The organism is Neisseria sp. P0001.S007 (genome assembly GCF_051963655.1).
Taxonomy (GTDB): domain Bacteria; phylum Pseudomonadota; class Gammaproteobacteria; order Burkholderiales; family Neisseriaceae; genus Neisseria; species Neisseria subflava_A.
In genome coordinates, this window is the sequence record NZ_JBQCUB010000011.1 from 1 (window position 1) to 57671 (window position 57671).

At 48.1% G+C, this 57671-nt stretch carries 55 protein-coding genes and 1 pseudogene (1 of these 56 running past the window's edge); 42 read left to right on the forward strand and 14 right to left on the reverse strand.

The features are described from left to right. Positions 1-321: 321 nt before the first annotated feature. The gene (locus tag ACTHRE_RS09545; protein WP_377073379.1) at positions 322-786 is read left to right on the forward strand and encodes a four-helix bundle copper-binding protein; all 465 of its coding nucleotides are present in this window, start codon (positions 322-324) and stop codon (positions 784-786) included. Positions 787-848: 62 nt separating this feature from the next. On the opposite strand, the gene ACTHRE_RS09550 is transcribed toward ACTHRE_RS09545, so the two are convergent. Beyond that, positions 849-1382 (reverse strand): acyltransferase, encoded by a 534-nt coding sequence (locus ACTHRE_RS09550; RefSeq protein WP_070583988.1) that lies wholly within the window; start codon positions 1380-1382, stop codon positions 849-851. A 281-nt stretch (positions 1383-1663) separates the two neighbouring features. On the opposite strand from ACTHRE_RS09550, the gene rpmE reads away from it, so the two are divergent. From rpmE to cysS, 20 genes and pseudogenes are all read left to right on the forward strand, one after another. Beyond that, positions 1664-1879 carry a 50S ribosomal protein L31 gene (gene rpmE / locus ACTHRE_RS09555; protein ID WP_003681847.1) on the forward strand — a complete coding sequence of 72 codons (216 nt, stop codon included), beginning with the start codon at positions 1664-1666 and terminating at the stop codon, positions 1877-1879. A gap of 235 nt (positions 1880-2114) precedes the next feature. Continuing rightward, positions 2115-3773: an ArnT family glycosyltransferase gene (locus ACTHRE_RS09560; RefSeq protein ID WP_377073381.1), complete on the forward strand. Its 1659-nt coding sequence runs from the start codon at positions 2115-2117 to the stop codon at positions 3771-3773. A gap of 138 nt (positions 3774-3911) precedes the next feature. Next, positions 3912-4799, forward strand: a complete 888-nt coding sequence (locus tag ACTHRE_RS09565) for a hypothetical protein (protein WP_283140102.1) — start codon at positions 3912-3914, stop codon at positions 4797-4799. Positions 4800-4912: 113 nt separating this feature from the next. Further along, positions 4913-5389 carry an SMI1/KNR4 family protein gene (locus tag ACTHRE_RS09570; protein ID WP_070646528.1) on the forward strand — a complete coding sequence of 159 codons (477 nt, stop codon included), beginning with the start codon at positions 4913-4915 and terminating at the stop codon, positions 5387-5389. A 221-nt stretch (positions 5390-5610) separates the two neighbouring features. After that, entirely contained in the window at positions 5611-5805 is a 195-nt protein-coding gene (locus ACTHRE_RS09575; protein WP_168167225.1) for a hypothetical protein, read from the forward strand. Positions 5806-6006: 201 nt separating this feature from the next. After that, a pseudogene (locus ACTHRE_RS09580) lies at positions 6007-6192 on the forward strand (septum formation inhibitor Maf); the annotation flags it as partial. A gap of 383 nt (positions 6193-6575) precedes the next feature. Then, positions 6576-6974 carry a hypothetical protein gene (locus tag ACTHRE_RS09585; protein WP_070646576.1) on the forward strand — a complete coding sequence of 133 codons (399 nt, stop codon included), beginning with the start codon at positions 6576-6578 and terminating at the stop codon, positions 6972-6974. Positions 6975-7238: 264 nt separating this feature from the next. Beyond that, positions 7239-7475, forward strand: a complete 237-nt coding sequence (locus ACTHRE_RS09590; RefSeq protein ID WP_081456507.1) for a YrhB domain-containing protein — start codon at positions 7239-7241, stop codon at positions 7473-7475. Positions 7476-7972: 497 nt separating this feature from the next. Beyond that, a complete protein-coding gene (locus tag ACTHRE_RS09595) occupies positions 7973-8773 on the forward strand; it encodes an ABC transporter ATP-binding protein (protein ID WP_440345029.1) in 801 nt (266 codons plus the stop codon). A 65-nt stretch (positions 8774-8838) separates the two neighbouring features. Further along, complete coding sequence (gene mlaE, locus ACTHRE_RS09600) at positions 8839-9615, forward strand: lipid asymmetry maintenance ABC transporter permease subunit MlaE (RefSeq protein WP_070606268.1); 777 nt, start codon at positions 8839-8841, stop codon at positions 9613-9615. 49 nt (positions 9616-9664) lie between these two features. After that, entirely contained in the window at positions 9665-10159 is a 495-nt protein-coding gene (gene mlaD, locus ACTHRE_RS09605; RefSeq protein WP_049329454.1) for an outer membrane lipid asymmetry maintenance protein MlaD, read from the forward strand. Between the two features lie 32 nt (positions 10160-10191). Next, entirely contained in the window at positions 10192-10782 is a 591-nt protein-coding gene (locus ACTHRE_RS09610) for an MlaC/ttg2D family ABC transporter substrate-binding protein (protein WP_003681817.1), read from the forward strand. Positions 10783-10845: 63 nt separating this feature from the next. After that, positions 10846-11124 (forward strand): STAS domain-containing protein, encoded by a 279-nt coding sequence (locus ACTHRE_RS09615; RefSeq protein WP_036493932.1) that lies wholly within the window; start codon positions 10846-10848, stop codon positions 11122-11124. Beyond that, positions 11121-11948: an MlaA family lipoprotein gene (locus tag ACTHRE_RS09620; RefSeq protein ID WP_049335811.1), complete on the forward strand. Its 828-nt coding sequence runs from the start codon at positions 11121-11123 to the stop codon at positions 11946-11948. Before ACTHRE_RS09615 ends, ACTHRE_RS09620 begins: the two co-directional genes overlap by 4 nt. Before the next feature lie 114 nt (positions 11949-12062). Next, positions 12063-12425 carry a hypothetical protein gene (locus ACTHRE_RS09625; protein WP_003681812.1) on the forward strand — a complete coding sequence of 121 codons (363 nt, stop codon included), beginning with the start codon at positions 12063-12065 and terminating at the stop codon, positions 12423-12425. Then, a complete protein-coding gene (locus tag ACTHRE_RS09630) occupies positions 12425-12808 on the forward strand; it encodes an acyl-CoA thioesterase (RefSeq protein WP_003748005.1) in 384 nt (127 codons plus the stop codon). Before ACTHRE_RS09625 ends, ACTHRE_RS09630 begins: the two co-directional genes overlap by 1 nt. Further along, positions 12805-13293, forward strand: a complete 489-nt coding sequence (locus tag ACTHRE_RS09635; protein WP_377073386.1) for a peroxiredoxin family protein — start codon at positions 12805-12807, stop codon at positions 13291-13293. The genes ACTHRE_RS09630 and ACTHRE_RS09635 overlap by 4 nt, the downstream gene beginning before the upstream one ends. 143 nt (positions 13294-13436) lie before the next feature. Continuing rightward, complete coding sequence (gene obgE, locus ACTHRE_RS09640; protein ID WP_377073388.1) at positions 13437-14591, forward strand: GTPase ObgE; 1155 nt, start codon at positions 13437-13439, stop codon at positions 14589-14591. Between the two features lie 83 nt (positions 14592-14674). Then, positions 14675-15832: an AAA family ATPase gene (locus ACTHRE_RS09645; RefSeq protein WP_070646523.1), complete on the forward strand. Its 1158-nt coding sequence runs from the start codon at positions 14675-14677 to the stop codon at positions 15830-15832. A gap of 681 nt (positions 15833-16513) precedes the next feature. Further along, complete coding sequence (gene cysS / locus ACTHRE_RS09650) at positions 16514-17935, forward strand: cysteine--tRNA ligase (RefSeq protein ID WP_377073390.1); 1422 nt, start codon at positions 16514-16516, stop codon at positions 17933-17935. Between the two features lie 110 nt (positions 17936-18045). On the opposite strand, the gene ACTHRE_RS09655 is transcribed toward cysS, so the two are convergent. Together ACTHRE_RS09655 and ACTHRE_RS09660 are read right to left on the reverse strand one after the other, a co-directional pair. Beyond that, positions 18046-18651, reverse strand: a complete 606-nt coding sequence (locus ACTHRE_RS09655; protein ID WP_377073392.1) for a nitroreductase family protein — start codon at positions 18649-18651, stop codon at positions 18046-18048. Between the two features lie 15 nt (positions 18652-18666). Next, the gene (locus ACTHRE_RS09660) at positions 18667-19062 is read right to left on the reverse strand and encodes a DoxX family protein (protein ID WP_004519065.1); all 396 of its coding nucleotides are present in this window, start codon (positions 19060-19062) and stop codon (positions 18667-18669) included. A gap of 127 nt (positions 19063-19189) precedes the next feature. Between ACTHRE_RS09660 and ACTHRE_RS09665 the strand changes: the two genes are divergently transcribed. Continuing rightward, positions 19190-20080 (forward strand): LysR family transcriptional regulator, encoded by an 891-nt coding sequence (locus ACTHRE_RS09665; protein WP_377073394.1) that lies wholly within the window; start codon positions 19190-19192, stop codon positions 20078-20080. Positions 20081-20137: 57 nt separating this feature from the next. Here the strand turns inward: ACTHRE_RS09665 and ACTHRE_RS09670 are convergent, their stop codons facing one another. From ACTHRE_RS09670 to ACTHRE_RS09695, 6 genes are all read right to left on the reverse strand, one after another. After that, on the reverse strand, positions 20138-20479 hold the full coding sequence (locus tag ACTHRE_RS09670; protein ID WP_003683849.1) for a hypothetical protein: 342 nt from the start codon (positions 20477-20479) through the stop codon (positions 20138-20140). 200 nt (positions 20480-20679) lie between these two features. Continuing rightward, complete coding sequence (locus ACTHRE_RS09675) at positions 20680-22953, reverse strand: Tex family protein (RefSeq protein ID WP_440345030.1); 2274 nt, start codon at positions 22951-22953, stop codon at positions 20680-20682. A 64-nt stretch (positions 22954-23017) separates the two neighbouring features. Then, positions 23018-23668: an ABC transporter ATP-binding protein gene (locus ACTHRE_RS09680; protein ID WP_440345269.1), complete on the reverse strand. Its 651-nt coding sequence runs from the start codon at positions 23666-23668 to the stop codon at positions 23018-23020. Then, entirely contained in the window at positions 23665-24462 is a 798-nt protein-coding gene (locus ACTHRE_RS09685; protein WP_049332909.1) for an ABC transporter permease, read from the reverse strand. Before ACTHRE_RS09685 ends, ACTHRE_RS09680 begins: the two co-directional genes overlap by 4 nt. Then, on the reverse strand, positions 24462-25631 hold the full coding sequence (locus tag ACTHRE_RS09690) for a capsule biosynthesis protein (protein ID WP_440345031.1): 1170 nt from the start codon (positions 25629-25631) through the stop codon (positions 24462-24464). Before ACTHRE_RS09690 ends, ACTHRE_RS09685 begins: the two co-directional genes overlap by 1 nt. Positions 25632-25642: 11 nt before the next feature. Continuing rightward, positions 25643-26821 carry a polysaccharide biosynthesis/export family protein gene (locus ACTHRE_RS09695; RefSeq protein ID WP_440345032.1) on the reverse strand — a complete coding sequence of 393 codons (1179 nt, stop codon included), beginning with the start codon at positions 26819-26821 and terminating at the stop codon, positions 25643-25645. A 119-nt stretch (positions 26822-26940) separates the two neighbouring features. Between ACTHRE_RS09695 and ACTHRE_RS09700 the strand changes: the two genes are divergently transcribed. Together ACTHRE_RS09700 and ACTHRE_RS09705 are read left to right on the forward strand one after the other, a co-directional pair. Next, a complete protein-coding gene (locus tag ACTHRE_RS09700) occupies positions 26941-28044 on the forward strand; it encodes a stealth family protein (RefSeq protein ID WP_377073403.1) in 1104 nt (367 codons plus the stop codon). 18 nt (positions 28045-28062) lie between these two features. After that, positions 28063-31731: a CDP-glycerol glycerophosphotransferase family protein gene (locus ACTHRE_RS09705; protein ID WP_377073404.1), complete on the forward strand. Its 3669-nt coding sequence runs from the start codon at positions 28063-28065 to the stop codon at positions 31729-31731. 103 nt (positions 31732-31834) lie between these two features. Here the strand turns inward: ACTHRE_RS09705 and ACTHRE_RS09710 are convergent, their stop codons facing one another. From ACTHRE_RS09710 to ACTHRE_RS09720, 3 genes are read right to left on the reverse strand one after another with little or no spacing between them, the layout of a single operon-like run. Beyond that, the gene (locus ACTHRE_RS09710) at positions 31835-33205 is read right to left on the reverse strand and encodes an XcbB/CpsF family capsular polysaccharide biosynthesis protein (protein WP_377073406.1); all 1371 of its coding nucleotides are present in this window, start codon (positions 33203-33205) and stop codon (positions 31835-31837) included. Position 33206: 1 nt separating this feature from the next. Continuing rightward, the gene (locus ACTHRE_RS09715; RefSeq protein WP_296184415.1) at positions 33207-34646 is read right to left on the reverse strand and encodes an AMP-binding protein; all 1440 of its coding nucleotides are present in this window, start codon (positions 34644-34646) and stop codon (positions 33207-33209) included. A 3-nt stretch (positions 34647-34649) separates the two neighbouring features. Next, complete coding sequence (locus ACTHRE_RS09720; RefSeq protein WP_003747973.1) at positions 34650-34880, reverse strand: acyl carrier protein; 231 nt, start codon at positions 34878-34880, stop codon at positions 34650-34652. Between the two features lie 221 nt (positions 34881-35101). On the opposite strand from ACTHRE_RS09720, the gene galE reads away from it, so the two are divergent. The 11 genes from galE to ACTHRE_RS09775 all read left to right on the forward strand — a co-directional run bounded on the left by galE (position 35102) and on the right by ACTHRE_RS09775 (position 48866). After that, positions 35102-36118, forward strand: a complete 1017-nt coding sequence (galE, locus tag ACTHRE_RS09725; protein ID WP_296184414.1) for a UDP-glucose 4-epimerase GalE — start codon at positions 35102-35104, stop codon at positions 36116-36118. A gap of 116 nt (positions 36119-36234) precedes the next feature. Continuing rightward, positions 36235-37302: a dTDP-glucose 4,6-dehydratase gene (rffG, locus tag ACTHRE_RS09730; protein ID WP_070584357.1), complete on the forward strand. Its 1068-nt coding sequence runs from the start codon at positions 36235-36237 to the stop codon at positions 37300-37302. A gap of 74 nt (positions 37303-37376) precedes the next feature. Further along, positions 37377-38243, forward strand: coding sequence for a glucose-1-phosphate thymidylyltransferase RfbA (gene rfbA / locus ACTHRE_RS09735; protein WP_070584359.1), 867 nt, complete (start codon positions 37377-37379; stop codon positions 38241-38243). Between the two features lie 53 nt (positions 38244-38296). Further along, positions 38297-38839: a dTDP-4-dehydrorhamnose 3,5-epimerase gene (gene rfbC, locus ACTHRE_RS09740; RefSeq protein ID WP_440345047.1), complete on the forward strand. Its 543-nt coding sequence runs from the start codon at positions 38297-38299 to the stop codon at positions 38837-38839. Positions 38840-38894: 55 nt separating this feature from the next. Next, complete coding sequence (locus tag ACTHRE_RS09745) at positions 38895-40016, forward strand: stealth family protein (protein WP_440345033.1); 1122 nt, start codon at positions 38895-38897, stop codon at positions 40014-40016. 44 nt (positions 40017-40060) lie between these two features. After that, a complete protein-coding gene (locus ACTHRE_RS09750; protein ID WP_440345270.1) occupies positions 40061-42085 on the forward strand; it encodes a capsular polysaccharide biosynthesis protein in 2025 nt (674 codons plus the stop codon). A gap of 136 nt (positions 42086-42221) precedes the next feature. Next, the gene (locus tag ACTHRE_RS09755; RefSeq protein WP_440345034.1) at positions 42222-43481 is read left to right on the forward strand and encodes a capsule biosynthesis protein; all 1260 of its coding nucleotides are present in this window, start codon (positions 42222-42224) and stop codon (positions 43479-43481) included. Between the two features lie 368 nt (positions 43482-43849). Then, positions 43850-45256: an SEL1-like repeat protein gene (locus ACTHRE_RS09760; RefSeq protein ID WP_070646508.1), complete on the forward strand. Its 1407-nt coding sequence runs from the start codon at positions 43850-43852 to the stop codon at positions 45254-45256. A 217-nt stretch (positions 45257-45473) separates the two neighbouring features. Continuing rightward, positions 45474-46688, forward strand: a complete 1215-nt coding sequence (gene gltS, locus ACTHRE_RS09765) for a sodium/glutamate symporter (protein ID WP_070461095.1) — start codon at positions 45474-45476, stop codon at positions 46686-46688. Positions 46689-46793: 105 nt separating this feature from the next. Next, positions 46794-47816: a lysozyme inhibitor LprI family protein gene (locus ACTHRE_RS09770; protein ID WP_440345035.1), complete on the forward strand. Its 1023-nt coding sequence runs from the start codon at positions 46794-46796 to the stop codon at positions 47814-47816. Positions 47817-47870: 54 nt separating this feature from the next. Then, positions 47871-48866 carry a S49 family peptidase gene (locus ACTHRE_RS09775; protein ID WP_107723858.1) on the forward strand — a complete coding sequence of 332 codons (996 nt, stop codon included), beginning with the start codon at positions 47871-47873 and terminating at the stop codon, positions 48864-48866. 190 nt (positions 48867-49056) lie between these two features. Here ACTHRE_RS09775 and pdxA read toward each other — a convergent pair whose 3' ends face one another. Together pdxA and ACTHRE_RS09785 are read right to left on the reverse strand one after the other, a co-directional pair. Then, the gene (pdxA, locus tag ACTHRE_RS09780; RefSeq protein ID WP_440345036.1) at positions 49057-50058 is read right to left on the reverse strand and encodes a 4-hydroxythreonine-4-phosphate dehydrogenase PdxA; all 1002 of its coding nucleotides are present in this window, start codon (positions 50056-50058) and stop codon (positions 49057-49059) included. 156 nt (positions 50059-50214) lie between these two features. Next, the gene (locus tag ACTHRE_RS09785; RefSeq protein WP_440345037.1) at positions 50215-50745 is read right to left on the reverse strand and encodes a cytochrome b; all 531 of its coding nucleotides are present in this window, start codon (positions 50743-50745) and stop codon (positions 50215-50217) included. Between the two features lie 233 nt (positions 50746-50978). Between ACTHRE_RS09785 and ACTHRE_RS09790 the strand changes: the two genes are divergently transcribed. The 7 genes from ACTHRE_RS09790 to ACTHRE_RS09820 all read left to right on the forward strand — a co-directional run. Further along, positions 50979-52508: an ABC transporter permease gene (locus ACTHRE_RS09790; protein ID WP_440345038.1), complete on the forward strand. Its 1530-nt coding sequence runs from the start codon at positions 50979-50981 to the stop codon at positions 52506-52508. Between the two features lie 115 nt (positions 52509-52623). Then, on the forward strand, positions 52624-53187 hold the full coding sequence (locus ACTHRE_RS09795; protein ID WP_440345039.1) for a hypoxanthine-guanine phosphoribosyltransferase: 564 nt from the start codon (positions 52624-52626) through the stop codon (positions 53185-53187). A gap of 58 nt (positions 53188-53245) precedes the next feature. Beyond that, positions 53246-53674 carry a PTS sugar transporter subunit IIA gene (locus ACTHRE_RS09800; protein WP_049335776.1) on the forward strand — a complete coding sequence of 143 codons (429 nt, stop codon included), beginning with the start codon at positions 53246-53248 and terminating at the stop codon, positions 53672-53674. Between the two features lie 49 nt (positions 53675-53723). Beyond that, the gene (locus ACTHRE_RS09805) at positions 53724-53993 is read left to right on the forward strand and encodes an HPr family phosphocarrier protein (protein ID WP_003683718.1); all 270 of its coding nucleotides are present in this window, start codon (positions 53724-53726) and stop codon (positions 53991-53993) included. Then, positions 53993-55756 (forward strand): phosphoenolpyruvate--protein phosphotransferase, encoded by a 1764-nt coding sequence (gene ptsP, locus ACTHRE_RS09810; protein ID WP_440345040.1) that lies wholly within the window; start codon positions 53993-53995, stop codon positions 55754-55756. The genes ACTHRE_RS09805 and ptsP overlap by 1 nt, the downstream gene beginning before the upstream one ends. A gap of 500 nt (positions 55757-56256) precedes the next feature. Beyond that, on the forward strand, positions 56257-57372 hold the full coding sequence (locus ACTHRE_RS09815) for an ABC transporter substrate-binding protein (protein WP_188212850.1): 1116 nt from the start codon (positions 56257-56259) through the stop codon (positions 57370-57372). Positions 57373-57488: 116 nt separating this feature from the next. Then, positions 57489-57671, forward strand: the 5' portion of a protein-coding gene (locus ACTHRE_RS09820; protein WP_293206576.1) for a FecCD family ABC transporter permease. The gene runs 864 nt beyond the window's last position; only the first 183 of its 1047 coding nucleotides appear in the window; the start codon lies at positions 57489-57491; its stop codon lies beyond the right edge, outside the window.

A 57671-nucleotide genomic window follows, 5' to 3' on the forward strand; every position in this document is an offset into this window, starting at 1 on the left:
ATAAATATCAAGATAAATTAACATGATATAAAAATTACTCGAAATAGGGCTAGACGGCTAAAGTAGCATCTTTTCTTTTTATTCGTAAAACCTTTATGACTGGCTATACTGATACAGTCTTGATGGCACGGCAACTTCGTTGAGGCTGCTGATTCAGAAAAAGAAAACTCTATCAACCTAACGCGTAAATCTAAAAGAAAGTCCGCCTAAAAGTTCAGGCAGCCTTTATTGTTTACAAACAAAGAATATGTTAACCTCTTGTTATCGAATAGACTTAATCATTCGTAATATTATTTCACAAAGCAAAAAGGACTCTATCTTATGAACCGTCGTCAATTTATCGGCAGCGCCGCTGCTGTTTCCCTTACCGCCGCCGCTTCTTTTGCCCGTGCTCACGACCATGCCGGCCATGCACACCACGCCGGTCATGCCGGTCACGCGCATTCTGCACCGCGCGCCTACGAAGCTGCGCGCAAAGCAGCCGCACATTGCGTTGAAGCCGGTCAAATCTGCCTGACTCACTGCATCACTCTGTTGAGCTCCGGTGATACTTCCATGAAAGACTGCGCAACCGGCGTTAACCAAATGTTGGCACTGTGCGGCACATTGCAAAACCTCGCTGCCCAAAATTCACGCCTGACCCCATCTTTGGCAAAAGTGTGCATCGAAGCCTGCAAACAATGTGCTACCGCCTGCAAAGAACACGCCGGCCACCACGCTGAATGCAAAGCCTGCTACGAATCTTGCTTGGCTTGCATTAAAGAATGCGAAAAAATTGCCGCTTAAGTACTATTGAAAAAAGGCCGTCTGAAATTCAGACGGCCTTTTATTTTGCTATTTTGTTTACGCTATTCGGCTGCAAGCTCTTGCTCATCCAGCAGTTTTTTCCGAACAATCGCAGGGTTGCCCGCAGCCACGCAATAAGGTGGCACATCTTTGGTAACCACCGAACCTGCACCGATTACCGCGCCCTTACCGATGGTAACGCCGCCCATGATAATCGCACGCCGGCCAATCCAAACATCATCTTCAATCACAATCGGGCTGATATCTGTATAACCTTCAAAGCGGCGGGTTTCAGGGTTGAATTTGTGGTTGGTCGAATAAAACAGGCATTCCGGCCCCATCATCACGTTCTTGCCGAGGGTCAAACCGCGGCAGATTTCGCAATTTACGCCGATACCCGAATTGTCGCCGACTACCGTATCCGGAAAGACGTATCCGCCTTTTTCAATATTGACGTTTTTACCGATGTTTGGAGAAATACACGCAGCCAAAGCAACACGGAATTTTTGCGCAATTCTGCCGAATGGTTTGCAATAAGACGGGGGCAATACTCCTCCCAAAACACGCAAAATGCACGTCAATATCTTTTTCCACATTGATTCCGTCTCCTGTTCGTACAAGCGTAAATATTATTCAGACTATTATTCTTCTTAAAGTTTCACATCTAGAGGAGGTTTTACATCCTCTTTTCAGTTAGATTACAATCTGATCGCATAATATTTGGTTCGATATTCTATTCTAAACTGTTCTCTTCTGTTGCGAAACTACCCTGCATACAAAATATCCTCTTGACGAAACAGCCAAAAATAGCGAAAATTCCACGCTTAACTGAAGTACAGGCAAAACCCCTGTGCCCGCTTAATCGAAAGGAAATCAAATGAAACAAGGTATTCACCCGAACTACCACGAAATCAACGTTACCTGCTCTTGCGGCAACAAATTCGTGACCAAATCCGCAATGGAAAAAGACAGCTTCAACGTTGAGGTTTGCTCTCTGTGCCACCCTTTCTACACCGGTACTCAAAAAATCGTCGACACTACCGGTCGTGTGGACAAATTCAACAACAAATTCGGCAACCTGTTCAAACGCTAATTGCCGCTTTGTCAAAAAGACTGCTTCGTGCAGTCTTTTTTGCATTCAGGCCGTCTGAAATATTTCTGTCAGACGGCCTGAGCTTTTTGTCTTCAACCGAATACCATATCATTCCAAATACCCGATAAAAACGAGCCGTAAGCATTATTTTACAAAGCCCTCCAGTCCGGCATATCGCGCAAACCCGTCAAACCCTGTACCATTGCTATTCAAATCAACCGTTTTTTGACCTTCCATGCTGACTTACACACCGCCCGATCCGCGCCGCCCCCAAAAAACCCATGAAAAACCATGGCTTCTGCTGCTGATGGCCTTTGCCTGGCTGTGGCCGGGCGTGTTCTCGCATGACTTGTGGAACCCTGCCGAACCCTCCCTCTTTACCGCCTCCGAATCCATGAAAAACGGCGGCAGCCTGTTAATTGCACAAATCTTCGGCCAACCCGATTTCACCATCTCCCCTGCTTTTTTATGGGCGGCAACCGCATTCCAAACCCTGTTTTCACCTTGGGCAGCCGATGCCTATGATGCCGCGCGTTTTGCCGGCGTGGTATTCACCGCCATCGGACTGACCGCCTGCGGTTTTGCCGGTTTCAACTTTCTCGGCAGACACCATGGCCGCAGTGTTGTCTTAATCCTTATCGGTAGTATCGGTTTACTGCCCATCGCCCACTTCCTCAATCCCATGTCGGCCGTCTTTGCTGCATTTGGATTGATTCTGTGCGGCTTCTCACTGGCACGCCGCCGCGTCATTATTGCCATTTTGCTGTTGTGTGGCGGCTGGGTTTTACTCTCCCTTTCATCAGGCTATCTGCTGACCGCAGCCATGATTTTTTTGGCACTTGCCCTGTCGTTCCATTCCACTTGGCAAAGCAAACGCTATCTGCTGACTCTGATTGGCACCATCGTCGTTTCCCTGCCCCTGCTGATTCTGTATCCGCTGGTTTTATCCAAAACCAATCCAGAATGGTTTGATATTTGGTTCAACCATTATTCCTTAGGCATATTCGGCGGTTTCCATCAGATTCAGACGGCCTTCAACCTGCCCTATTATCTGAAAAACCTGCTGTGGTTTGCCTTGCCTGCCTGGCCGCTGGCAGCATGGACGCTCAGCCGCACGCGTATCCACGATAAAAACTGGGGCATTCTGAGCCTGTCGTGGCTGGTTATTATGACAGCCCTACTTGCCATCAACCCGCAACGCCTGCAAGACAACCTCGTTTGGCTGTTGCCGCCGCTCGCCCTGCTCGGCGCGGCACAACTGGACGGCCTGCGTCGCGGTGCAGTGGCATTTATCAACTGGTTCGGCATCATGGCATTCGGTTTGATTGCCGTCTTCCTGTGGCTGGGCTTTTTCGCCATGAACTACGGCTGGCCTGCCAAACTGGCCGAACGCGCCGCCTATTTCAGCCCGTATTACATCCCCGACATTGACCCGATTCCGATGACCGTCGCCCTGCTGTTTACCCCGTTATGGCTCTGGGCGATTACGCGTAAAAACATCCGTGGCCGCCAAGCCGTAACCAACTGGGCAGCCGGCGTTACCTTGGCCTGGGCCTTGCTGATGACCCTGTTTTTACCGTGGCTCAACGCCGCCAAAAGCCATGCACCGGTCGTACACCAAATGGAAGCCGCGCTTTCTTCCGAATTGAAACAGAAACTTTCAGACGGCCTCGAATGTATCAACATCGACAGCCAAGACCAGCGCACACGCATTGCGTGGACACAATACAGCCATATTAAAACCACGACCGACAACCCGTCCTGCCGCTACCGCCTCATCCGCCAAGCCGCCAACATCGGCGCACCTTCGGGCTGGCAAACCTTGTGGCAAGGCGCAAGACCGCGCAACAAAGCCGAGACTTTCCTATTGCTGGAAAAAACTGCAGCGCAGTAAGCCATACCAGCCTCAAAACTGAATATTCCCACCCCAACAAAGGCCGTCTGAAAGAACTTTTATCCTTTCAGACGGCCTTTGACTCACTTTAACACCGCTTCCCGTACAATGGCCCTTTTCCCTTATCTGCCTAAAAATATGAAACCCAACCGCCTTTTGCCCCTCTTCCTCTTATTGACCGCCCTCTCCGCCCATGCCAAAGATTTCATCATCTACGACCTCATGGACTACGTCGGCAAACCCGACCTTACTGCCGACAAACTCTCCAAAGTGTTTTTGGTTTACGAAAGCGAGCTGGTCAAACCCGATCCGACGGGCACACGCAAACACGGTGTACTCAACGAAGCGCGTATCCGCGAATTGGCCAAACAATCGCGCCGCGAAGGCTACCGCACCATTTCTACCGACATCGAAAGCTGGTTTGCCGAAAAAGACGGTCAACTGCTAACCCCTGACGAATTGAGAACCGACTTCGCGCGGATGTACCAAATCTTTAGAGAAGAAAACCCGCGCGCCTTCATCAGCAACTACGGCATGCCTTCCGAACACCTGCACGGCATCCGCCACTACCGCCCCAACGTTGACAACGAAGCCATCTTGGACAAATGGCGGCAAGTTAGCAAACGCCGTGCGCCCACCGCCGCCATCAGCGACTATGCTAACCCTGTGTTCTACATCACTTCCCCCGATTTGGTGCAATGGGAAAAAGACGTGAAAACCGCCGTTGACGACATCCACCAACGCTTTCCTAACAAAAAAATCATCGGCTACATCTGGCCGCAATATTATTCGGCCACCAACAACCCTTATTTCAAGCAGTTCATCGACCCCGTCCGCTGGCGTAAAATGCTCGAAATCAGCAAAAAATACACCGACGGCGTGATCATCTGGTCGGACAAGCGCGATGAAAACAACCAAATCGTGCGTTGGAACGATCCGCGCATCCAAGCCACGATGAAAGCAACTCAAGCCTTCATCAATGCCAATGCCAAAGAAATCAAGGTAGAAGGTTTGCAGAAATATTAAAAATAAAGCGGGCATATTTGCCCGCCTCTTTATAATATGCAGTTAATTCCTAATAGTATTCATAAAGCTGTTAGGCATACTGGTCAAAAATCGTTAAAGAAAGGTCAGTAAAAATGAGAAAACTATCAATATTATCAGATGAGGGATTGGTTCCAATAAGAACAATTCAACAATTTGCTGAAGATGTAGGGGTCGTTTTTCCTGTTTCATATGTATCACTTCTTGGCAAACATGATCATTTATACCCTAAAGAAAATATTTTCAATTTTATCAATCAATACGGTGAAAATGATGAAAGGGACATTTCATTTTTAGGGTATAAGCAAAATTTAGGCTATGAAGATATTTATAGCTATTCATGTATTGATGATGAATATGGGTATGCAAAAAAAGTGATTGCTTTTGGGATTTCAGCTAATGGCGATTATATCTGTTTTGATTACAGAAAATGCAATGAAAATCCATGTATCATTCTGATGTATCATGATGATTTTTATGAAGATGAGAATGGAGATACGAAAATGGTAACTAGCCATATTGCAGATAGTTTTGATGCCTTTTTGGATATGCTATATGAACTTTCAGATTAAGTGTGTAGGTTGAGTTGAAAACCCAACTAAATTAAAAAGATCGTCTGAAATCAGCGGCCTTAAAGAAGGACGAACAGACAGCTCTTAAAATTTATTCCGTCATAAAAGAGCAAGTCAAGCATGAATGTAGTTCCAAAGGAAGAATTACCGAATGTCGTCAAAATATAGGACGCATCATCGAATTTATCCAAGATAAACACTTTGACAGTCGGTTTAAGGACTTGAAAAACGGATCCATAGGCTATCTAAACCGACATCCCGATTGGGTGGCCGACTACCTGAAGGCCGAATATGAAAAGCTGGATGCGGAAGACAAAAGCATCCTACACCGCTACGTCAAACCCGGAGCTGAAATCGTTTCGGGCAGTTTGGGGGTTGTGCTTTCCAGTGTAGCCGGAGGCGGATCTTGTGCCTAGACTTTCGGCTTCGGCTGTGCCGCCGCTTTGGTTGGTGTAACGTCTTCCTACGATCATGTCATTACTGGGACGAAAAACTTCGGAAAAAAAGCCAGCGAGCAACGACCGACGATTACGGTCCAGACCTTGAAGCAGTTGGGGTTGTCGGAGCAGGCTGCGGAATATGTTCAGTTTTCTATAGATTTGTTCAGTGTGGGTAAATCAGGGGCCGGTATGCCTAAGGCTAAGCCTGTGTCTGATGCAAAACCGAGATGGGAGGTTGATAGGAAGCTTAATAAATTGACAACTCGTGAGCAGGTGGAGAAAAATGTTCAGGAAATAAGAAACGGAAATAAAAACAGCAACTTTAACCAACATGCTCAAATAGAAAAAGAAATTAAGAAATTAAGCAGAGGTCCATCTGGGCTAATCAGAAAAGAATTTGAAGATTGGTTAGTTAAATTTCATGGAGGAAATGGAAGCTTTAAAATGGGAGGGAGAGAGTTTGACGGTGCTATTACAATCAATCGTTGGTATGAAGCCAAATCTGGTAATTTCTGGAGAGATCACACTTCTACACCTCAAAAATTCGAAAAATTTAAATCAGATATGGGTGATAGACTGAAAATTGCAACAAAAAATGGAGCAACATATGAATTACATTCAAATACACCAATCCCCAAACATGTTAAAGAATTTTTGAACAAAAAAGGTATTAAATATTTTGAATATTAAAAGTTATAGGAGATTTAAAAATGTCAAGAAGTGTAAGTTTGGATATGGATTTATCCATGAATAATAAAAAATTTTCTCGTTATGAAATACTAGAATGCTTATTGTATGGAGGTTGGAGTTTTCTAGATGATGGAAATTTTGTTTACTTACCACTTGGCGATGAAGACTATGATTGGAATTCAGCTTCTATGTCAGAAAAAGAAATTTTAGATTTTTTAAGAATAAAAAGTAATTTAGATGAAGTAATTGGATTTTCAATAACATGGGCTGACACCAATATTGGTGGACAAGTTTTATTTTTCCCTAATTTTGAATTCTCATTTAGCATCACCATTAATATTAAAAATTTTGATAAAGAAATAGTTGATGTTAACTGGTATTTGATTAAATTATTACCTATTTTTGATAAGAATGGTATTTTATATAATTCTATTAGATATCAGGAATATAGATAAATCATAAATTAGCAAGCCGTAGCCCATATGAAACCTAAACTCAATAAGTAGCATGTGTGCGGAACGCACGCATGCGGTTCTCAAGGTTTGAGCTAAGAGGCCTTCTGAAAACAGAAAAACCGTTTCAGACGGCCTTTGTTTAACGCCATCGATCCAGCAGGCCATAAAGTGCAATTATCCAAAAAGGTATATTGATGGGCAAATACAAAAAGGAGGAGAAGTCAATTTTGCTATCTTCAAACATTTTCAATTTGGGGTATTTCCATGGTAATTACTTATCAAGAAGCAAAGAAAATCGCAGTATCTTTTTTAAGTCAAATAGAGCAAGAAATGGGAATTTCATTGTTAATAGTTGAATCTCATGTACGAGAAAATGATGATGGGTGGGTTTTCCCATATCAGTCAAAAGAATATTTAGAAACAATGGATATAAACAAATCTATTATTGGAAATTGGCCTATATTTGTTTCTAAAAATGGAGGAGTTCCTTCTATTCGTTGATTCAAGCCCATTAGCTAAGTCCGTATCCCACTAAACTTGAAACTATATGGATGAAACGGGTGAAATATATGGACCAACAGGACGCTTTAGGCGTGGAGCAAATAACAAAATTAAAGAAATATATTATTCTACAAGAGAGAGGAAAGAAGATTTATTGATGTTTTATTCTTTCTTTTCACAAAGAATTCAATAGATATTGGATTAGCCGTGTCCTGTATAAGCGCCCCCAAAAAAAGTATTGATATTTGATGATAAAAATATTTTTATTGGATTTGATTCAGTTGTTTTTTTGTATTTCTATACAAAATATACCTACACAGCCGTCTGTATGTTTGACACAACACGCAACAAAACGACCGTACCACCAACGCTTCTGCATTCTTTCACACGTTTTTACCCGTTATTCCTAAGCGCAGGCCGTCTGAAAATTGCCCGAATATCCAATACCCTTTACAATACCCGTAATTAAAATACATTTTTTGACACCCCTCTCCTGCATGAGTTCCACACCCTTCATCGAAATGAAAGACGTTGCCTTCGCATATGGCGACCGTCCTATTCTGAACAACATCAACTTCAGCATTCCACAAGGCAATTTCGCCGCCGTAATGGGTGGTTCGGGCAGCGGTAAAACCACGCTGATGCGCCTGATTACGGGTCAAATTCACCCACAATCGGGAAAAGTGCTGATTGAAGGGCGCGATTTGGCCGTATTTTCGGCGCAGGAACTGTACGAACACCGCCGCCGCATGGGCGTTTTGTTCCAACACGGCGCATTGTTCACCGACTTATCCGTCTTCGACAACATCGCCTTCCCTATGCGCGAGCTGACAGATTTGCCCGAAGCGGTCATCCGCGATTTGGTGGTGTTAAAACTGAATGCAGTCGGTTTGCGCGGTGTTGAAAACCTGATGCCTTCCGAGCTTTCCGGCGGTATGTCGCGCCGCGTCGCCCTCGCGCGTACGATTGCGCTCGACCCTGAAATCATGCTGTATGACGAGCCTTTCACCGGCCTCGACCCGATTTCGTTGGGCGTCATCGCCCACCTCATCAGCCGTGCCAACAAAGCCCTGCGCTCCACCAGCGTGATGGTAACGCATGATATTGAAAGGTCATTGGAAATTGTCAATCAAGTCATTTTCTTGGCACACGGCGAAATCATGTTCTCCGGCTCGCCCGAAGAAATGCGCGAACTCGACTCGCCTTGGGTGCGCCAGTTTGTCGGCGGTTTGGCAGACGGTCCTGTCGCCTACCGCTATCCGGCGCAAACGACTTTAAAACAAGACTTGCTGGGCTGATGTTCAGACGGCCTGAAACTTAAACAAGGCCGTCTGAAAACCATTTAACCAATCAACTGAAACCTATGAATTTTATCCGTTCCGTCGGGGCAAAAACCCTCGGCTTCATCCAATCGCTGGGCAGCATTACGCTGTTTTTCCTGCATATCTTGGCAAAATCAGGCACGGCATTTGCCCGCCCGCGCCTGAGCATCCGCCAGGTTTACTTTGCAGGCGTGTTGTCTGTCCTGATCGTTGCTGTGTCCGGCCTGTTTGTCGGCATGGTATTGGGCTTGCAAGGCTATACGCAGCTGGCAAAATTCAAATCCGCCGATATTTTGGGTTATATGGTTGCCGCTTCCCTGTTGCGCGAATTGGGTCCCGTATTGGCGGCGATTCTGTTTGCCAGCAGCGCGGGCGGTGCCATGACCAGCGAAATCGGCTTGATGAAAACCACCGAGCAGCTTGAAGCAATGAACGTGATGGCGGTCGATCCTGTGGCACGCGTGGTTGCGCCGCGCTTTTGGGCAGGCGTGTTTTCCATGCCTTTGTTGGCTTCGATTTTCAACGTTGCCGGTATTTACGGCGCGTATTTGGTCGGCGTCGAATGGCTGGGTTTGGACGGCGGTATTTTCTGGTCGCAAATGCAAAACAACATTACCTTCCATTACGACGTCCTCAACGGCTTAATCAAATCTGCCGCTTTCGGTGTAGCCGTTACGTTAATCGCCGTACATCAGGGTTTTCACTGCGTACCGACTTCCGAAGGTATTTTGCGCGCCAGTACACGCACCGTAGTGTCTTCCGCCCTGACCATCCTCGCTGTCGACTTTATGTTGACTGCATGGATGTTTACCGACTAAAGGCCGTCTGAAACGACACTTAAGAAGAATGAAACAAGGACAATAGCACATGAAAAAAAATGCTTTGGAATTTTGGGTAGGACTGTTTGTCTTACTGGGCGCGGCCGCTATCGGCTTTCTCGCCTTCCGCGCCGCCGGCGGACAATCGTTCGGCAAATCCTCTCAAACCTACACCGTCTATGCCGATTTCAGTGACATCGGCGGCTTGAAAACCAACGCTCCGGTCAAATCCGCAGGCGTACTGGTGGGTCGCGTTGCCTCCATTCAGCTCGACCCTAAATCCTATCAGGCAAAAGTTGCCCTCAATCTGGACAGTCAATATCAGTTCAGCAGCGACGTTTCCGCACAAATCCTGACTTCAGGCTTGTTGGGCGAACAATACATCGGCCTGCAACAAGGCGGCGATACTGATTCTTTGGCGGCAGGCGACACCATTACCGTCACCAGCTCCGCCATGGTTTTGGAAAACCTTATCGGCAAATTCATGACCAGCTTTGCCGAAAAAAACGCAGACAGTGAATCTGCCGGTCAAAACAAACAATAAACACATATCAACCCAATATTCAGGACACTCCCATGAAAAAAACTTCCTTCATCAGCGCATTGAGCATCGGCGTATTGAGCATCAGCATGGCATTTGCCTCTCCTGCCGACGCAGTCAACCAAGTCCGTGAAAACTCCGTTCAAGTGCTGAAAATCCTCAACAGCGGCGATGCCAACACTGCACGCCAAAAAGCTGAAGCCTACGCCATCCCTTACTTCGACTTCCAACGCATGACAGCTTTGGCCGTCGGCAACCCATGGCGTACTGCAACTGACGCACAAAAACAAGCGTTGACTAAAGAGTTCCAAACCCTGCTGATCCGCACCTACTCCGGCACCATGCTGAAATTCAAAAACGCCAAGGTCAACATCAAAGACAACCCGGTCGTAAACAAAGGCGGTAAAGAAATCGTCGTCCGCGCCGAAATCAACGTTTCCGGCCAAAAACCGGTCAACATGGACTTCACCACCTACCAAAGCGGCAGCAAATACCGCGCATATAATGTCGCAGTAGAAGGCGCAAGCTTGGTTACCGTATACCGCAACCAATTCGGCGAAACCATCAAAGCCAAAGGCATCGACGGCCTGATTGCCGACTTGAAAGCCAAAAACGGCGGTAAATAATCCACCCCCGCACCATGCCGCCTGATGTTCAGACGGCATGGTGCCTTACATCATAAAGACACCATGCAAACAGAAATCCGCAACGGCACGCTCTACATCAGCGGCGACGTTACCGTCAAAACCCTGACTGCCTCCGCCTTTGCGCGCTACGAACAACAATGCCGTCTGAAAGAAACAGACAGTATAGACTTCAGCCAAGTAGGCAAAGCAGATTCAGCCTGCGTTTCCCTGCTGCTCAACGCTCTGCGCCGGACAGACAAAAAACCGACCATTCAAAACATTCCCGATTCCGTCCGCGCACTGGCCGAACTTTACGAAATCAAAGACTGGTTGCAATCATGAAAAAAACCACCGCTTCACTCTGCCTCCTCATCAGCATAGCCTCCGCTCCCGCACTTGCCGAACGCAATCCAGCCGACCCTTACGAAGGCTACAACCGTACCGTTTCCAAGTTCAACGACAAAGCAGACAAATACGTCCTTTCCCCTGTCGCACGCGGTTATCGCAAAATAACGCCCAAACCGGTGCGTACCGGCGTGATCAACTTCTTCAACAACCTGCGCGATGTCGTCAGCTTCGGCAGCAATGTACTGCGCCTTGACGTCAAACGCGCCAGCGAAGACCTCGTCCGCGTCGGCATCAACACCACCTTCGGCCTTGGCGGTTTAATCGACGTAGCCGGTGCAGGCGGTGTGCCCAGCAATAAAAACACCCTCGGCGATACCTTCGCCTCATGGGGCTGGAAAAACAGCAACTACTTCGTTGTCCCCCTACTCGGCCCGTCTACCGTACGCGATACCGTCGGCAACGCCGTCACCACCGTCTATCCGGTTAAAAATGCCGTCTTCCACACCAGAGCAGGACGCTGGGGCACAATCGGCCTGCAAGCCATCAACACCCGTGAAGAACTGCTCGACCTGACCGACAGCCTCGAAGGTGCAGCCATCGACAAATACAGCTACACACGCGACCTTTACATGAAAGTCCGCACCCAACAAACCGGCGGCACGCTCCCTCAAAGCGAAGACGACAACATCGACATTGATGACTTAGTGGACAGCAATGCCACTTCCGAACCGGTAACAGCCCCTCAAACCGCTCCGGCAGAAATTCCCGATACAGCCAATCCCCAAACCCTGTATCAAACACCATCAGAAAACCTCTGATTGTTCCCAAAAATAAAGGCCGTCTGAAATTCAGACGGCCTTTATCCCCCAAAAGATAGCCAGTCCACCACCTTTGCTATATCATTCAACTATACAGAAACCAAGGAAAACACCATGTACGAAGTCAACCGCAGCGTCTTCCTGCTTATCCCCCTCGATCCATTTTGGAACTGGCTGAAATCCCTGCCCGGCAATCACCTAGACGGCCTGACACTGGAAGACATTCAAGCCGATGCCAATTCCTACCTCGTTCGCCCATGCGAAACTGCCGACGAAGTATGGGACGAAATCGAAGCGCGTTTTGAAGATATTTTTGCTGCCGAATTGGCCGACTGGTGCGAAGACGAAAGCGAATGGCCGGATTTGGATGCCGACATTTTCAACGAATGGTTCGATATCCAACTCTCCACCGTGATTACCGACCTCGAACACGAACCAATCGCACGCGAAGAGTTCCAACCCATCAATCTCAACTGATGAAACTGACCGTCCGCAACTACCACCTTGACGGCTACGGCCACGTCAACAATGCACGCTATCTCGAATTTCTCGAAGAAGCGCGCTGGACGTTTTTTCAAGAGCATGACCTTCTGTCCGAACTCAAAGGCATCATGCTCGTTGTTGCACGCGTTGACATCCGCTATCGCCGCCCGTCGCTTGAAGGCGATGTTTTAACCTTCACAGGCCGTCTGAAAGACATCGGCACACGCCACATCATCCTCAGCCAAACCGCAACCCTGCCCAATGGCAAAGCCGCCATCGAAGCCGAAGTTACCCTTATGCCCGTCAGCAGCGAAAGCGGCCGCAGCATCAGCGTTCCCCAAACCTTAGCACACGCAATTCAAAACCTCACATCATGAAAAAAATACTCACACTCCTTGTCGTTGCCACGATTGGCGCGCTTCTTGCCTTCGTCCTTATCCCCAGCAACAAAGCCGCCCCTGATTTCACCCTGCCCGACCTGCAAGGCAAAACCATTACCAACGCCGATTTAAAAGACAAAGTTACCCTCATTAACTTCTGGTTTCCCTCCTGCCCCGGCTGCGTGAGCGAAATGCCTAAAATCATCAAAACCGCCCAAGATTATCAAGGCAAAAATTTCCAAGTCCTCGGCATTGCCCAGCCCATCGACCCTATTGAGAGCGTCCATCAGTACGTCAAAGAATCCGGCCTTCCCTTCACCGTCATGTACGATGCCGACAAAACTGCCGCAAAAGCCTTTGGCACACAGGTTTACCCGACTTCCGTCCTGATCGACAAAAACGGCAACATCCTCAAAACCTACGTTGGCGAACCCAATTTCACCCAACTCTACCAAGAAATCGACCAAGCCCTCGCCCAATAAAACCAAGGCCGTCTGAAACCATATTTCAGACGGCCTAAAACCGAAATATCCTTTATAATAAGCAACATTTTATCCGTTCAGACACCAAGCTCCTCTATCAACAAAGGCCGTCTGAAACAACCGAATACCCATAAGAGAACATCATGAAATTTATCGACGAAGCAAAAATCGAAGTCGCCGCAGGCAAAGGCGGTAATGGCGCAACCAGTTTTCGCCGCGAAAAATTCGTGCCCCGCGGCGGCCCTGACGGCGGCGACGGTGGCAAAGGCGGCAGCGTTTGGGCAGAAGCCGACGAAAACACCAACACCCTCGTCGAATACCGCTTCGTCAAACGCTACCAAGCCAAAAACGGCGAAAAAGGCCACGGCTCCGACCGCTACGGCGCAGGTGCGGACGACATCGTCCTCAAAATGCCCGTCGGCACCCTTATCCGCGACCTCGACACCGACGAAATCGTTGCCGACCTCACTTATCACGGCCAGCGCGTCTGCCTCGCCAAAGGCGGCAAAGGCGGCTTGGGCAACATCCACTTCAAATCGTCCGTCAACCGCGCGCCCAAACAATCCACACCCGGTGAAGAAGGCGAAACCCGTTCCCTGCAACTCGAGCTTAAAGTCCTCGCCGATGTCGGCTTATTAGGCATGCCCAACGCCGGTAAATCCACCCTGATTACCGCCGTCTCCGCCGCACGTCCCAAAATCGCCAACTACCCCTTCACCACCTTGCATCCAAACTTGGGCGTCGTGCGCATCGACGAAAACCACAGCTTCGTCATGGCCGACATCCCCGGCCTGATTGAAGGCGCAGCAGAAGGCGCAGGCCTCGGCCACCGCTTCCTCAAACACTTATCGCGCACCGGCCTGCTGTTGCACGTCGTCGATTTGGCCCCATTCGACGAAGCCGTCAACCCCGCCGAAGAAGCCCTCGCCATCATCAACGAATTGCGCAAATACGACGAAGAGCTCTACGACAAACCGCGCTGGCTGGTACTGAACAAACTCGATATGCTCGACGAAGAAGAAGCCCAAGCACGCACCGCTGCCTTCCTCGAAGCCATCGGCTGGGATTACCCCAAACCAGACGACCGCTTCCAATTCGACATGGAAACCCCGCGCCTCTTCCAAATCAGCGCCCTGACCCACCAAGGCACGCAGGAATTGGTACACCAAATCAACCAATACCTGACCGAGAAAAAACGCATCGAAGCCGAAAAAACAGAAGCGGAGCAGGCAGCGGCAAAAGCCGAGATTGCCGAGCAGCAGCCTAAAACGGATACTGGCGTGTTTAAGCCGGAGTAAATTTATTATCCCTATAGAGCGCCTGAAGATATTATCTTTTTCAAGCAAACTATCAGTATATTAAAAAATTGAGAGATTAATCTATGAGCAAAAGTAAAGCTGTTAAATCTTTAAATTTGGAAAATTTCAGCGTCTTACCGAATACAAATTTTGAATTTTCTCCACAATTAAATGTAATTATGGCTGAGAATGGTTGTGGGAAAAGTCATTTACTTAAACTGATTTATAGCCTATTGGAAGTTACCTCCAATCCCAACAATGAACTTTCGAAAACCAATTTGGAAACGCAATTTGCAAACAAATTAATTAATGTATTCCGTCCAGATTCTTTAGGTAGTTTGGTAAAAAAAGCTCTTGGCCTTCAGGGAATCATCGAGGAACTTGATGCGAATAGACGTGCCTTGGAAATACTGATGAAAAAATCTAAAACTGAAAATGATTTGGATTATGAGGAAAATTCTAATACAGGGGATAACCCTTTAAACTCTAAAAAAGCAAATATTAAATTAACCTTACTGAATGAAGAATACTATCATATCAAATTTTCAAATACGGCAAGTAAAAAAGTTGTTATAGAAAAATTAATTAATAGCTATTCTGAATTACCAATATTTATACCAAGCAGGGAACTCATCACTTTATGCCCTTGGTTTGTATCTTTATATTTAACAAACAGTATCCCATTTGAAGAAACATGGTTTGATACTTGTAAGCTCTTAACTGCTCCATTATTAAAAGACAATGAACGTATTAAAGACTTACTTTCCCAAATTGAAAAAGCAATGGATGGTTCTGTTCTAGAAAAACAAGGCCGTTTTTATTTAAGACCCCATCGCAGCAACAGAACAATCGAAGCACCTCTTGTAGCAGAAGGTTTACGTAAATTTGTCATGATTGCCAGATTAATCGCAACAGGGGCATTGCTAGATAAAGGTTATCTATTTTGGGATGAACCAGAAGCTAATCTGAATCCTAAATTGATCAAAGTGGCTGCCCGTATTATTTGGTCTTTATCCCAACAAGGTATTCAGGTTTTTATTGCAACACACTCTTTATTCCTATTGAGAGAATTGGAACTTTTGAATTTTGAAAATAAAACAGATTTACCTGTACGTTTTTTCTCATTGGTTGCTTCCGATGATGGAACAAAAGTAGAACAAGGGGACAGCATTAATGATTTGGACACATTGATATTGTTAGATGAAAGCATTATGCAGGCAGACAGGTATCTGAATATTTGAGGTTAGATTATGACCATAATCAAAGAAAAGAGATTAACTTTTACTTTTCCTGAAGATTACTGTGCTACCAAATATGACGATTGGGAACATTATGAAATTTTTCAGAACAGTTGTAATTTACGTAACAAAATTGATACAAATGAAAAAGGGAAAAATGAGATAGATCAAAGTGTGGATAACGATAATGGCAGCTCAGGTGTAGATATAATAGCTCTTCATGAATCGACACTTTGGCTAATTGAAATCAAAGATTATTACCAACTTGAGTCTAAGCCAAATGCTCAATCAATAGATGAAAAATTATCTGACCTACCATATTTAATCGCAAGAAAAGTTCGAGATTCATTAGCAGGATTGGTTTCCGCTAAATTTAAAGCAGAAAAGCAGGAGGAAAAAGATTTTGCTCACTTAGCCTTAAATTGCAACGAAATAAAAATAGTTCTTCATATTGAAATGCCTAGTAAAAGTAAACTTTCTCCTTCTTCATTAGATGTAGCCTTATTAAAAGATAGGTTTAAAACATCAAAGTTTACAAAAACATTTGAGAATTGTTATGCAAAACCAATATTCACGAATATCAACCATATTAATAACGGGCAACCGTGTGATATTCCTTGGTCTGTATCTACAGGAACAGAACAGCAATCATCATCCGAGCAACAAAGATCAATCCATAATCCCATGACCACCATCTACAACACCCTTACCCGCCAAAAAGAACCCTTCTCCCCCATCGATCCTAAAAACGTGCGTATGTACGTTTGCGGTATGACTGTTTACGACTATTGCCACTTAGGCCATGCACGCGTGATGGTTGTGTTCGACATGATTGCCCGTTGGTTGCGCGAGTGCGGTTATCCGCTCACTTATGTGCGCAACATCACTGACATCGACGACAAAATCATTGCCCGTGCGGCTGAAAACGGCGAAACCATCGGCGAACTGACCGCGCGTTTCATTCAGGCTATGCACGAAGATGCCGATGCTTTAGGTGTGTTGCGTCCGGATATTGAGCCGAAGGCAACGGAAAACATTCCGCAAATGATTGCCATGATTGAAACCCTGATTCAAAACGGCAAGGCATATCCTGCTGCAAACGGCGACGTTTACTACGCCGTGCGCGAGTTTTCCGCTTACGGCCAATTGTCGGGCAAATCGTTGGACGACCTGCGCGCAGGCGAGCGTGTGGAAGTGGACGGTTTCAAACGCGATCCGCTTGATTTTGTATTGTGGAAAGCGGCCAAAGCAGGCGAACCTGCATGGGAAAGCCCTTGGGGCAACGGCCGTCCGGGTTGGCATATTGAATGCTCTGCCATGAGTGAAAACCTGTTCGGCGATACTTTCGATATTCATGGCGGCGGCGCGGACTTGCAGTTCCCGCACCATGAAAACGAAATTGCCCAAAGCGTCGGCGCCAGCGGTCATACTTGCGGCCACGACCACGCGCAAACCCATCACGGTCAAAGCATCGCCAGCCACGTCAAATACTGGCTGCACAACGGCTTCATCCGTGTGGACGGCGAAAAAATGTCCAAATCGCTGGGTAACTTCTTCACCATCCGCGAAGTGTTGAAACAATATGACCCTGAAGTCGTGCGTTTCTTCATCCTGCGCGCCCACTACCGCAGCCCACTGAACTACTCCGACGCGCATTTGGACGATGCAAAAGGCGCACTGACCCGTCTGTACACCACGTTGAAAAACACACCAGCGGCTGAGTTTGATTTATCTGAAAACGCCAACGACTACACCCGCCGTTTCTACGCCGCCATGAACGACGATTTCGGTACGGTCGAAGCGGTTGCCGTGTTGTTTGAGCTGGCAGGCGAAGTGAACAAAACCAATGATGCGCACCTCGCCGGCTGCCTGAAAGCCTTGGGCGGCATCATCGGCCTGTTGCAACGCGATCCGATTGAATTTCTGCAAGGCGGTGCTGTTTCAGACGGCCTGTCCAACGAGGAAATCGACGATTTGATCGCCCGCCGCAAACAGGCGCGCGCGGATAAAAACTGGGCGGAATCCGACCGTATCCGCGACCTTCTGAACGAACACAAAATCATTCTGGAAGACAATGCCGGCGGTACGACTTGGCGCCGCGGTTGATTTCATGGCATAGATAAAAGGCCGTCTGAAACTGTTTTCAGACGGCCTTTTATTTTGCTATTTCAAAAAGGGCGCAAACATCGCGCCCTTTGTTTAAAACATCATTTCATTTATGCGCCGAATACTTTCAGACGGCCTTCAATCGGTTGGAAGGCTTTTTCACCGGCAGGAGTCGCGATACCGCCAATCACCATTTGCGCACGCAACAACCAGCTTTCCGGCAAGTTCCATTCTTTGGCAATGGCCGCGTCAGGCAGCGGATTGTAGTGTTGCAGATTGGCGCCGATACCGGCAGCCGCCAATGTTGTCCAAACAGCATATTGAACCATGGCATTTGCCTGATCCGCCCAGATCGGGAAGTTGGCCGCATAAGATGGGAACTGCTCTCGCAAGCCTTTGACAACATCTTGATCTTCAAAGAACAAAACCGTCGCAGCGCCTGCTTTAAACAAGTTCAGTTTTTGTGCAGTTGCTTCAAACTGCTCGGCAGGAACAACCGCACGCAAAGCTTCTTCAACAAAATGCCACACTTTGGCATGTTCTTCGCCAAACAATACGACCACTCGGGCAGATTGCGAATTAAAAGAAGACGGCGTATGCAAAACGGCGTGTTCGATGATTTTGGTTACATCCTCATTGGACAGAGGCAGGGTGTTGTTCAATGCATAGATAGAACGACGGGTTTCAGCAGCTTGTTGCAAAACAGAATAAGTCATGATCTTTTCCTTAAATTAATCTTTATCTTTACCAAAAACGTTATCCAGAGCCCACGCTCCGCCACCGGCTACTGCCAGATACAAAAACACGAAGCAGAACAAAACGGCAGATTCGCCATGGTTGGCCAATGGGAACAAAACATCACCAGAAGACGCGTGGGCTATAAAGTAGGCGGCTGCCATCTGACCGGACAAAACAAACGCGGCCGGACGCGTAAACAGGCCCAATATCAATAAGATACCACCGACAATTTCCAAAACACCGGCCACCAGCATCAAGCCTTCGGACGCACCGCCCATAGACATCGGAAAACTGAAAAACTTGGCCGTACCATGCAACAAAAACAAATACGCCGCAACAATACGCAAGACAGACAATACAACAGGTTGGAATGATTTGAGGGCTGACATCTTAATAATCCTTATTTTAATGGCTACCTGAAGAGGTATGGAGCAATTTCAATAAGTGCAGTATAGATAATTCCCAGTAAGAGATATATACTCGAATTATTGATACAACGTTTCCTAATAAGAAATAATGGATACCCTATTTAGCCTAAAAGTTTTCCGCCAAGTTGTTCAAAGCGGCAGCTTTACCCGTGCCGCCGATCAGATCGGCATTTCCACCGCCATGGCCAGCAAACACGTCAGCCATCTGGAAAACACCATTCAAGCCAAGCTCTTACACCGCAACAGCCGCAACCTCCATCTGACCGAAGCAGGCGAAGAATACTACCGCCAATGCAGCTACGCGCTGGATACCTTGGACACTGCCGCCCAAAAAGCGGCAGGCGGTACCGACACGCCGCAAGGTATGTTGCGCGTTACCATGCCCCTATGGTTTGCAGGCGGCAATATGAGCGCATGGCTAGCAGAATACCGCCAGCGTTATCCCAAAGTAACGCTCGACCTCGTCCTCGACAACCGCCATATCGACCTCATCGCCGAAGGTTTCGACCTCGCCTTGCGCGTTTCCAAAACCCCCTCCCCTTCGCTGATCGTCAAACCGCTGGCCAAAATCGAATTCGTCCTGCTTGCCGCCCCCGACTATCTTGCCCAACACGGCACACCCGATACGCCCGAAGCCGTCATGCAGCACCAAGCCATCCTGCCTTCCTATACCAGTCAACAAGACTGGGAAATTACCCACCGCACCACAGGAGAAAAAGCCATCCTCCACCTCTCCCCCGTTATCCGCAGCGACAACACGCTGATGATACGCGAGCTGATTAAAGCAGGCGCAGGCATAGGCTATCAGCCCCTTTGGGCAGTCCAGCAGGAATTGAAGGACGGCACATTGATCCAACTCCTGCCCGATTACACCATCTGGACAGATCAACTGAACGCCACTTATGTCGACAGGGCATTTCTCAGTGCGAAAGTGCGCAGCTTTATCGACTTTCTCAATGAAAAAATATCGGAAGGATAAACATCAAGGCCGTCTGAAACACTTTTCAGACGGCCTTTAATCAAAGCAACAATCCAATCAATAATTGGTCGAGCAGAACTGTTCGCGTTTGTCCGCATCAGCGGCATAGCATGTCAAACCCATGCCTGACGCATTGCTGTTGTTCGCTTTCGCACCCGGTTTTTTGTTCACCAAAACCTTACCGTTTTTACCGATTTCCACGGTTACGCCTTTGCCGTTTTTCAGCTTCCATTTCAACACTTGCGCATCGGCACTTTGACATTTGCTGACCGTACAGCCGCCTTCTGTCGCAACATTACCATTTTTATAAATCACGCACTGCTGCTGGCTGTCGGTACAGGCGGCATAGGCAGCAACGGAGAAACAGGAAATCAGCGCGGCAAACAAAACAGGTTTCATGGTTTGAACTCCTAAGGTTGTGATGATGGGTTTGTGATATTTGGAACTATACGCTTGTTTGCATGTGCCTACTACAAAATGTATCGTTAACATTCAACGGGCGTAGCACTATATCCATTCCACTAATTATCTAATTCGCCCCATACGATAAAGGCCGTCTGAACATCACTTTTCAGACGGCCTTCAATTGGTTTTCTACCTTACCGCTTCAACTTCGCAAACGCATCCGCCATTGCCGAATTGGTTGGGGCTCGCTCGTTACGTTGGGGTTTGAGGTCGCGGCGTTCTTGATGTCGGGTTTCAGACGGCCTGTTGCTTTTGGCGGCACAGCCCGGTTCGTCATCCAAACGCATGGTGAGTGCAATGCGTTTACGCGCAGCATCGACTTCCAGTACTTTCACTTTCACCACATCGCCGGCTTTCACGACTTCGCGCGGGTCTTGGACGAAACGATTGGACAGGGCGGAGATGTGCACCAAGCCGTCCTGATGGACGCCGATGTCCACGAATGCGCCGAAGTTAGCGACGTTGGAAACCACGCCTTCGAGTATCATGCCGACTTGCAAGTCGCTGATTTCGTGTATGCCTTCGGCGAATGAGGCCGTCTGAAACTCGCCACGCGGATCGCGGCCGGGTTTTTCTAGCTCGGACAAAATATCCAAAATGGTCGGCAGGCCGAAGCGTTCGTCGATAAAGTCGGATGCTTTGATTTGCTTCACGCGCTCGCGGTTGCCGATAAGTTCGGCGGCGGTAATGCCTTGTTGCGCCAGCATTTTGGCGACAACGGGATAGGCTTCGGGGTGGACGGCACTCGCGTCCAACGGCTCTTTGCCGCCGTTAATCCGCAAAAAGCCTGCTGCCTGCTCGAAGGTTTTTTCGCCCAAACGCGGTACTTTCAGCAATTTTTTGCGGCTGTCGAACGCGCCGTTTTCATCGCGGTAGGCAACAATATTTTGGGCAAGGGTTTGATTCAAACCGGAAATCCGCGCCAAGAGCGGGGCGGAGGCGGTGTTCACATCCACGCCGACGGCGTTCACACAGTCTTCGACCACTGCATTCAGCGATTTGGCGAGCTGGCTTTGGTTCACGTCGTGCTGATACTGCCCCACGCCGATGGATTTGGGGTCGATTTTGACCAACTCGGCGAGCGGGTCTTGCAGCCTGCGGGCGATGGACACCGCGCCGCGCAGGGAAACGTCCAAGTCGGGGAACTCGCGCGCCGCCAGTTCGGACGCGGAATAAATCGATGCGCCGGCTTCGGAAACGACGATTTTGTGCAGCCCCATTTCGGGCATTCCGCGCACCAGTTCGCCCGCGATTTTGTCGGTTTCGCGGCTGGCAGTGCCGTTGCCGATGGCGATGAGTTTCACGCCGTGTTGTTTAATCAGGCGCGACAGCGTTGCCAACATATTGTTTTCTTGATGCAAATAGACGATGACCGTATCCAGCAACTTGCCCGTGTCGTCCACCACGGCGCATTTCACGCCGTTGCGGTAGCCGGGGTCGAGACCCAAAGTAGTTATCCGTCCGGCGGGCGCGGCGAGCAGCAAGTCTTTGAGATTGCGGGCGAACACGGTAATCGCGTCGGTATCAGCGGCTTCTTTCAGACGATTTAGTGCTTCAAGCTCCAACGACAAAAAGATTTTCGCGCGCCAAGTCAGGCGTACGGTATCGCGCAGCCATTTGTGGCCGTCTGAAACCTTAAAACGGCGGGCGATGATTTGCTCGTATTCGCTTTGCTGCGTAATCGGCGTGTCGTCGGGCTGGTATTTGAGCGCGATGTTCAACACGCCTTCGTTGCGGCCACGCAAAACCGCCAGCGCGCGGTGGCTGGGCATGGTGCGGATGGGTTCGCGGTGGTCGAAATAATCGCTGAATTTTTCGCCTTCGGTTTCTTTGCCTTCAACGACTTGCGCGTGGATTTCGGCTTCGTTCCACAGCTTGTCGCGCAGCGTGCCGATGAGTTCCGCGTCTTCGGCAAACTGCTCCATCAGAATCGCACGCGCGCCGTCCAGCGCGGCCTTGGTGTCGGGGACGTTTTCGTTCAGGTAGCCCTGCGCGGCGGCTTCCACGTCCTGCGGCTGCTCGGTAAGCAACACGTCCGCCAGCGGCTGCAAACCGTGTTCACGCGCGATTTGCGCTTTGGTACGGCGTTTGGGTTTATAGGGCAGATACAGGTCTTCCAGCGCGGTTTTGTTGTCGGCAGCTTCGATTTGCGCCCTGAGGTCGTCTGAAAGCTTGCCTTGCTCTTCAATACTTTTTAAAACAACGGCTTTGCGATCTTCCAATTCGCGCAGATATTGCAGCCGCTCGGCAAGCTGGCGCAGCTGCGTATCGTCCAGCCCACCCGTGGCTTCTTTACGGTAACGCGCGATAAAGGGTACGGTCGCGCCGTCGTCCAAAAGCTCAATGGCGGCATTGATTTGCGCGGTAGTGGCGGAGAGTTCTTGGGAGAGAATTTGAGTAATGTTCATCAATAGAATTCCAACGGACAGGCCGTCTGAAATTTCAGACGGCCTGATTTAAAAAACAATCGCTTTAAGGCAGCGAATTATAATATTCGTAGGCTTTGTCCATATCTTCAAACTGGTGCATATGCCCTTTTTCCAGCACCATCGCATTATCGCAATATTGCTTCATGGCGCTGTGGCTGTGCGACACCAAAATGATGGAACGGTCTTTGCGCTTTTCAAACAACTCGTACTTACATTTATCGGCAAAGCGCGAGTCGCCCACTGCAATCACTTCGTCAATCAAATAGCAGTCAAATTCTACAGCCAACGACAAAGCAAATGCCAAACGCGCCTTCATACCTGAAGAATAACGCTTAACCGACTCGTAAAGATACTGACCCAGCTCGGAAAACTCTTCGGTAAAGTTCTTCACATAATCGATATCGACATTGTAGATCCGGCAGATGAAACGCAAATTGTCCATACCGGTCAGACTGCCTTGAAACGCACCGGAGAATGCCAAAGGCCAAGAAATACTCATCGTCCGCTTGATTTCGCCCGTGGTCGGCGGCTCAACGCCGCTAATCAAACGAATAAGCGTCGATTTACCTGCACCGTTGCGGCCGAGAATACCGATTTTCTCGCCCTTCTCCATTTTGAAGTTGATATCGTGCAAGACTGTCCGCCAACCTTGGCGGGTCAGATAGCGCTTGGAAACGTGTTCAACTGAAATCATTGCGGCTCAACCCCTTTGCTGAATCTCGCCACCATCGCCAAACCAAGCAGCAGCAAAACTAAATTACACAACAAAATATACCAAGGATTTTCGTAAGTCGTAACGCTGTTACCAAAATATCCGGCACGGAACATTTCTGTACCATGCACCATCGGAAGCATCAGCACATAGTGTTGCAACTGCTGAGGCAGGTTGTGTACGAAGAAAAACACGCCGGACAAAGGCATCATCACAAAACTGATGGTACTCCAAACCTTGCCAAACGGCTCAAAGTGAAATGCCACCGAACAGATGACCAGCCCCAATCCAACGGCAAACATAGCCATCAAAAGCCAAGCCAACAACATATAGAAAATATCTGCCGGTACATCAATCCAGCCGATGACGACCAATGCGAACATAATCACAACCTGCGCAATCGTAGCACCGGCAATCTCCAACAACATACGCGCAAAAATGGTATCTAAAACACGTACATTTCGGTGATACAGCAGGCTTGTGTTGGCCGCAATCGAACCGATAGCGCGATTAGAGGCATTACGCCACATCATCATCATCGGATAGCCTGTCAGCGTGAAAGCCACGATATTCAAGGCTGACACATTGTTCATGCGGAAGAATTTCCACATCAACACCATAACCAAAGTCAGCAGCAAAGGTTCGACAAACAACCACAAAAAACCAATGTTATTACGACCGTAGCGAGTAATAATTTCACGCATTAAGAGTGCGCCGATTACCCTTTTTTGGATAAGCAGCGACTCCAAAAACGATGTTTTATGTAGCTCTTTCATCAGTTTTTATGCTCACGGATACTTGCAGACAGCAACACGGCAATGCCATAGACAATCAAACCGATGACAAACGTTGCCACAATGTTGTACAGACGGTTTGGCTCATGCGCCAAGTCAGGTTTGTTTGGCTGGGAAATCACTTCCAAATATAATTGCTGACGATCTGCTTCCGCTTTTGCACTTTCCAAAGAAGTCATCGCCGCAGCCAATTGTTTCTCAGCCAATTCGTTTTCCAAATACACGCGCTGATATTCCGCCGCCTGATTGGACAACGAACCCTCGCCGCCGCCGGAAATCGCTTTCATTTGTTGCGAGATTTCTTTACGCAAGCTCTTCTCACGCGCAATCAAACCTGGAATTTGCGGGTTCTCAGGCGTAACAGCTTTGACCTGGTCAAGCTGGGTTTGAATAACAATCAACTCGTCCTGCAATTTAGACACCAAACCCATTTGCACATCAGATTGCGCCTTTAAGTCAAAAATACCGTTGGAAACACGGAATTTTGTCAATTGAGCCGAAGCTTCTTTAACTTTCTCTTCAGCCGAATTGACCACTTCCTGAGCATAACGAATCGTATCCTGACGCGCACGTTCGTTCAGCTGGTTGATCAATACCTCACCCTGTTTGAGCAAAGCATCATTGATCTTTTGAGATTCACCGGCATTGAAAGATGTAACGCTCAAATTAGAAATGCCTGAGACAGAGTCAAAATGGATGGATACCTTATCGCGGTAGTATTGATAAAACGCTTCATCCTCGCCACGCAGGCCAAAACCATTAAAACGGCTGAAAATGTCGCCTTCTTTTTCATAAAAATCACGAACGGGCATTTTCTTACGCAACGCGTCCAAAGCCGAACGCGACTGCATATATTCCTGCACGGTATAAATATCGTCTTGCGCACGAGAGAAACCAGACCCCTGCAAAATAGCGCCCAAGCCGTTCAAAGACGATTGGCTCTTAGGAGAACGCACCACAAAGCTGGACTGGGATGTGAACTGATCAGAAGCAAATAGTCCGTAATACACACCGGAACACAAAGTCGGCACGATAACCATTACCCAAAGCAACGGATTAATCTTACGCAACCAAGACTTTTTGGCCTTTTTCTTTTCGGGAGCCGGTTGTTCCGGTTTCACATCCACATTTGCAGAAACTTGCTCAGACATTATTTTCCCCATTAGTTCACTAAATTATTAATACTGTTCGCACCGCTAACCACAGGCGAGAACACAAATGACAAGAACTTGCGTACTTCAGCCATCGGCGCATTCGATACGTACACCACGTCCTTATCCTTCACAGGGAAACGCTGCATCCAAAACATAGAATTCGCATCTGCCAGGTTCAGACGGTAGACCACAGGAATCTCCGCACGATCGCCATAACCCTTTTCAACCCATTTGGATTGTTTTTCCGGAGGCAGCTCGGACAAAGGCGCATAGCGGAATACAAATACGCCGCGCGCATCTGCACGATAATCCTGCAAACCGCCCATACGTCCCACAGCCTCAGCCAAAGACAAGCCCTTCACAGAGAAACCAATCTGCTGCGTATGACCGACCGCACCCATAGACGTAAACGTGCTTGGATTAGTAATCATTGTGACTACGTCACCGCGGCGCAACAAAATATTTTGACGCGGATGCGCCACCAAATCTTCCAAAGCAATCGTTCTCACAACATTACCGCGTGTCAGCTGTACGTTCGTATCCTGAACATTCGCAGTCGAACCGCCCACGGCAGCCACCGCATCCAACACACGCTCGCCTGCAGCCGTCAAAGGCATACGCACACTGTTACCCGCACGGATAACCGATACATTAGCCGCATTGTTTTGCACCATGCGCACCATTACCTGCGGCTGGTTCGCCATTTTTTTCAGACGGCCTTTAATAATGTTTTGCACCTGAACCGGTGTTTTACCAAGGACAGACACATCGCCGATAAATGGCACAGAAATCGTACCTGAAGAGCTGACCATCTGTTCTGGCAGCTTAGTTTGCTGCGCATTACCCGAACCGGTAGACGACAAAGCCCCACCGAACAACACAGCCGGAGGAGCTTCCCAAATCGTAATGTCCAGCACATCGCCTATATTGATAGCCCCTATTGATGATGTACCATCACCCAACTGAGCAAATGACTGATTAACTTGCGCTTGATATAGTGACTGAGCCACCGCACCATTCACATCAATCAATTCCACCTCCGGCACTTCGGCCGTAGCCGGCTGTTGCCCCAAAGCAACAACATTTCGCGTACTCGGACCAGAATTAGGAAGAGAAGAGCATGCAGCCAACAGACTGACGTACAACAATAACATACCCCTGCGGGTAAGACATTCTGCTTTCAACATTGATTAAATCTCACTATACTTTTAATTAAGCACGACCATTATAACACCTGATGAAATATTAGGCCGTCTGAAAACCTGACATAAGTATCAAAAAACATCACATTACAACGAATACCGTCATGAGAAAACTTAAAAAACTGATTCGACAACCAGGTGTATTCTTCCGCGACTATCTCAACAAAAGATACCCTGTTCGCAACGCCGAACAGCGTACAATAGAGTTTGACGAACCAGTCATTATCGACAACAGCCTGTATTTAGCCGAACTTGAAAATAGTATCAACCTTCCCCCTATTAAAGTTGATGTCGTTTTCACATGGGTAAATAACCAAGATCCCAAATGGCAGCAACGCCGCCGCCAACATAGCCCTACTGCCGAACAAAACGCACTTCACAATAATGACGAAGCCCGTTTCAGCAACCACAACGAACTTTACTATTCACTTCACAGCGTGCGTACCTTCCTGCCGTGGGTCAACCATATCTACATCATTACCGACAACCAACGCCCCGATTGGCTCAATCCTGTCGACTATCCCAACGTCAGCATAATAGATCACAGTCAAATCATTGACCCGCAATACCTGCCCACCTTCAATTCGCATGTAATCGAAGCACACCTGCACAACATTCCCAATCTAAATGAACACTTCATCTATTTTAACGATGATGTATTTGTTGCCCGTCCATTACCGAAGGAACACTTCTTTCACGCCAACGGCATTGCCTCACTTTTTATTGCAGACAAGAGCCTAAAACAAATGTCCGAAAGAGGAACCGATACACCCACTCTTTCCGCCTCAAAAAACTGTATCGCACTATTACAACAGCACTACGACTGCCGCATCGACCGTCCGTTAGTACACACCTATATCCCACTGCATAAAAGCAGCTTTCAATTTGCTTGGCAGCACTACCGTACTGAGATTGAAGCCTTTTTATCCAACCGTTTCCGTTCTAACCACGATCTCAATCTTGCCACCTTCCTCGTACCTTGGCTGATGTTTTTAAACAGGAAATCTACAGTAGGTAATGAAATATGTTATTATTTTAATATCCGCTCCAACAAAGCGCCTGCACAATATATCAAGCTCTTAGAAAATAAAAAAAATGGGCGGCAGCCACACTCTTTTTGTGCCAACGATTTTCACAGCCAGCAACAGATTAAAAACTACCAGGACAAACTGATTCAAATGCTGGAAAATTACTTCAAAACCAAATAAAAATAAAAGGTCAAAAAAATGAACAATAAAAAATTTCGGAAGCTCTTACGAGACCCTAAACTCTTTTTCCGCGACATGTACACCAAACGCGTAATGAAACTCAAAAAATACCTTCCCTTAAAATACGAAGGTAATAATCAATTTACAATCGTTTCGGCCGTTTATAACGTCGAAAAATACCTTGATGAATACTTTGACAGTATCGTCAAACAAAGCTTGAATTTCAAAAAACACATTCAAATCATTCTAGTAGATGATGGATCAACCGACCATTCGGCAGAAATCATCAAACGATGGCAAGCCAAATTTCCCCAAAATATCCATTATTTTTATAAAGAAAATGGCGGTCAGGCCTCGGCACGCAATCTGGGTTTGCAACATGTTGAAACCGAATGGGTAACATTCATAGATCCAGATGATTTTGTTTCTTCTGATTACTTCTACAAAACAGACAACTTCTTAAGTAATAATGCCAACATTAGCATAGTAGGTTGCCCATTAGTCTTCTATTTTGAAGATAAAGACATGGTGAAAGATACACACCCCTTAAAATATCGTTTTGCTAAAGGGGATGTTGTCCTTCCATTATCTAATCTAAAAGATCACCTACAATTATCTGCAAGTACTGCTTTTTTCAAAATTGATAATATCCGTAATGCAAATATTTATTTTGATGAGGCAATGAAACCTAGCTTTGAAGATGCAAAATTTGTTACTGATTATATTCTAAATACTGATGCCTCAACTAATGCTGCTTTTCTGTCAAAAATCAGTTATTTTTATCGAAAACGTTCTGATGGTTCGTCCACATTAGATGGAGCATGGAACAATCCATTACTATTTTCTAGGGTAATTGAAAAAGGCTGTATTGAAATTTTGAAAACAGCCAAAATGAAATTTGGAAAAATCCCTGAGCATATTCAAAGAATCGTCCTATACCATATCATCTGGTATTTTGGTCGTATCGTAAACAAACCTGCAGCATTGTCACACCTAAGTGAAGAGCAAAAAAAACATTTCGTTGCCTTATTACATGAAATGTTCTCATATATTGATGAGGCAACAATTCTTCGCTTTAATTTAGCAGGAACATGGTTTTTCCAAAAAGTAGCTCTGCTCGGTTTATTTAAAAATACGACACCTAAGAATCAAATTGCTTATGTTGAAGATTTTGATTTGAAGAAGAAACAGATTTTGGTGAAATATTTTTCAAATTTCCCAATTGTTGAGCAATGGGTAATTAATGGTAAGGAAATATTCCCTAAATACCAAAAAGAAGTTGTCTATGACTTTCTAGGCAGTTTATACACTAAAGAATACCGCACATGGCTTCCTTGTAACGATATGGGAAGTTTAGAACTTTTTTTAGCCGGTAACAGAGCCAAATTAACATTCTCAGGAAAACAATTTGACAAACTACCAATCGAAACGGTATTCACTTCATTCAAACAAAAATCCACAGTTAAATCGAATGACTGGATTTTAATGGATAGGGACAATCAGGCCGATGATAATGCAGAACACTTATATCGTTATATTAGTGAAAATCATCCAGAACAAGATATTTATTTTGCCCTGAAAAAAACCTCCTCTGATTGGAAAAGGCTCGAACAAGATGGGTTTAATTTGCTTGAATTTGGCTCATCTGCATTTGAGAGTAAATTAAAAGACTGCGCAAAAATCATCAGTAGTCATGTTGATGGATATATCACACATTATTTCAAAGATAATTCCCTATTAGATAAAGACTACGTCTTTTTACAACATGGCATTACGAAAGATGATTTATCAGGTTGGTTAAATACCAAAAAAATTGCTTGTTTCGTTACAGCGACAAATCCAGAATACCATTCTATTGTGGACAATACGACTGCTTATAAATTTGGTAAAAAAGAAGTTAAACTAACAGGCTTCCCTCGTTATGACCGTTTACTCATCAATAACAATACCGAATCTAAACAGATTTTAATCATGCCAACATGGCGTAGCTCCATTGTAGGCACATATATTTCAGGTACAGAACGAACAAGAAACCCTGATTTCATGAAAACTAACTATGCCAGACATTGGCATGGCTTCATGAATCACGTCATATTAAAAGAACTGAATGATCAAGGTTATCAAATCGTCTTTGCACCACATCCAAGTATTCAGGAATACATGGATGAGTTCACTGTGCCTGACTTTATTAAAATCTATAGCTATTCAGAAGGTAACATCCAATCCGTCTTCCAAAATACTAGCGTCTTGATTACAGACTATTCATCTGTTGCATTTGATGTAGCCTACTTGAATAAAGCTATTTTGTATTATCAATTTGATTATGATGAAGTATTCTCCAGTGGAAATCACACCTATCAAAAAGGTTATTTTGACTATAACCGAGATGGTTTTGGTGCAGTTGCTTATAATGAAACAGAACTTCTGGCAGCATTAAAAGATCTAGTAAACAATCAAGCTAAAGTACCTGATTTATATCAAAAACGTATCGACAAAACATTCCAATTTAGGGATTCAAATAATTGTGAGCGTGTCTATCAGTCTATTACAGCACTTGACCAACCTGACACTACAGATAATCTGCCTATTATTCAGAATATGATTGCCCAAGCTGAAAAACTTCATGCATGGGACTTGGCAGCAACCCGTATCCAAACTCTGCTTGATACAGGCCGTCTGAATGCGGAAGAAACAGCTGATTATCGCCATCGTTATCTGAACGCTTTATTTGAAAGCAACCAGTTTGACACTTTGCAAAACCTGTTACCTGATTATCCCGATACCGCAGGTTACTGGCATGCGAAAATAGACTTATATATCGGTAATGCCGTTAAAGGGGCGGAATTTTTTGCTGAAAACGAGCATATAGGAACGCAAAATGATTTACTTATTGCATTACTTGCAGCCTCGTTTCATCAAGCAAAAAGGCCGTCTGAAAAACTGTTTGCCCGGATAGGTACAGACTTACCCGACTCATATCAACCTTTGTTGACCGTAGCACAAAAGCTATCGGAGCAGAATTATTTTGTAGCATTGGCTTTACTGAAAACGTATATTGATAGCTTGGATGATCGCCAAAAAGGCTATCTAAAACCCGAGCTGTTGGCTTCTTACCTCTGCATGAAACTTGGTAACTTACAAGGCGCGCATCAGTTTTTGGTTGCTTTTGAAAACCATACTCAAAATGATCCAAGTTGCCGTATCGCGATTGCAAGACTGGCAAAATTACGCGGTGATTCTGAAAAACTATTTACCCAGCTTAACCGTGCCTTTGAAGAAAATCTGCTCTTAATTCCTGAAGATTTAACAGTCGATTATCTGAAAAAAATGTACGCTACCGGCAACACTGACGGCGAAGGATATCTATTGGCTCAACTGCGCCAAAAATATCCTGAGAATCCGTCTTTGGCCTTGTATGAAGCTGAAAAACTTGCTCAAAACCAAGATTGGGAGTCTGTCACCAAAATATTGGCTGATTTTGCACAAACCTCACCGGAAACGATGTATCTTTATACAACTGCTTTATGCCGTCTGAAAAACCATCAGGCAGCACAACGTTATTTTGACAGCCTCTCTCTACAAGACACAGCAGCATATTGGAAACTGGCAGCTGAAATAGCCGAAGCTAAAGGTGACAAGGCATTACAGGCTGAGTGTCTGAAAAAACAATTGGCTTGTTTAGAGTAATCTCTGTCTTATCTTAAAAAAAGGCCGTCTGAAAACTTTTATGTTTTCAGACGGCCTTTACTGTTAATACACTAATCAAGCTACCATATATCTACTTCATATTTTAATTCAGATTAATGTCCGAATCAGTAATATGGATGTCCAACAGCAAATTATTGATAATGGTATTGGACAAGAATACTGTGTTGCCTGAAAAATCTATGTGCTTTTGAATTTTTTCAAAGTCAAACTCACATAATACAACTGTAGGCAATGCTTCTTTCAGCTCTTTAATATCCGGATAAAACTCTGATACTTTAGCCGATGAAATGACCACTTGATTTTCAAGGTTATGATCAATTACATCTGGTAGCTTTTTGAAAGTCTCCAAAATCGGCGTACGGATAGAATGCAGATACAATGGATCTTTGCCACCATAGTATTTATGATTGCCCAAAAATGGGTCGATTGCAAAGGTTTTGTACCCACCAATTAAGCCGTGATATACCGCTCCTGTACCGCCTGATGATGCACCGCAAATAACTACGTTTTTCTTATCTACGCCATAAATATTCATCAGGCTCTTAATGAAACGCTGGATATTGTCTTCGATATTTTCATCAAACTTTGTATTCAACCCGTGACTGCCAAACGCGTCTGATACATCAGCCATACGGATGATGTAAGTATTTGGCATAATGCTGTTGCTGATAAATGGAAATGGGTGGCTATAATAACGGTCAACCATATTCTCATTACTCTTATTGGTATAAGAGAACAACACCAATAGGTTTTTCTTGTTGGCACTCAATACTTTCGGTGCTTCAACAGTATAAATGACATTTTCCAACTCATGGAAAGAGTCTGGGAAATAAGCCAAAAGATCTTTATAACTGTGCTTGTTCACGCGACGGAACACACTTACACCCATTTTGTGTTCAACAGCTAAAAAGCCTCTATTATTTAGCTCATAAACATAATCACTTAGACCATGATTCCGAGCATAGCTTAGGAAAAACTCATTACTGTCGCCTTTAACACCAATGTATTCAACTTCCGGCTTATCCAAGTACTCGGCTAAATTAATGCCTTTATTTTTTTCAACATTCAGGATGTAGCATAATTCGCTGCCAAGATAAATGGACGTAACTTCTAAAATCTCACTAAATTTATCCTCAATTTTTGCCCAATCGGCTTCAGCAAATTTAAAAGACAATACTGTCTTTTCTTGATTAACCGATTGCGGGTAACTTCCATAAACTTCTGAAATATATTTTAGAAATTTATGGAAGCCGGAAATCTTAGAAACTTTGCTCTTATTGCGCTCAATAAAGTTAAAAGTTTGTCCTGATGTTGAATAGCTGACGCTGACAAAATAGTCGTTCAACAGAAAATCAAACACTATACTTTGATTGTTATAAATCCAAGCGTTAACCTTTTGAGGATCAATCTTGGCTTTTCGTAAGATGTTTTGCTGAATTTTATATAAATCCATTTTATAAACCCTGCTGATATTTTTCCAACAATGCTTTTTTGTCGGTTTTGTGGTTGGTGCTGACTGGAATTTCATCAATGTGAATAAATTCAGACGGCATCATGTAAGACGGTAAATTTTGTACTAATGCGTCTTTGATCGCCTGAGTATCTGCACTTTGCTTGGCTGTATAGAAACACACCAAACGCAATACTGCGCCTGTGTTGCGTTTCAAAGCCACTACTGCCACATTATCAAAGGCAAATTCCTTAAGGTTAAGGATTTTTTCTTCAATTTCTGAAAGTTCGATACGGTAGCCATTGAGCTTAATCTGCTCGTCTTTACGGCCTTGTACATAGAACAATCCATTTTTTTCAAAACCGTAGTCACCTGTTTTATAAGTACGGTTATCTGCACTGTGTACGACCAAGCGTTTAGCATTTTCAGTTTCGTTGTTCAGATAGCCACGCATTACATGGTTACCGCTAATCCAAATCTCTTCGTCAACAATCTCTAATTGGGAATTAAGCACAGCAACGCCTACAGGCAACTCTTCTTCTGCCGCCAGCATATCAGGTGTAATATCAACGTAAGTTGTTGCTACAGTAGCTTCAGTCGGACCATAGGTATTGATAACACGGACACCGGGAAATTTTTGAAAAATCATATTTACTACTGGTTTGCCAAGTTTTTCGCCACAGAACAAAAATTCTTTCAAACTCGGTAAAGTAGCCTGACTACATTTAGGGTTAAGCAGCTGCTGCATGGCAAAAGAAGGCGTGGAAACCCAAGTAGTAATTTGTTGTTTGGCCAAAAAATCAATCCAGGTGGCAGGATTAGAAATAGCATCACGACTGTTCATGACAATGCAACCGCCGTAAGCCAAGTTGCCAAAGATTTCGTACATTGACAAATCAAACGCAAACGGAGCCTGATTCATAAACACATTAGGTGCGGCTAAATTAAGCTGCTCTTTCATCCATTTCATCAGGTTGAATACAGCCTCACGACCGATTTGCACACCCTTAGGTGCGCCGGTTGTTCCTGAAGTAAACATGATGTAAGCCAAATCTTTTTCAGCCAGCTCTACTTCTTCGTCAGTCTGCTTTTCAAAAGTTTGCGTTGCCGAACGGTACACAAAACGTGCTTTCGACAGTTGGCAGATATTGTTCAGACGGCTTTCAGGATAAATACTATCCACCGGAATAAAAGGGATTTTGTTTAATAAGCAGGCATAAATTGCCACTGCAAAATCAATTTCTTTATGGCCGTGCAACACCAGAGGAATGTTTTTGGTAATATCTGCTATGCTTTTGTAAGCCTCGATAAATGCGGCTATTTTTACGCGCAACTCTTCCCAAGAACATTCCTGAGTATCATTAACTAACGCTTTTCCCGAAGTTTGGCTGAAACGGTATTCCAAAAAATCATCAAGATTTTGGAATTCATTTAATTGTTTCATGATTTAGCCTTTGTAATTATTTTCAACATATTGAATGATATTGGCTGAGTTTGCCAAAATATCAACCAGTTGCTCAAACGGCAAATCAACATCAAATTTTTGTTTGATGGCCATAACCAAATCCATTGCGCTCACAGAATCAATAAGTCCTGTAGACAACAATTCTTCATTTGCTGACACTTGTTTTTGTGCAACTTGTGAAATCAACGCCAAAACTTCGTTAGATACTGACATGGTAAGATCCTTTTATTAAAATTGAAATGATAACGCTTTGCACCCTGTGCATAACACTGTGATTATCCCATATTTTTTTACTTTTCAGGTAACTAAATATACAATAACCAAATAAAGCAATCCCTCTTTGACAACACTTACACTAGGCCATCTGAAAGCGTTTGTATTTTCAGCCAACCGGTTTCACGACTCCCAAACACAATTTTAATTAAGGAAAACCAATGACTATTCTTATCACCGGCGGTACCGGTTTTATCGGTTCTCATACCGTTGTTTCCCTGCTGAAATCAGGCTTTAATGCCGTGATTTTGGACAATTTGTGCAATTCGTCTGCCAACATCCTCCCGCGCTTGGAAAAGATTACCGGCAAGTCTGTGCCTTTTTACCAAGGGGATATCCGTGATCGTGAAGTGTTGCGTCAAATCTTTGCAGAACACGATATTGATGCCGTCATCCATTTTGCCGGCTTGAAGGCAGTCGGTGAAAGCGTGGCCGAACCAATGAAATACTACGACAACAATGTGTCTGGCAGCTTGGTTTTGGCTGAAGAAATGGCGCGTGCCGGCGTATTTAAGATTGTATTCAGCTCATCTGCTACGGTTTACGGCGATCCGGGTAAAGTACCTTATACGGAAGATATGCAACCGGGGGATACGACCAGCCCTTACGGTACGTCCAAGTCTATGGTGGAGCGCATTTTGACGGATATCCAAAAGGCCGATCCGCGCTGGAGCGTGATTTTGTTGCGCTATTTCAACCCTATCGGTGCGCATGAAAGCGGTTTGATCGGCGAGCAGCCAAACGGTATCCCAAACAATCTGCTGCCTTATATCTGCCAAGTGGCTTCAGGCAAGCTGCCGCAATTGTCGGTTTTCGGCGATGACTACCCTACCCCAGACGGTACGGGTATGCGCGACTATATCCATGTGATGGATTTGGCGGAAGGCCATGTGGCGGCGATGCAGGCGAAAAGCGATATTTCGGGTGTACACCTGTTTAATTTGGGTTCGGGACGTGCTTATTCGGTATTGGAAATCATCCGTGCCTTTGAAGCGGCCTCCGACTTGACCATTCCATTCCAAATCAAACCGCGTCGCGATGGCGATTTGGCCTGTTTCTATGCCGACCCTGCCTACACCAAAGCGCAAACCGGTTGGGAAACCAAGCGTGATTTAGCGCAGATGATGGAAGATTCATGGCGTTGGGTCAGCAACAACCCAAATGGCTACGACGATTAAGTTGAACTGATACAGGCCGTCTGAAAGAGATGTTTTCAGACGGCCTCTTTATCTGAAAAACACACTTTCTGTCTGCTATAATCTGTTTATATTATTTTGACTATCCTCTGAAACTTATGAAAAAAATCCTTGTTACCGGCGGCGCGGGCTTTATCGGTTCTGCCGTTGTCCGTCATATTATCCAAAACACCCAAGACTCTGTCGTCAATGTCGATAAGCTGACTTATGCCGGCAATTTGGAATCTTTGACCGAGGTAGCAGGCAATCCTCGCTATGCTTTTGAGCAAGTGGATATTTGCGACCGCGCCGAACTCGACCGCGTATTCGCACAACACCAGCCTGATGCCGTGATGCACTTGGCTGCGGAAAGCCATGTCGACCGCTCTATCGATTCGGCAGGCGAGTTTATCCAAACCAATATCGTCGGTACATTCAATCTGCTTGAAGCAGCCCGCGCCTACTGGCAACAAATGCCGTCTGAAAAACGCGAAGCCTTCCGTTTCCACCATATTTCTACCGATGAAGTCTATGGCGATTTGCACGGTACGGACGATTTGTTCACCGAAACCACGCCATACGCGCCGTCCAGCCCCTACTCTGCCTCTAAAGCGTCCAGCGACCACCTCGTCCGCGCATGGTTGCGTACTTACGGTTTGCCGACCATTGTAACCAACTGCTCCAACAACTACGGCCCTTACCATTTCCCGGAAAAACTCATTCCGCTGATGATTCTGAACGCGCTTGACGGCAAACCGCTGCCCGTTTACGGCGACGGTATGCAAATCCGCGACTGGCTGTTTGTCGAAGACCACGCGCGCGCGCTGTATCAGGTTGTTACCGAAGGTGTTGTCGGCGAGACCTACAATATCGGCGGCCACAATGAAAAAGCCAATATTGAAGTCGTCAAAACCATCTGCACCCTGCTGGAAGAGCTTGTTCCTGAAAAACCGGCCGGCGTGGCGCGTTATGAAGATTTGATTACTTTCGTACAAGACCGCCCCGGCCATGACGTGCGCTACGCCATCGACGCTGCCAAAATCGGCAGGGAGCTGGGCTGGAAACCTCAGGAAACATTCGAATCCGGCATCCGCAAAACAGTGCAATGGTATTTGGACAACAAAACCTGGTGGCAAAACGTATTGAACGGCAGCTATCGTTTAGAGCGTTTAGGCACCGGAAAATAAGTTTTCAGACGGCCTGTTCCCACTATTAGGCCGTCTGAGAATCACGCAAACACACACTACTCAGGAGAAAACCCATGAAAGGCATTATCCTTGCAGGTGGCAGCGGCACACGCCTCTACCCCATCACACGCGGAGTATCCAAACAACTGCTGCCCGTGTACGACAAGCCCATGATTTACTATCCGCTGTCCGTACTGATGCTGGCAGGAATCCGCGATATTTTGGTGATTACCACGCCCGAAGACAACGCCTCTTTCAAGCGCCTGCTTGGCGACGGCGGCGATTTCGGCATTTCCATCAGCTATGCCGTTCAACCCAGTCCGGACGGTTTGGCACAGGCATTTATCATCGGTGAAGAATTTATCGGCAACGACAATGTTTGCTTGGTTTTGGGCGACAATATTTTCTACGGCCAATCATTTACGCAAACATTGAAACAGGCCGCCGCCAAGACCCACGGCGCAACCGTATTCGGTTATCAGGTCAAAGATCCCGAGCGTTTCGGCGTGGTTGAATTTGACGAAAACTTCAACGCCCTGTCTATCGAAGAGAAACCGCAACAGCCCAAATCCGATTGGGCGGTAACCGGCTTGTACTTCTACGACCAACGCGTCGTCGAGTTCGCCAAACAAATCAAACCGTCTGCCCGCGGCGAATTGGAAATTTCCGACCTCAACCAAATGTATTTGGAAGACGGTTCATTGTCGGTGCAACTTTTGGGACGCGGTTTTGCATGGCTGGACACCGGCACTCACGAGAGCCTGCACGAAGCTGCTTCATTCGTCCAAACCGTACAAAACATCCAAGACCTGCAAATCGCCTGCCTGGAAGAAATTGCTTGGCGCAACGGTTGGCTTTCCGATGAAAAACTGGAAGAGCTGGCACGCCCGATGTCGAAAAACCAATACGGCCAATATTTGCTGCGCCTGTTGAAAAAATAATATTTGAGGCCGTCTGAAACTTTTCAGACGGCCTTTAGATGAAAGATAAAACGATGAACATCATTGATACCGCCATTCCCGACGTAAAACTGCTTGAGCCGCAAGTCTTCGGCGACGCGCGCGGCTTTTTTATGGAAACCTTCCGCGACGAGTGGTTCAAGACCCAAGTCTGCGACCGCACCTTTGTGCAGGAAAACCACTCCAAATCCAGCAAAGGCGTATTGCGCGGTCTGCACTATCAAACTGAAAACACACAAGGCAAACTCGTGCGCGTGGTTGTCGGCGAAGTATTCGACGTGGCTGTCGATATGCGTAAAGACTCCCCCACTTTCGGCAAATGGGTAGGCGAGATTCTGTCCGCAGAAAACAAACGCCAACTGTGGGTACCCGAAGGTTTCGCTCACGGCTTCTATGTACTGAGCGATGAAGCCGAGTTCGTCTATAAATGCACAGACTATTACAACCCAAAAGCCGAACACTCGCTGATTTGGAATGATCCGACCGTCGGCATCGACTGGCCGCTGCAAGGCGAGCCAAACCTGTCGCCTAAAGACTTGGCAGGCAAAGTATTGACCGAAGCAGTCACGTTTGAATAACTTCAAAACATAACAGAATCAACTGTTTATATTTTGTAGTATTAGAAAGTTTCAAATGAATTTAAATAAAATTAGAAAATTTTTTAGAGAACCCCATATCTTCTTTAGGGATTTTCTAAATAAACGCTTTCCTCCTTATAATGTAGAACAGCCTATTCCTGAAACTGAAGAATTCACTCTGATCAATGCAGATGCAAATCTTGCATCACTCACAGAAAACGTTTTGCCAAACTTCCCCATCGATGTTGTTTTTACTTGGGTCGACAATACCGATAAAGCATGGCAAGAACAGTATTACCGTACCCTGCAGCCTATTGATCAGGAAGATATCGGCCTGTATGCGACCGATCCTGCCCGCTTTTCCAACCATAATGAACTTTTTTATTCAGTACAGGCAGTACAGAAGTTTATGCCGTGGATCCGCAATATTTTTATTGTAACGGCGGATCAAAAACCTAAATGGTTAGATGAAAACACCCATTCTAAAATTAAATTAATCAATCATTCGCAAATTATTGACGCCAAATACTTGCCAACGTTCAATTCCCACGTCATTGAAGCAAACTTATATAAAATTCCAGATTTAAGTGAACATTTTATTTATTTTAATGATGATGTTTTTGTTGCAAGACCACTGATGCCTAATCACTTTTTTGAAAATAATGGCTTGGCTTCCCTATTTGTTGCCAATAAAAGTTTTCAAAAAATGCGTCAACGGGGTCTAATCACACCGACATTGACCGCATCAGAACACGCATTAAAGCTCTTAAAAAGACATTATCCGACAATTAATATCAATACACCGTTGGTACATACTTACGTTCCGCTACGGAAAACATCCTTTCAAAAAGCATGGTCATTATTTGAAGATGAAATAAATTCTTTTCTAAATAACAAGGTGCGCCATAATTCTGAACTTAATATGGCCAGTTTTTTAGTACCTTGGTTGATGTACCTTGACGGATATGCCACACCGAAACGTGAAATTTGCTACTATTTCAATATACGCAGTTCACACGCCCAAACTCAATATAAGAAATTGTTATTCAAGAAGAAATACCTTCATATGCCCCACTCCTTCTGCATTAACGATTCAAGCAGTAATAATGCGGATAAAAACTATGCCCTACATTTCCGTAATTTTATGGACACTTACTTTGAAATAGAGGCAGAATAAATTCTTACATTAATGACATTTGATAGATAACATAATAATTTAAAATGATTTTTTCAACATTCGGCCTATTTAAACAACGTCTCTTGCTAACCAAATTTTTAGACAAAATTTCAACGGATAAGACCGCAGTATTTTGGGGCAAGAAACATCCCAAACGCAGAAAATTAGCACATATCTTAAGATTGCCCCTGCTCAATCTTGAGGACGGCTTTTTACGCTCGCTCGGACTGGGCGTCGCCGGTTATCCTCCCTATTCCATAGTCTATGACGACATCGGCATCTACTACGACACTACCCGCCCTTCGCGTTTGGAACAACTGATTCTTGCCGCCGATACTATGCCGTCTGAAACCCTGGCTCAGGCGCGACAGGCGATGGATTTCATCCTGCAACACCATCTGTCAAAATACAACCACGCGCCCGAACTTTCAGACGATCATCCTTTACGCTCCCCATCCAAACCCGAAACCGTCCTCATCATTGACCAAACCTTCGGCGATATGGCCATCCAATATGGCGGCGCAGACGCCTCTACGTTTGAACTGATGTTTCAGACGGCCTTGAATGAAAATCCGCAAGCCGATATCTGGGTAAAAACCCATCCCGATGTTTTGTGCGGCAAAAAACAAGGCTATCTGACCCAGCTGGCACAGCAACACCGCGTCCATCTTTTGGCAGAAGACATCAATCCGATTTCTTTGTTGCAAAACGTCGATAAAGTTTATTGCGTTACCTCGCAAATGGGTTTTGAGGCGCTTTTGTGCGGCAAACCACTGACCACTTTCGGCCTGCCGTGGTACGCCGGATGGGGCGTAAGCGACGACCGCCACCCAAAAATCGACAGCCTTGTTCAAACCCAACGCCGCCCCCCCCGCAACTTGCTGCAACTCTTCGCCGCAGCCTATCTGCAATACAGCCGCTACCTCAACCCCAATACCGGCGAAGCAGGCAGCCTCTTTGATGTTATCGACTATCTGGCGACAATCAAACGCAAAAACGACAAATTGCGTGGTGAGTTATATTGCGTCAGCATGTCTTTGTGGAAACGCGCGGTTGCCAAACCGTTCTTTAACGTACCCTCATGCCGTCTGAAATTTATCTCTTCCACCCAAAAACTGGCCGGAGTCAAACTGTCCGACGATGCACGCATCCTTGCCTGGGGCAACGGCAAAGAGGCCATCGTCCGTTTTGCCGAACAACACAACATCCCCCTGTTGCGCATGGAAGACGGCTTTATCCGCTCGGTCGGACTCGGCTCTAATTTAGTCCCGCCGCTGTCGCTCGTTACCGACGATATGGGCATTTATTTCAATGCCGAAACCCCGTCCCGTCTTGAACACATCCTGCAAAACCAAAACTTCGACGATCAAGACTTTCAGACGGCCTTGAAGCTGCAAAAAATGCTGACCGAAAACCACATCAGCAAATACAACGTCGGCAGCTCAGACTTCACCGCCCCGTTAACCGACAAAACCGTGATCCTCGTTCCCGGCCAGGTCGAAGATGATGCGTCTATCCGCTACGGTTCGCCCCAAATCTATCGCAATCTGGATCTGCTCCGTACCATACGCAAACGCAATCCCGATGCCTATATCATCTACAAACCGCATCCCGATGTAGTCAGCGGTAACCGTATCGGCCATATCTCTCCTGAAGATACGGCACGATATGCCGACCAAACCGCCGAACAAGCCGACATCCTGACTTGTCTCCGATACGCAGACGAAGTACATACCATGACTTCGCTGACCGGTTTTGAAGCCTTGTTGCGCGGCAAAAAAGTCAGCTGCTACGGCCTGCCTTTCTATGCAGGTTGGGGGCTTACCCAAGATCTGCTCCCTATTCCGCGCCGCAGTCGCAGACTTGAACTTTGGCAGCTGATTGCCGGCACGCTCATCCACTATCCTGACTACATCCACCCCGAAACCCATCAGGCCATCAATGCGGAAACTGCAGCCCAAATCCTGATACGACAAAAAAATATGCAAAAAAACAACAACGGATTACATCGCGGGTACTTTGCTAAAAAATTAGGTAAAATCAAACAACTATATCGATCTTTTAAATAAATACCATCTAAATTAACAATACGTCATGAACTTGCCTCTATTGTGGCATCATTGCTTTTGCATCGTTAATTCTCTTGGCGTATGCTTGAAAGTTCAACCTAAAACTATTACATAAAAAACAAAACCACATTGCGACATGAAACAGACCGTCCTCAAAAACAACCTGCAAAACCTGCTTGAAAGCGCAGAAAATATCCTGCTGCTTCAAGGCCCTGTCGGCGATTTTTTTCTGCGCCTTGCCAATTGGCTGACTGAAAACGGCAAAACTGTACATAAATTCAACTTTAATGCAGGCGACGACTATTTTTATCCGCCCACTCAAGCGCATACCGTTGTTTTTAACGACAACTACGATGCCTTTCCTGAATTCTTGCAAGAATACATCGTTCAACATCACATCCAGGCGGTTGTCTGCTTTGGCGACACACGCCCTTATCACGTCATTGCAAAACGCATTGCAAACGAAAACCAAGCCAGTTTCTGGGCATTTGAAGAAGGCTATTTCCGCCCCTACTACATCACCTTAGAAAAAGACGGCGTCAACGCATTTTCCCCGTTGCCGCGCCGTGCCGACTTTTTTTTGGAACAATTCCCCAAGCTGGTCCAGCAAGAATACAAAGCGCCGACGCCGGTACGCGGCGGGTTTATGCCCATGGCCAAAAATGCCGTCCGTTACTATATCGAATTGTTCCGCAATCCGAACAAGTACCCGAACTACATCCACCACCGCGCATCCAATGCCGGCCATTACCTCAAACTGTGGTCGATCTCCATCCTCAAGCGTTTGAACTACTATATTGAAGACATCCAAATCGCCAAACGCGTGGAGGCGGGCAAATACGGCAAATTTTTTATTGTTCCCTTGCAGGTATTCAACGACAGCCAAGTCCGCATCCATTGTGACTTTTCCAGCGTCCGCAGCTTCCTGCTCCATATTTTGGCCTCCTTTGCCGCGCACGCGCCTGCCGATACCAACCTCATCATCAAGCATCATCCGATGGACCGCGGCTTTATCGACTACTCGCGCGACATCAAACGCTTTATCAAAAAACACCCCAAACTCAAAGGCCGTATCACTTACGTCCATGATGTCCCCCTGCCCGTTTTCCTGCGCCACGGCCTCGGCATGGTTACCATCAACAGCACCAGCGGCCTGTCCGGTCTGATTCACAATATGCCAGTCAAAGTACTCGGTCGTGCCTATTATGATATTCCCGGCATTACTGACCAAAATACCTTGGCAGAATTTTGGAATCATCCGACACCGCCTGACAAAGAGCTGTTCCATGCCTACCGAATGTACCACCTCAACGTGACCCAAATTAACGGTAACTTCTACAGTCAGGTCTTTTTTCCTCACAAAAACACATCCGACTCTTCCACACCGACAACCTGACTTAGTGAAGGAAAAGTTCAGGCCGTCTGAAAAACATTTCAGACGGCCTGAAGCAAACAATATCTTAGCTACTGCCATGTAAATAAAACATAAAAACTGCATTTATCATTAACAATAAATTACAAAGACAGTATAATAACTGAGATGTCATAAAAGCATACCAACTCAAGCTGAGGCCTTAATAACACACAAAATATGGATGTACTCCCAGGCAAAACAATATAACAAGCCAAACATCCTAAAGATAAGCCAGCAAGGCAATACACTTTACAAAACTGTGGCGAGCAATATTTTTACAAAGCCCTCAGCCGGTATTGCCGCCCATATGCTGCAGCATCCGTCTTCCACTTTATATCCGCCCGCAAACCATGACCGCCGCTCCTGATATCCTCTACCGGCAAGCCGCCGCCCTTTTGGAACAATCCAATACCGCCCAAGCCCTGCCCCTGCTGCAACAGGCCGCAGAGCAGGGTTATACGGAAGCTGCTTTTGTATTGGGCAATCATCTGCTGCAAAATGGTCATCCGGAGCAGGCACTTCCATGGCTGGAAGCCGCCGCGGCCCAACGCCATCCCAAGGCACTCTTTATCCTGCTGCAACAACGCGAACACAACGGTACCCCAACAGGACAGCTTCTTAACGACTACGCCTGGCTGGGTGAGCAAGGTCATCTTGAAGCCCAATTAATCCTCATGCGTTACCACGCGCAGCGCAACGATCCACAATCCCTTTACTGGGCGGAACTTGCTGCCGCCCGATATGCCGCGCCTGCATATTACCATCTGGCACGCCATCATCAACGCCAAGGCGACGTTGCGACAGCCATCGAACAATACGAAAAAGCGGCCGCGCTCGGCGTAACTGCCGCCTGTTGGCAACTCGGTCAAATCTACTTCTACGGCACAGGCATCAGCCCCGACCACGCACAAGCCGAACACTATCTCGAACAAGCCACGCAAGCCGGCCACATCGCCGCACAAACCCTGCTGGCCGACCTTCTTGCCGCCCAACGCAAACCCGAAGCCTTGGAATGGTATCGTTGTGCCGCCGATAAAGAGCAAGCGGAAGCTCAAGCCAAGCTGGCCCAATATGCCCTGACCGGCGAACTTTCCAAACGCGACCCGTTCCAAGCGGCGCGCTATGCCAAAGCCGCCGCTGAGAAAAACCATCCCGAAGCCCTGAAAATCATGGGCGACCTCTACCGCTACGGCCTCGGCATCAAAGCCGACAACCATGTCGCGCACGATTACTACCACCGGGCCGCCGCGCTGGGTTCTGCCGCCGCCGCACAAAAACTCATCAGCGACGCCGCGCTGTACCATCCGCAACAATACGAACAAATCAAAACAGCCGCCCTGCAACAGCAACAAACCGAAACCATCTACCGTTTGGCGGAAGCACAAGCCCACGCCATCGGCCGTCCAGCCGACTACAATGCCGCGCGTAAGAATTACATGGAAGCTGCCGAGTTCCACCATAAAAACGCGGCGGCAGCCTTAGGCCGCATCTACCATTACGGCCTCGGTACAGCGCAAGACCCTCGGGCGGCTGCACACTGGTACGCCATCGCTGCCGAACAAAACCACCCTTCCGCCCAATACCACCTCGCCTGTTTTTACTATCACGGGCAAGGTGTCGGCTGTCATGTTCCGACCGCCTGCTACTGGCTGCAGGCCGCCATCAGCAACGGCCACACTTCGGCCGAATCTTTAACATCCCTATTAGAACAATGGCGCCGCGAAGCGCATCATGCCATCGGACAAAAGGCCGTCTGAAAAGATTTACACTCGCATTTTTTGACAATCTTTAACTATTACCCTAATATTTGCCAGTTATTTTTCACGGACACGTCATCGTTTTCATTTCTTTCTGAAAACACCTTGTCCGCGCATCAATACCATGACACTCGGCGGATAACGCCAAGCGTTGAAACACACTACATCCGGAACAAAAACGGATGCTCGGAAAAACATTTCTAGGAGGTGAAACAACATGGAATGGGAATTCAACAGTTATTACACACTGATTGCCGCCACGCTCGTGTTGCTGGTTGGTAAATTTCTGGTTCAAAAAATCAAATTCTTAAGAGACTTCAATATTCCCGAGCCGGTCGCCGGCGGTTTGATTGCCGCTATCGTCCTGTTCGCCCTGCACGAAGCCTACGGCGTCAGCTTCAAATTTGAAAAACCGCTGCAAGATGCGTTCATGCTCATCTTCTTCACATCCATCGGTTTGAGTGCCGACTTCTCCCGTTTGAAAGCGGGCGGTTTGCCTTTGGTTATCTTTACCGCCGTGGTGGGTGCATTCATCATCGTCCAAAACTTCGTCGGTGTCGGCTTGGCGAGCGCATTGGGCTTGGATCCGCTGATTGGCCTGATTACCGGTTCGATTACCCTGACCGGCGGTCACGGTACTGCCGGTGCATGGGGTCCTGACTTTGAAAGCAAATTCGGCCTGACCGGCGCAACCGGCTTAGGTATGGCTTCTGCAACATTCGGCCTGGTATTCGGCGGTTTGATCGGTGGTCCTGTTGCACGCCGTCTGATCAACAAATTGGGCCGTAAACCTGTCGTCAAAACTGCCAAATCCGACGACAACGATGCTGCCGACGACATCTTCGAACAAGCACAGCGCACCCGCCTGATTACTGCCGAGTCTGCTGTCGAAACCCTGGCTATGTTTGCCGGCTGTTTGGCATTTGCCGAAATCGTGGATGGCTACGACAAAGCCTTCTTCGACTTGCCTAAATTCGTATGGTGTCTGTTTGCTGGTGTGGTCATCCGCAACGTCCTGACCGCAGCCTTCAAAGTCAATATGTTTGACCGCGCCATCGACGTATTCGGCAACGCTTCCCTGTCCCTCTTCCTTGCCATGGCTCTTCTGAATCTGAAACTGTGGGAGTTGACCGGTCTGGCAGGTCCTGTGACCATCATCTTGGCCGTACAAACCGTCGTGATGATTCTGTACGCCACTTTCGTTACCTACGTCTTCATGGGTCGCGATTACGACTCTGCCGTATTGGCGGCAGGCCACTGCGGCTTCGGTTTGGGTGCCACCCCGACTGCCGTTGCCAACATGCAGTCCCTAACCCAAACCTTCGGCCCGTCGCACAAAGCCTTCCTGATTGTACCTATGGTCGGTGCGTTCTTCGTTGACTTGCTCAACGCCGCCATCCTCTCCGGCTTTGTCAGCGTCATCAAAGGCTGATACATCTGACATAGAAAAGCACTTGCCGCATTTACTTGCTGCAAGTGCTTTTGTTATGATAGGCACGTCAGGCCGTCTGAAAGGCCGTCATCTTCAGGAGTACCCATGTACAAAAAAACCGCTTCCGTATTGATTTTAAGCACGATTCTTCTTGCTGCATGCAGCAAAGAAGAGCCGAAAGCCGCGCTTGATTGCGCCCAACCGGCCACACTGCAAAACATCCGTACCACCATCGAAGACACCCTCAAACAACAAGCGCGCTCCTTTGCCCTCAATGACAGCCGCCAATTCGTTGATGCCGACAAAATCATCGCCGCCGGCCTCGAATTAGAAACCCTGCTTGAAGACGCCAAAGAAACCGAAGACAACGGCAAAGCCATCTGCCGCGCCAACCTCAAAATCCACATTCCCGACACCATCCTCAAAACGGCTATAGACAACAGCCCGCTGATTTACGGCAACACCCCGTTGTCCGACATGCTCGAACAAAAACTAATGGGCAGCAACCTGACTTTTGAAAACAACACGTTCAGCACCACCCTGCTCTACACCCCCGACAAAGACGGCAAACTGGTTCTCGAAGACAACACCCTGAGCACCACAGCCCAAACCCTTTCCGCCACCCTACTGCCCTACGGCGTGAAAAGCATCGTCATGATAGACGGCAAACCCGTATCCAAAGAGCAGGCCATCAAGCTGCTGCAAAACCTAAACACGGAAGAGCCACCGACTATTGATCCGCAAGACATCCTTGAAAACAACGCCGCCAGCCAAGCTGTCGGCTTGACCGATGATGACGACAATTCAGACTACGAAGTCCTGCGTCCTGACCATGAAACTCCGCGCAACGAGCCGCCCGGCCTCAGCCAAAGCGAACTCGACAACGCGCGCGCGCAAAACCGTCAGGCGGACGGCGAAATCAACGACCTCTGGGGCGGCTTAGACAGCGATGTCAAACAACAAATCCTCGGCGAACAACGCGCCTGGATTCAAAGCAAAAAACTCAACTGCCAACAAGCAGCCGCGTCCGCAGACAACTCCGCACAAGCAGAATACCTGCGCCTGCAGTGTGAGACCCGCATGACCCGCGAACGTACGCAATACCTGCGCGGCTATTCCATCAACTAAAACCGATAAGGCCGTCTGAACATTCAGACGGCCTACAAGAAAGCACATCACATCATGCAATACCGAATCCACCGTGAAGGCAATGCCCAAAACACACCCTCTTCAGCCTCCACACCCGTCGACAACTGGGAGCGCAACACCCTGCGTGAAGTCCTCCTCGCCGCCTACCAAGAACAGCGCCGCGCCCGCATTTGGCGCAATATCTGGCGCGGTGTCGCCGTCCTCATCTTCCTCAGCCTGATCTTCGGCTTCGCAGAAGAAGAAGGAAAAACCACGAGCATCCAAGCCCGCAGCGAACACACCGCCGTTATCGACCTGACCGGCGAAATCGGCAACGACATCGACGACCAAGTCCAAATCCTGCGCGACAGCATGGAAGCCGCCTACAACAACGGCAACGCCAAAGCCATCATCATCCGTGCCAACAGCCCTGGCGGTTCGCCTGTCGTGTCCAACACGGCCTTTAACGAAGTCCGCCGCCTCAAAGCCGAACACAAAGACATCCCTGTCTACCTCGTTGCCGAAGACATGTGCGCTTCCGGCTGCTACTACATTGCCGCCGCAGCCGACAAAATTTACGCCGACCCTTCCAGCATTGTCGGCAGCATCGGCGTGATCGGCGGCGGTTTCGACTTTACCGGCCTGATGGACAAAGCCGGTGTCAAACGCCGTCTGAAAACCGCCGGCAGCAACAAAGGTATGGGCGACCCTTTCACGCCTGAAACCCCGGCACAAACCCAAATTTGGGAAACCATGTTGGGCGATATTCACCAAGAATTTATCAAAGCCGTCAAACTCGGCCGCGGCGCAAGGTTGAAAGACAAACAGTATCCTGACGTTTTCAGCGGCCGCATCTATACTGGCAAAGAAGCCAAACAGGTCGGCCTGATTGACGACTTCGGCAGCATTTACAGCGTTGCCCGCGATGTCGTCAAAGCCCCCGAGCTGGTCAACTACACGCCGCAAGACGATTTCAGCAAAATGCTCAGCCGCCGCTTCGGTGCGGAAGTGAAGGCTAAAGTCAAAGAAACTTTGTCTGAAATTTGGTAAACCAAAAAACCCAAAGACCGTCTGAAACCCAAAACATGGGGCTTCAGACGGCCTTTTTATATGGTTTTTAAAATAAAACGCTGATTATTGTCCAAGCATCCATCGGCTTCATCAAATCGGCAGGCAGATGCTCCCTGATGATGCTGTTACAGGAACAGATTACGCCTGCAAACGATTAAACCTCCACGCTTCAGACGGCCTGTTGCATATTGTGCGCCATATCAAGCGCGGCGCGGACGGCGGTAATCAGGCTGCCGGAGTTGGCTTTGCCCGTACCTGCCAAGTTCAAGGCCGTGCCATGATCGACAGAGGTGCGGATAAAGGGCAGGCCGAGGGTGATGTTCACGCCTTCGCCGAAACCGGCGTATTTGAGCACCGGCAGCCCTTGGTCGTGATACATGGCAAGGACGGCATCGGCATCTTTGAGCAGGAAGGGTTGGAACACGGTATCGGCCGGATAAGGGCCGCGTGCGTCTATGCCTTCGGCCTGCAGGGCATGAAGTGCCGGAATAATGGTGTCAATTTCTTCGTGTCCCAAATGGCCGCCTTCGCCGGCGTGGGGATTGAGGCCGGTAACGAGGATGACCGGTTTGGCTATGCCGAACTTATGGCGCAGGTCGTGTTCAAGAATGCGGACAACCGACTCGATTAAAGGCTTCGTGATGGCGACGGAAATGTCTTTCAGCGGCAGATGGGTGGTGACCAATGCCACACGCAGGCCGCCGCCGGTCAACATCATGACGACTTGTTCGGTATGGCTTTTTTCGGCGAGGTATTCGGTATGGCCGCTAAAAAAACCGTTGCCTGCATGGGCATCGTTGATGATGCCTTTGTGCAGCGGCGCGGTTACCATACCGGCAAACAGGCCGTCTGAAATGCCTTGATACGCCGTATCCAGCAGTCGGAGCACATACGCGGCATTGGCAGGATTAAGTTCGCCCGCCCGGCACTCGGCATCTAAAGGAATATGCAGAACTTCAAGTTCGCCCTTGGGCAACGGATCAGCCGCTTGGGCTTGGAAGTCGCGCAGGATGACGGATTTGCCGAGCTGTTCGGCCCTTTGCGCCAACAGGTTTTTGTCACACAAAACAACGGGACGGCAAGGAAGGTCGGAGAAAGCCAAATCAAGGCAGATGTCGGGGCCGATGCCGGCCGGTTCGCCGGAAGTGATGGCGAGAATGGGAGCAGTCATGGTGTTTCTCGGTACGGTTTACAGTATTTAGACAACGTCAGGCAAAATGCCTGCCCTACTTTTGCAGATTAACACAAATACAAAAAGGCCGTCTGAAAACAGTTTTTGCTTGGTCAAACTGTTTTCAGACGGCCTTGGCTGTTTACCGTTTTACACTTAAGAACGGCGGCCGATCATGCGGTACAAAACGTCGTGGCCTTGAATGCGGTGAACGACAACCATGACGATGTGGCCGGCGACAAGCGCGAAGAGCAGCCAGCCGAGTTTGCCGTGCGCCATATTGCCTAGGTTGGACATCCATTCGATTTTCTCTGGCGAACCCTGCATCACTTCGATACCGAATACTTTCAAAGGGCCGCGGCCGCCGCCGTATTGGCGGATCATGCCGATAACGGGAACGGCAAGCATGAGGACGTAAAGGGCAAGGTGGCCTGCTTTGGCGGCAAAGCTGTCGGCGGCAGGACGTTTGGACGCATTGAGCAAAGCCCAAACAATACGCACGGCAATCACCAGCAGCGTGATGAAACCGATGGATTTATGCACGCCGAAGAGCGATTTGACCCATTCTTCGCCATCGTAGATGGTCCAAACGGTAATGGTGGAGAGGATGCCGATGAAACCGAGTACGGTCAGCCAGTGCAACGCGCGCGCGATGGCATCGTAGGTTTGTGGACGTGTAGCGGTCATAATGTTTCCTTGTTTTTGATTTGTTTGGTTTTTTGAATCGGCGGCATTGTAACAAAAATGCCCAACCAATTATGTTGCCTTTTTGAAGAGATTTCGTAAATGTTTGGAAAATTTGAAGAAACGGCGGTTTTATCCGTCAGGCTGCCCGGGCCGTCTGAAAACAAGGGCAGGAATACCACCTTCTATGCCGAACTCGGGCTAAAATAGGCGTTTTTATTCTCGGGTACGCATCGATGCAGGTTTGGATTCGGCGGTTTGCGCTGTTGCTTCTGCCTTTGGGTTTCTTGGCAGTCATGGTGGCCGCGCCTTTGCTGTCGTTGGCGTTTTACGACGGCGAAGGCGCTTGGGCGGAAGTGGTGGCTGATGACTATATGCGCCTGCGCTTGGGCTGGACGGTGGCGCAGGCGGTTTTGACCTGCGTTTTGGTCACGGCTTTGGGCGTGCCTGCGGCGTGGGTGCTGGCACGGATGGACTTTGCCGGACGGCGCACGGTTTTGCGCCTGCTGATGCTGCCTTTCGTGATGCCGACTTTGGTGGCAGGCATGGGCGTGCTCGCCTTATTTGGCGCACACGGCATGCTGGCTGCAGGTTGGCAGGACACGCCGTGGCTGCTGATTTACGGCAACGTGTTTTTCAACCTGCCGGTTTTGGTGCGCTCGGCGTATCAGGGATTTGTGCGTGTGCCGCAGGCGCGGTTGCTGTCGGCACAATCTTTGGGCGCGGACGCGTGGCGGCGGTTTGTCTGGGTCGAATGGCCGGTGGTGCGCGCGTGGGTTGCCGGCGGCGCGTGCCTGGTGTTTTTATATTGTTTTTCAGGCTTCGGGCTGGCCTTGCTGCTCGGCGGCGAGCGTTTTGCAACGGTGGAAGTGGAAATCTACCGGCTGGTGGCGTATGAGTTGGACATGGCGCGTGCGTCGGTGTTGGTGTGGCTGGTGCTGGCGGTTACGGCGGCGGCAGGCGGTTTGTATGCGTATTGGAGCAAGCGCGTGGCGGTGGATAAGTCGGTCTCGCCTTTGCCTCCGCGTGCGCCGATATGGGCGTGGGAAAAATGGCTGACGGCAACGGTATTGACCATGTTGGCAATGTGCTGCCTGCTGCCTTTGGCGGCGGTGTGGCTCAAGGCGGTATCGGCAGGCTCTTCGTGGGCAGTCTTGCTGGAAGCACAAACGTGGGCGGCTGTGTGGAACACCGTCCGTTTCTCTGCGGCAGCGGTGGCGGCGGCGACGGTTTTGGGCGTGCTGTATGCGGCGGCGGCACGGCAAATGGCGTGGTTGCGCGCGCTGATGTTTTTGCCGTTTATGGTGTCGCCCGTGTGCATCGCGTTTGGCGTATTGTTGCTCTATCCGCAGTGGACGGCTTCGCTGTGGCTGCTGACGGCGACTTACGCGCTATTGGCGTATCCATTTGTGGCCAAAGATGTATTGGCCGCGTGGGACGGTTTGCCCAAAGATTACGCGGCGGCGGCGCGCACCATGGGCGCAAACGGTTTTCAGACGGCCTGTTATGTAACCGCGCCTTTATTGAAACCGGCCTTGCGGCGCGGCCTGACTTTGGCTTCGGCAACGTGTATCGGCGAATTTGCGGCCACATTATTCCTGTCGCGCCCCGAATGGCAGACGCTGACCACTTTGATTTACGATTATCTCGGGCGCGCCGGTGCGGACAATTACGGACGGGCGATGGTGTTGACGGCGGTATTGACCGCTTTGGCTTTAACGGCATTTTTGCTGGTGGACGAAGCGGAAGGACAAAAGGCCGTCTGAACGTGGTCGGCTCAAATCCCCTTCGCTTTCACTACACTATTGCCGCGCCTTGTATCGAAAATTGATTGAATCCGCTATATAATTTGTTTTTAACCGCACTCAACACGACCCTATCATGACCGACTTAGAAACCAAACGCCTTGAAACCCAAGCCATGCTGGACAATGCCGACTTGCTGTTTGACCAAGAACAATGCCGCGCGGCCTTGCAAAAAGTTGCCGACGACATCACCCGCGACTTGGGCGACAAATACCCCCTGCTCTTGCCTGTGATGGGTGGTGCGGTGGTGTTTACAGGGCAGCTGCTGCCGCTGTTGCGCTTCCCTTTGGACTTTGACTACGTCCACGTTTCCCGCTACGGCGACAAGCTCGCAGGCGGCGCGTTCAACTGGAAACGCATGCCCGACCCCGAGCAAATCAAAGGCCGTCATGTAGTCGTTTTAGACGACATTCTGGACGAAGGCCACACCATGGCCGCCATTCAGGAAAAACTGTTGGAAATGGGCGCGGCAAGCTGCCGTGCGGCCGTATTTGCCAACAAACTGATCGACAAAGAAAAACCGACCAAAGCCGATTATGTCGGTTTGAACGTGCCCAACCGCTACGTCTTCGGCTACGGCATGGATGCCGCCGGCTGTTGGCGCAACCTCGGCGAAATCTACGCCTTAAACAATAAATAAAACAAAGGCCGTCTGAAAAATCTTCAGACGGCCTCAACCCCCATGCTAGGAACACATCATGATAGGTTTGTTAATCATTACACATGAAACCATAGGTGAAGCCTATCGCGGTTTGGCCGACCATTTCTTTCCCAACGGCTTCCCCGAAAATCTCCACATCCTCGGCGTACAGCCCGATGAGGATCAAAATGACATCATCAACAACGCCATCGCCGCATTACAGGAATTTCCCAACAACCGCGGCGTGCTGATCATGACCGACATCTTCGGCGCAACCCCGTGCAACGCCGCACGCCGGCTGGTGCGCGAAAACAAATCCGCCATCCTGACCGGCCTCAACGCCCCGATGATGATTAAAGCCATCCAATACTCATCACAAGCCGAAAACCTCTCCGACTTCACCGAAACCGTCAAAGAAGCCGCCATCCGGGGCATTTTCGCCATTACATCCGCACCTGAAGACCTGGTGTGCAAAGAACACGGCTAAGGCCGTCTGAAAACATTCACTTTACGAACATTACATTTAGGGGACATCCATGCTCAAACAAGAAATCGAAATCATCAACAAACTCGGCCTGCACGCGCGCGCTTCCAGCAAATTCACCCAAACCGCCTCCCAATTCCAAAGCGAAGTCTGGGTCACCAAAAACGGCAACCGCGTCAACGGCAAAAGCATCATGGGCCTGATGATGCTGGCCGCCGCCAAAGGCACCGTGATTGAGCTGGAAACAGAAGGCGCAGACGAAGCCGCCGCCATGCAGGCGTTGACCGACCTCATCAACGACTACTTCGGCGAGGGCGAATAATGAGCATCGTCCTACACGGTGTAGCCGCGGGCAAAGGCATTGCCATCGGCCACGCCCACCTCATCACACGCGGCACAACGGAAGTCCTCCAATACGACATTGATCCCGACAAACTCGATGCCGAAGTTGCCCGTTTTGACAACGCCATCAAAGCCACGCGCAAAGAACTGGAACAGCTGCGCGGCGCGATTCCCGAAAACGCCCCGACCGAATTGGGCGCGTTCATCTCCCTGCACCTGATGCTACTGACCGACGTTACCCTCTCGCGCGAACCCATCGACATTTTGCGCGAGCAGAAAATCAACGCCGAATGGGCATTGAAATTGCAAAGCGACAAGCTCGCCGCCCAGTTCGACAGCATCGACGACGACTACCTGCGCGAACGCAAACAGGACATGCTCCAAGTCGTCCGCCGCATCCACAACAACCTTGTCGGACAAAGCAACGAAATCAACCTCGCCGGCAACCTGTTTGACGACACCGTCCTCATCGCGCACGACCTCTCGCCTGCCGATACCGTATTGTTCAAAGAGCAGCACATTACCGCCTTCGTGACTGATGCCGGCGGTCCGACCAGCCACACCGCCATCTTAGGCCGCAGCCTCGACATCCCGTCCGTCATCGGCCTGCACAACGCCCGCAAACTCATCACCGAAAACGAAATCGTCATCGTCGACGGTATCAACGGCATCCTCATCATCGATCCCGACGAAGTCGTCCTCAACGAATACCGCCGCCTCGCCCGCGAATACCGCAGCCACAAGCGCGAACTCAACAAAATCAAAAAAACCGCCGCCACCACGGCCGACGGCATCAACATCGAACTTTTGGCCAACATCGAATCCGCCGAAGACATCAAAGCCCTGCACAACTTCGGCGCAGACGGCGTCGGCCTGTTCCGCAGCGAATTCCTCTACCTCAACCGCGACAACATGCCGACCGAAGACGAACAATACGAAGTCTATGCCGGCATCGTCAAAAAACTCAAAGGCAAAAACATCACCATCCGCACCGTCGATTTGGGTGTCGATAAAAATCCGCGCTGGTTCGGCCAAAACAGCACGCCCAACGGCAGCCTCAACCCCGCGCTCGGCCTGACCGGCATCCGTTTGTGCCTCGCCGAGCCGGTCATGTTCCGCACCCAAATGCGTGCCATTCTCCGCGCCGCCGCCCACGGCCCCGTGCGCATGATGTGGCCGATGATTACGTCCATTTCCGAAGTGCGCCAATGCCTTATCCATCTGGACACAGCCCAACGCCAACTGACCGAACGCGGCGAAACCTTCGGCCCGGTCAGCATCGGCTGCATGATCGAAATCCCGTCCGCAGCCATGACCGTCGGCAGCATCCTCAAGCTCGTCGACTTCGTTTCCATCGGCACCAACGACCTGATTCAATACCTCCTATCGGTCGACCGCGGCGACGACAGCGTCAGCCACCTCTACCAACCCGGCCACCCTGCCGTCCTCAAAACGCTGCAACACATCATCCGCACCGCAAACCGCATGGAAAAAGGCGTATCCATCTGCGGCGAAATGGCCGGCGATACCGTCTTCACCCGACTGTTACTCGGCATGGGCTTGCGTCGCTTCTCCATGAACCCCAACAACCTGCTTTCGGTTAAAAACATCATCCTGCACAGCCACACCGGCCATCTCGAAAACGATGCCGCCAAAATCCTGCGCTGCGAAGACCCGGAAAAAGCCGAAAAACTGATTAAAATCCTCAACCAAAGCGAACAGGCGGAATCACAGGCCGTCTGAATCTCTAAAAAGGGCGTGTTTCGATACACGCCCTTTTTATTCGTCCCCATTTTTAGTTTATGCCAGATTCTCCCTCAAGCCCTCTTCTTCCCTATTTCGCCATTTCAAAAACCAACCTTTTTCACTTTTCCCAAACACTGCTTACAGGCCGTCTGAAAAATATAGGGCGCAAGTGAAATAAAACTTTTATGCCCACACCAAAGGCCGTCTGAACCCTGATTGCAAGGTTTCAGACGGCCTTGTTTTCAACCAAATACCTTTTATTTTTTGCAATAAAAAACCCTTTACCGATCCATTCCAGCTACTGCCCACTATGGCTTTAGGTACCCCATATCATTCCTTTTTACACCCAAGCCCTATATAAACACTATCCCTTCGTTTTAATGATGAAACTTTTTATTTCGAAATATGTCTACTCACTCGTCCACTTGAAAAAAGATTCAATACCTTATAAACTTATAAATGATAGTAATTATCATCATATTTTAAAGGAATGGTTCATGAGATTTACGCAACTTTCTGCTTTGATTGCCGCCGCCGCTTTATCAGTCGGCTCCGTATCCGCTTTTGCCAAACCCGTTCAGCTGACCGATATCCTCGGCCGTAAGGTAACTGTCGACCTGCCTGCCAAGCGCGTGGTGTTGGGCTTCTACTACCAAGACTACATGGCCATCGGCGGCAAAACCGCGCTGGACAACGTCGTTGGTTTTTCCAAAGCAGTTTGGGCCGACTGGGCACCACCAAGCTGGGCGGCATTCAGCAAAGCCGTGCCTAAACTGAATCAGCTGACCGACGTGGGCGAAGTGGAAGTCGGCACTTTTTCGATTGAGAAAGTATTGGCACTGAAACCCGATTTGCTGGTTTTGGCCGAATGGCAATACAAGGCTTTGGGTTCCGATCTCGACCGCATCAACAAAGCCGGCATCCCCATCGTCGTGTTGGACTACAACGCGCAAACAGTGGCCAAACACGTTCAATCGACCAAGCTCATCGGTACATTGACCGGCCAGCAGCAAAAAGCCGACAAACTGGCGGCAGACTACAAACGCGTTGCCGACACCATCCAGGCGCGCGTGAAAAAAGCCAACCTGCCCAAGCCTAAAGTCTATATCGAGTTCGGCAACAAAGGCCCTGCCGAACACAGCGTTACCTTCGGCAAGAGCATGTGGGGTTCGATGGCGACACTGGTCGGCGGCAACAATATCGCCGCTTCTTCGGTCGAATTCTACGGCCCGATCAATCCTGAAAAAGTCCTCGCCGCCAAACCCGACGTGATCGTAATTACCGGCCGCGAAACCGAATTGAAGAAAAACCCTGCCGCCATGGTCATGGGCTGGGGCATTCCAAAAGCCGAAGCGGAAAAACGCCTGGCAGGCTTTGCCAAACGCGCCGGCTGGGCAAACCTGCCTGCGATTAAAAACAACCGCCTCTACGCCGCCTACCACGCTAACTCGCGCACGCTGTCCGACAGCGCGTCGATTCAGTTTATGGCCAAAGCGATTTATCCGCAGTTGTTTAAGGATTTCAACCCTGAGAAGACCTATCTGGACTTCTACCGCCAAAACCTGCCCGTCGTACCGAACGGTACGTTCTACCTCTATCCGAAAGGACAATAAGGTAGTTTAGATTTTCAGACGGCCTTTTAAATCGGAAGGCCGTCTGAAATTTTTGCGGAAGAAAAAGGCAAACCTGTTCTCCCCTTTCACAACACTCTTTTTTAAAGGTTTGAAACATGAATGATTCGGTTGTCGCCGAGATTGTGAAAAACCAGCGCAAGTTGGAAGGCAAGCGTTGGTTGATTGTGTTGATGTTTTTAGTCATCGCAGCGGTCAGTTTCCTATTCGACATCGCCACCGGCCCTGCGATGACGGACACGCTGCCCGTCGGCGAAGTGGTCAATGTTTTGCTGGGCAAA

Bases quoted from the DNA above. Each gene is read 5' to 3' on its own strand.
- ACTHRE_RS09685 (WP_049332909.1), bottom strand. From the start codon at position 24,462: ATGAAAGAGCTACATAAAACATCGTTTTTGGAGTCGCTGCTTATCCAA.
- ACTHRE_RS09645 (WP_070646523.1), top strand. From the start codon at position 14,675: ATGAGCAAAAGTAAAGCTGTTAAATCTTTAAATTTGGAAAATTTCAGC.
- ACTHRE_RS09815 (WP_188212850.1), top strand. From the start codon at position 56,257: ATGAGATTTACGCAACTTTCTGCTTTGATTGCCGCCGCCGCTTTATCA.
- ACTHRE_RS09585 (WP_070646576.1), top strand. From the start codon at position 6,576: ATGAATAATAAAAAATTTTCTCGTTATGAAATACTAGAATGCTTATTG.
- ACTHRE_RS09590 (WP_081456507.1), top strand. From the start codon at position 7,239: ATGGTAATTACTTATCAAGAAGCAAAGAAAATCGCAGTATCTTTTTTA.
- ACTHRE_RS09620 (WP_049335811.1), top strand. From the start codon at position 11,121: ATGAAAAAAACCACCGCTTCACTCTGCCTCCTCATCAGCATAGCCTCC.
- ACTHRE_RS09680 (WP_440345269.1), bottom strand. From the start codon at position 23,668: ATGATTTCAGTTGAACACGTTTCCAAGCGCTATCTGACCCGCCAAGGT.
- ACTHRE_RS09695 (WP_440345032.1), bottom strand. From the start codon at position 26,821: ATGTTGAAAGCAGAATGTCTTACCCGCAGGGGTATGTTATTGTTGTAC.
- galE (WP_296184414.1), top strand. From the start codon at position 35,102: ATGACTATTCTTATCACCGGCGGTACCGGTTTTATCGGTTCTCATACC.
- gltS (WP_070461095.1), top strand. From the start codon at position 45,474: ATGGAATGGGAATTCAACAGTTATTACACACTGATTGCCGCCACGCTC.
- ACTHRE_RS09545 (WP_377073379.1), top strand. From the start codon at position 322: ATGAACCGTCGTCAATTTATCGGCAGCGCCGCTGCTGTTTCCCTTACC.
- ACTHRE_RS09565 (WP_283140102.1), top strand. From the start codon at position 3,912: ATGAAACCCAACCGCCTTTTGCCCCTCTTCCTCTTATTGACCGCCCTC.
- ACTHRE_RS09665 (WP_377073394.1), top strand. From the start codon at position 19,190: ATGGATACCCTATTTAGCCTAAAAGTTTTCCGCCAAGTTGTTCAAAGC.
- ACTHRE_RS09785 (WP_440345037.1), bottom strand. From the start codon at position 50,745: ATGACCGCTACACGTCCACAAACCTACGATGCCATCGCGCGCGCGTTG.
- ACTHRE_RS09610 (WP_003681817.1), top strand. From the start codon at position 10,192: ATGAAAAAAACTTCCTTCATCAGCGCATTGAGCATCGGCGTATTGAGC.
- ACTHRE_RS09635 (WP_377073386.1), top strand. From the start codon at position 12,805: ATGAAAAAAATACTCACACTCCTTGTCGTTGCCACGATTGGCGCGCTT.
- ACTHRE_RS09700 (WP_377073403.1), top strand. From the start codon at position 26,941: ATGAGAAAACTTAAAAAACTGATTCGACAACCAGGTGTATTCTTCCGC.
- rffG (WP_070584357.1), top strand. From the start codon at position 36,235: ATGAAAAAAATCCTTGTTACCGGCGGCGCGGGCTTTATCGGTTCTGCC.
- rfbA (WP_070584359.1), top strand. From the start codon at position 37,377: ATGAAAGGCATTATCCTTGCAGGTGGCAGCGGCACACGCCTCTACCCC.
- ACTHRE_RS09770 (WP_440345035.1), top strand. From the start codon at position 46,794: ATGTACAAAAAAACCGCTTCCGTATTGATTTTAAGCACGATTCTTCTT.
- ACTHRE_RS09795 (WP_440345039.1), top strand. From the start codon at position 52,624: ATGACCGACTTAGAAACCAAACGCCTTGAAACCCAAGCCATGCTGGAC.
- ACTHRE_RS09670 (WP_003683849.1), bottom strand. From the start codon at position 20,479: ATGAAACCTGTTTTGTTTGCCGCGCTGATTTCCTGTTTCTCCGTTGCT.
- ACTHRE_RS09675 (WP_440345030.1), bottom strand. From the start codon at position 22,953: ATGAACATTACTCAAATTCTCTCCCAAGAACTCTCCGCCACTACCGCG.
- cysS (WP_377073390.1), top strand. From the start codon at position 16,514: ATGACCACCATCTACAACACCCTTACCCGCCAAAAAGAACCCTTCTCC.
- ACTHRE_RS09760 (WP_070646508.1), top strand. From the start codon at position 43,850: ATGACCGCCGCTCCTGATATCCTCTACCGGCAAGCCGCCGCCCTTTTG.
- ACTHRE_RS09625 (WP_003681812.1), top strand. From the start codon at position 12,063: ATGTACGAAGTCAACCGCAGCGTCTTCCTGCTTATCCCCCTCGATCCA.
- ACTHRE_RS09630 (WP_003748005.1), top strand. From the start codon at position 12,425: ATGAAACTGACCGTCCGCAACTACCACCTTGACGGCTACGGCCACGTC.
- ACTHRE_RS09800 (WP_049335776.1), top strand. From the start codon at position 53,246: ATGATAGGTTTGTTAATCATTACACATGAAACCATAGGTGAAGCCTAT.
- ACTHRE_RS09615 (WP_036493932.1), top strand. From the start codon at position 10,846: ATGCAAACAGAAATCCGCAACGGCACGCTCTACATCAGCGGCGACGTT.
- ACTHRE_RS09570 (WP_070646528.1), top strand. From the start codon at position 4,913: ATGAGAAAACTATCAATATTATCAGATGAGGGATTGGTTCCAATAAGA.
- ACTHRE_RS09805 (WP_003683718.1), top strand. From the start codon at position 53,724: ATGCTCAAACAAGAAATCGAAATCATCAACAAACTCGGCCTGCACGCG.
- ACTHRE_RS09660 (WP_004519065.1), bottom strand. From the start codon at position 19,062: ATGTCAGCCCTCAAATCATTCCAACCTGTTGTATTGTCTGTCTTGCGT.
- ACTHRE_RS09710 (WP_377073406.1), bottom strand. From the start codon at position 33,205: ATGGATTTATATAAAATTCAGCAAAACATCTTACGAAAAGCCAAGATT.
- ACTHRE_RS09755 (WP_440345034.1), top strand. From the start codon at position 42,222: ATGAAACAGACCGTCCTCAAAAACAACCTGCAAAACCTGCTTGAAAGC.
- rfbC (WP_440345047.1), top strand. From the start codon at position 38,297: ATGAACATCATTGATACCGCCATTCCCGACGTAAAACTGCTTGAGCCG.
- ACTHRE_RS09790 (WP_440345038.1), top strand. From the start codon at position 50,979: ATGCAGGTTTGGATTCGGCGGTTTGCGCTGTTGCTTCTGCCTTTGGGT.
- ACTHRE_RS09560 (WP_377073381.1), top strand. From the start codon at position 2,115: ATGCTGACTTACACACCGCCCGATCCGCGCCGCCCCCAAAAAACCCAT.
- ACTHRE_RS09550 (WP_070583988.1), bottom strand. From the start codon at position 1,382: ATGTGGAAAAAGATATTGACGTGCATTTTGCGTGTTTTGGGAGGAGTA.
- rpmE (WP_003681847.1), top strand. From the start codon at position 1,664: ATGAAACAAGGTATTCACCCGAACTACCACGAAATCAACGTTACCTGC.
- ACTHRE_RS09690 (WP_440345031.1), bottom strand. From the start codon at position 25,631: ATGTCTGAGCAAGTTTCTGCAAATGTGGATGTGAAACCGGAACAACCG.
- obgE (WP_377073388.1), top strand. From the start codon at position 13,437: ATGAAATTTATCGACGAAGCAAAAATCGAAGTCGCCGCAGGCAAAGGC.
- ptsP (WP_440345040.1), top strand. From the start codon at position 53,993: ATGAGCATCGTCCTACACGGTGTAGCCGCGGGCAAAGGCATTGCCATC.
- ACTHRE_RS09595 (WP_440345029.1), top strand. From the start codon at position 7,973: ATGAGTTCCACACCCTTCATCGAAATGAAAGACGTTGCCTTCGCATAT.
- ACTHRE_RS09720 (WP_003747973.1), bottom strand. From the start codon at position 34,880: ATGTCAGTATCTAACGAAGTTTTGGCGTTGATTTCACAAGTTGCACAA.
- ACTHRE_RS09745 (WP_440345033.1), top strand. From the start codon at position 38,895: ATGAATTTAAATAAAATTAGAAAATTTTTTAGAGAACCCCATATCTTC.
- ACTHRE_RS09655 (WP_377073392.1), bottom strand. From the start codon at position 18,651: ATGACTTATTCTGTTTTGCAACAAGCTGCTGAAACCCGTCGTTCTATC.
- mlaE (WP_070606268.1), top strand. From the start codon at position 8,839: ATGAATTTTATCCGTTCCGTCGGGGCAAAAACCCTCGGCTTCATCCAA.
- ACTHRE_RS09775 (WP_107723858.1), top strand. From the start codon at position 47,871: ATGCAATACCGAATCCACCGTGAAGGCAATGCCCAAAACACACCCTCT.
- ACTHRE_RS09750 (WP_440345270.1), top strand. From the start codon at position 40,061: ATGATTTTTTCAACATTCGGCCTATTTAAACAACGTCTCTTGCTAACC.
- ACTHRE_RS09705 (WP_377073404.1), top strand. From the start codon at position 28,063: ATGAACAATAAAAAATTTCGGAAGCTCTTACGAGACCCTAAACTCTTT.
- ACTHRE_RS09715 (WP_296184415.1), bottom strand. From the start codon at position 34,646: ATGAAACAATTAAATGAATTCCAAAATCTTGATGATTTTTTGGAATAC.
- pdxA (WP_440345036.1), bottom strand. From the start codon at position 50,058: ATGACTGCTCCCATTCTCGCCATCACTTCCGGCGAACCGGCCGGCATC.
- mlaD (WP_049329454.1), top strand. From the start codon at position 9,665: ATGAAAAAAAATGCTTTGGAATTTTGGGTAGGACTGTTTGTCTTACTG.